The following is a 54854-nucleotide window of genomic DNA, read 5'->3' as shown; positions in this document are numbered from 1 at the left end:
TCGCAGGCCGATCTCGAAGCGAAGAAAGTCACGTGGACCCAACTGTCCGAGAACGCCTATGCGTACACCGCCGAGGGCGATCCGAACTCGGGCGTCGTCATCGGCGACGACGGCGTGCTGATCGTCGACACCACCGCGACGCCCGCCATGGCGCAGGACCTGATCGCAAGGATTCGCAGCGTCACCGACAAGCCGATCAAATACGTCGTGCTGTCGCACTACCACGCGGTGCGCGTGCTCGGCGCGTCCGCGTATTTCGCCGAGGGCGCGCAGCAGATCATCGCGAGCCGCGGCACGTACGAGATGATCGTCGAGCGCGGCGAAGCGGACATGAAGTCGGAGATCGAGCGCTTTCCGCGCCTCTTTGCCGGCGTCGAAACGGTGCCGGGACTCACGTGGCCGACGCTCGTGTTCGAGCGGGAAATCACGCTGTTTCTCGGCAAGCTCGAAGTGCGCATCGCGCATCTGGGCGCCGGCCATACGAAAGGCGACACGATCGTGTGGCTGCCGTCGCAGAAGGTGCTGTTTTCCGGCGATCTCGTCGAATACGAAGCGGCCTGCTATTGCGGCGACGCGCAGCTCGAACAGTGGCCGGCCACGCTCGAAGCGTTGCGCGCGCTGCAGGCCGACAAGCTCGTGCCGGGCCGCGGCCCCGCGCTGACCACACCGGCCGACGTCGACAAGGGCCTCGATTACACGAAGGATTTCGTCACGACGCTATTGCAGACGGGCCGTGAAGCGGTCGCGCGAAAGCTCGACCTGAAGGCCGCGATGGCGCATACGCGCGAGGCGATGGACCCGAAGTTCGGCCACGTCTTCATCTACGAGCATTGTCTGCCGTTCGACGTGTCGCGCGCGTTCGACGAAGCGAGCGGCATCGCGCATCCGCGCATCTGGACCGCGCAGCGCGACAAGGAGATGTGGGCCGCGCTGCAAGTCTGATAGCGCGGGAGCGCAGAAGCAGAAACACCGCAGCAGAGAGCCTGGCGCGGAAGCAGACCGGCGCGGAAGTACACGCGAAGCCGCGCCGTAAAACGCGGCGGGACGGAGACACGAGATGAGCATCGATTATCAGGCGCTGTCGTTCGAATATCGGCCGTGCCGCGAGCAGCGCATGCCCGGTGTAAAAGAACCGGCGGCCTATCCGGTGATCGTGGTCGGCGCGGGACCAGTGGGCTTGGCCACCGCGATCGATCTCGCGCAGCAGGGCGTGCCGGTGGTACTCGTCGACGACGATTGTTCGCTATCCAGAGGATCGCGGGCGATCTGTTTCTCGAAACGCTCGCTCGATATTTTCGACCGCCTCGGCTGCGGGCAACGGATGATCGACAAGGGCATCAGCTGGAACGTCGGCAAGGTGTTCCTGAAGAGCGAACTCGTCTACACATTCAACCTGCAACCGGAAGCGGGGCATCACCGGCCCGCGTTCATCAATCTGCAGCAATACTACGTCGAAGGCTTTCTGCTCGAACGTGCGCGGGAACTCGCGAATCTCGAGATTCGCTGGAAGAGCAAGGTGGTCGGCGTGCAGCAGAACGGCACGCCGGGCGCGTGCGACGCGAGCGTCACGCTGAGCGTCGAAACGCCGGACGGCATCTATGCGCTGCGCGGCCGCTACGTGGTCGCCGCCGACGGTTCGCGCAGTCCGCTGCGCAACATGATGGGGCTCGACAGCAAGGGCGTGACGTTCCGCGACCGCTTCCTGATCGCCGACGTGAAAATGGAAGCGGAGTTTCCTGTCGAACGCTGGTTCTGGTTCGATCCGCCGTTTCATCCGAATCAATCGGTGCTGTTGCATCGTCAGCCGGACAACGTATGGCGCATCGATTTTCAGCTTGGCTGGGACGCCGACCCCGCGCTCGAAAAAACGCCCGAACGCGTCATGCCGCGCGTGCGCGCATTGCTCGGCGCCGATGTGAAGTTCGAACTCGAGTGGGTCAGCGTCTATACGTTTTCGTGTACGCGCATGGCGTGCTTCCGGCACGGCAACGTGCTGTTCGCGGGCGACTCCGCGCATGGCGTGTCGCCGTTCGGCGCGCGCGGCGCGAATAGCGGCGTGCAGGACGCCGAGAACCTCGCGTGGAAACTCGCAATGGTGCTCGGCGGCAAGGCGCCCGATGCATTGCTCGACACGTATGCGAGCGAACGCGAATTCGCCGCCGACGAAAACATTCGCCACTCGACGCGTTCGACCGATTTCATCACGCCGAAGAGCGCGGTGAGCCGCGTGTTTCGCGATGCCGTGCTGAAGCTGTCGCGGCACTATCCGTTCGCGCGTCAGTTGACGAATAGCGGGCGTTTGTCGGTGCCGGCCGTGTTGCGCGATTCGCCGCTCAATACGCCGGACAAGGACCGTTTCGAGGGCGCGCTGGTGCCGGGCGCCGCGTGCGTCGACGCGCCGCTGCGGATGGAGGGCGAGCCGGCCTGGTTGCTGCGGCAACTCGGCGAGCCATTCACGGGTATGTTGTTCTGCGACCAGCATGGCGTCGATCAGGCGACGCGGACCGCGTTGAACGTACTGCGCGCGGCGCCGATTCCGCTGAAGCTCGTCATCGTGATGCTGGGCGAAGTGAGCGATGATGCTTTCACGCTGACCCACCTGCCGGCGAATATCCGCGTGGTGCACGATATCGAGGGGCTGGCCGGCACGCGCTATGACGCGAAGCCCGGCACGTTCTATCTGATCCGGCCGGATCAGCACGTCTGCGCGCGTTGGCGGCAACTCGACGCCGAGGCGGTCGAGCATGCGCTCAGGCGTGCGCTGTGCGTCGAAGGCGCGGCCGGGAGCATGCAGGCGAGCGCCGACGTACGTGCAAGCGCGAATGCCATACCGGCAGCGCACTGAAGAAACACTAAAGAGAGAGTCGGGAGACAGACATGCCACTGAATACGCAACCGAATCTCGCGCGCCCCGATGACTTCTACGAAGCGCTGATCGACATGCATCGCGGGCTCGACGATGCGCAGAGCCAGTCGGCCAATGCGCAACTGATTCTGCTGCTCGCGAATCATATCGGCGATGAAGCGACGTTGCTCGAAGCGATGCGCCGCGCGCGCGAGGGGGCGCTCGAAAGCTAACGCAAAGCGTGCGTTAGGCGGCGGGTTGCGTCGTTCCCTTCGGCCAGCCGATCAGCCACGCTTTCGTCACCGGTTGCGCGACCGCGACCGCCGCGCGCACCTGGCCGCCCATCGGCAGATCGTGTACGTGCCACTCGCCGTGATGCGCGAGATCGAGTGCGACGCTCGCCGTCTCGCCGGAAAGCAGATTCGGCTCGACAACGATCGACGTATCGCGCAGTGCGCTGCGCAGGCTGGCGTAGCGCGCGAGCCGGTGCAGTCCTGCGGGCGAGGCGTCGAGCGTCGGGCGAGGCGCGGGCACCACGACGCTCAGGCCTAGCGCCGTCTTCGCGAGGCCGATCACGATCCAGATACCGCCATACACGATATCGACGACGATGCCGCGCCCGTCGCGTGGATGATGCGCGCGCAGCTTGTCGTCGCCGTCGTCATGCAATTCGACGTCGCGCGGCTTGCACTCGAACAGATGCGCGACGATCCAGCGCGCCACCACGCGCGCGCTGATGAAGCGCTTGCGCAGCGCCGCGTTCGGATGCATCCGCGCGCGCTCGCGTTCCGACTTCGACAGCCACGAGTCGCCTTCCTGCACGGACACCGGCAACCATTCGCAACGAAAGCGCCACAGCAGCAGTTCGCCCGCCGACGGGATGACGGCATGGCGCGGAAAGTGGCGGCTCAGCGGACAGGGTGCGAAGGCGGGTGCGATGGACGGACGCGCGGCAACCGCAAGGTCCGCTTCCGGTGACATGAGCATCGATCGCGTCCTCAATGCATATAGGTGACGCGGCGCGCCTGCACGTCGAGCTCGACGCCGGCGTCGAGCAGGTCGATCGCGAACCAGCGCAGCAGCTTCAGTACGCCGCTGGCCGAAGGCGCGGGCAGCCACTCGTTCAGCATGCGCAACGCGGCGCCGCTATGGGTCTTTTGCAGCAGCGCGATGGCTTGCAGGATCACGGCCTCGTCCTTGCCGAGTTCGGTCGCGCAGCGGCAACGCATGTCGAGTGGACGATAGGAGGCGCGCATCAGCGAGCGCATCAGCAGATCGAAATGCTCGATGCCTTCCTTGCGCAAGCCGGCGTCGCTGAGGATGTCGTGCCAATGCCGGCTGCCGCGCACGGACTCGCAGGCCGGCCGCAGCCATGTGCGCACGGCGCTAAGCACGGTGTGATCGGGCGCGCAGGCGGTCTCGTTCGGATGATCGTCGACCAGTTCGGGGCGGCTGCTGTATTGAGAGCGGAAGTTCATCGATGCTCCTGAATGGACGCAGTCCAGAAAGTCGCGCCGGCCGGGTTGGACGATGCCGCGTCGCAGGCCGGCGTAACGCGCAGGCGACGGTTCGGCGCCGACGCGGCAAGCGCGTCGGGTTTTATTCGGTGGGTTGTCGGTGGCATGGCCATGGGTTGAATCATGGGGCAAATTTCTTGTTAATGCAAATCATTCTCATTTAATTGGATGAGTGTAGGGTAGATAGGGGTGTTTGTGCTTTCATTTAATGCAACTAACGGTCAATGGCGTGCGCTGCCCCCGACAAGCTATGTGGGCAAGCGGTCGAATCGGAAAGTCACGCAAGGGACGTGCGTGGTGATGTCAGGCGGGGGACTCTTACTGGCGAAGCATCAGATATGCGATGAAGGCTCCAATCAGCACGACACCCGCGCCATAGAGAACCGGTTTCTTTCTGAGCACGTCGAGCCTGGAGACAGGGGGCTCGTTTTCACCGTCGAGGTCCCAATAGTCAATGCCGGGATCGCCTGTCAGATTGACGATGATGATGCCGGCCGAACCCACAATCAGCACGAGTAACAGCAGGAAAACGGGGGTTGACATGTCGAAGTCTTGGCTTATTCGGTTGCCCAATGCGTGAAGACGAGTCGTTCTTCCTGATAGATGTCGTTTGCGGCTTCGCCGGCCATTCCGCCGAGGTTACTGCCAATATAAACGAGCGCCACCGCGCACGCGGGTTCAGCAGGACCGCACACGAAGGACACGGCAAAGCCTGCAAGTCCACCGCCAATCATGCCGCTCGCGATGATGCTGCCTTGTCGAGCGACTTCCTTAACCCTGTCTCTGGCTGCGATAATTTCACCCGTTGCCAGAACCGCAGTGAACAGGATTGCTATCCGAGCACTGATCCGAAGCTTGCGTACCTTGGTCGTGACATCAGCATTGCCGCCACCCGCCTTCCTGAGCACAGTGTAATAGACGGCGTTGCGCTCTTTCGTAGTCAGAGCATCAAAATTCTTTCCGAACTGAGCCTGGGCATACCTGTTCAGGTAATAGTCAAACCCCCTTGCCGTGAGCTTGAGCTTTTCCGCTTTCGCTACACCCACCGCAGAAGTGTACTTGCGATACTCAACAAAAAGCTTGTCTCGCAAGTCACTGCAATACTCGGCGCCTTCCTTTACCGTCATGCTGCCATCAGCAACTTCCTGGCGCACCTGGTCTGAGATCTCCTCGATGTGTTCACATACTGCTGACGCACCTTGTCATCAGAGACGGCATTGGCCGCAAAGGTGGTCGCGATTGCCTCATAGTTCGCAATCGCAGCTTCCAGAATCCCGCTCCTGATGTCGTGAGTCTGTTGAGTGTGAAACGAGCCGCTTACTATAGCCTGAGCATTATTCTGAGCCATATCATCACCCCATCATCGCCTGCAACAAACTACCCATCACCGACTGCCCCGAACTCTTATTGGAATCGAGCACAACCTCAACCTTCTGGCAAGGCGAGGCATTGGGTCTGGTGAAATAGATCTTGTTTTTGGAATCGAACACCCCGTTTTCCACCGATCCATCAGAAAAGTAAGCGCGGCAGCGCAAGCCCTCACAACTATCTCTGTCGTGCAGAGCGAAGCGAATCCAATGCCCGTTTGTCGCTTCATCTGCCAACGAGTTGCTCGAGGATCCAAGGTATATGCTCGCCAGTTCGTGCGATTCGAAGTTCATCGCCATGTTTGACTGAGAAGCAAGCATCACAGGCGAGGGATGGCACTTACACGAACAGATGTCACCCTCCAGTGCGGCCTGCTTGCCCATCCAGTTGCCAGGCCAGCGAGGACCTTTAGCCACAATCTGCCCCGTGGATTTACATGCTGGGCATGTCACGGCCGCTCCAATAAAGGTCAGTTCTGTTCCATGGTGGGTCATCAACGGGATGCCCTCAACGACAGTACCACCAGCAGACGACTTATCTCCGATTTTCAGATAGCTTCTCTTCATGCATGTACTCCAGCAATTAATTTTTGACATTCGATGATGTGTCCGTCGAGTGTCTCCCTGTTGCAAGAAAGTCGTTGCTCAAACAGCGACGTAACGGCCTATAGAACGCTGCCTGAGCCGTATGCCGTCACACAATCGGAGAATTCTGAAAATGCTTGGAGAACCGAGCGTTTTTTTCGCTCGGCTTGATAGCTTGCAAGATCGAAGGGGAGAGAGACTGAAAAGATGGGCGCGCCGGAAAATCAGGTATTCGGCGCACCTCTGTAGAAATTTATTCTGAATTACTTTGGGTCGTTTCGGTCTGTCGGTAGACTGGTTCATGAACCCCGTGCCGCCGCCTGGCCTCTGCGACGATGCACTTCCATTCAGAAGGCGTTGCCCGCTCGCGGCATACTGCGATAAGAAGATCGCCAAGATCGTGATGTTTCTTGACGACTCCAGATTTACCCTTGATGAGCCTCAATTCGTTTTGCAGCCGGGCCACGCGTGCATGCGCCTTGCCATGTTCGAGCGAACCCGGCAGAAAAGTCTTGATGGATTGTTCGGCGGCGGCGAGTGCGCAAACGAGTTCGGCACGTCGCTGTTCGAGTGCTTCGCGTTCGTACCGGATGGTAGTGTCGGTAACCGATAACAGGGATCGGGTTTGCTCGGGGCAAGTGGGGAACTGGCGCAAGATGCACCTCCTATTCGGGTTGGATACCCGGCTCCCCGACGCCAATCGGGGTGGCCGGGCACATGGCAAGGTTGGCGTACCGGTGAATAGGAAACCGGCGAGCGCAAGCGCTCCCCCACCAAGGCCCGGCCATTGGAGCGCTTGATGCGGGCGTAAAAAAACCGCCAGTCGGCGGTTGCCCGCCTATTCCTTTTCCGGACGCCAATCCAGAGTCGCGGTGTCTACACGACTTGGCGAGCATAACGTACTGGGTCAGTGTCGATTTGCGTGGCTTGCCTCAGATCGAAGCACAGCGGCTTCACGCATTCGAACCTATCCCCTCACCACATCCCCCCGCCTACGCAAAACCGCAAGCAACGACACCCCATAAGGCAACGGCCCATGTGCGAGCCAATGCCGCTCGGCGCTGAAGATCCGATAGAGCACATCGTTGAGCACTCGCGGCGGAATCGCGTCGCCGGTCGAGCGCTTGCGGCGCAGCAGCCGGTCGGCCCAGCGCGCGGCCACCGCGAGCGGATAGAGCAGCGTGTTGAAGTAGGTGATGCGCTCGACTTCATAGCCGGCGTCGGCCGCGCAACGCATCAGCGAGTCGCGGCTATAGCGGCGGTGATGATGCAGATATACGTCGTGCGCGCTCCATAGCCCCGGACCCGCGGGCACCGTCACGACGATGCGGCCGCCCGGTGTCAACAGGCGCTCCATGCCTGCGAGCGCGCCGACGTCATCGGCAATGTGTTCGAGGCAATCGAAAAAGCAGATTAGCTCGAAGCGCTCGCGGCCGAACGGCACGTCGTCGGGACAGCGGCCCGCGCGAATGTCGAAGTGGCCGCCGGTTTTGCGGGCGCTCAACGCGCGCGCGGTCGGGTCCATTTCGAGGCCGCTCACGGTGCCGAAGCCGGCCAGCATATCGAGGTTGCCGCCGGTGCCGGAGCCGACTTCGAGCACGCGCGCGCCGCGTGGCAACGCGAGCCGTTCGAGCATCGTTCGCAGCACGTCGCGCCGCGCGCGAAACCACCAGTGCTCGGCTTCGGTCGCGGCCATTTCGAGGTAGGCGTCCGGGGACATGATGTTCTCCTCGTTCAATGACCGGCGACGCGCACGCGCGGCGCGGTCCGCCTGCGCATGAGCTCGACGCGCGCGAGGTGCGGCGCGCGCGCGTCGTGGCGCACGGTCGGCAGCACGGAGACTTTGCTCTTCGCCTGATAGCGGCGCCGCACGAGATACACGGGCCGCTCTTTCGACTCGTAGTAAATGCGGCCGATATATTCGCCGATCACGCCGATGCCGATCAGCTCGATGCCGCCCATGAACAGCATCAGCGAGATCGTCGAGGCATAGCCCGGCACCGGGTTGCCCGACCACAGCGTATTGCCGACGATGTAGCCGCCATAGAGGAACGCGAGCGTCGCGATCGACAGGCCGATATAAGTCCAGCTGCGCAGCGGCACGGTGCTGAAACTCGTGATGCCTTCGAGCGCGAAATTCCACAGCCGCCAGCCGGAGAACTTCGAATGTCCGGCGCTGCGCGGTTCGCGTTCGTATTCGACGATGACAGTCCGATAGCCGACCCACGCGAACAGGCCCTTCATGAAGCGGCGCCGCTCGGGAAGGTTGCGCAGCGCGTTGACGACCTGGCGGTCGATCAGGCGGAAATCGCCGACGTTCTCGGGCAGCTTCACTTCCGAGAGCGCGTTGTGCACGCGATAGTAGAGCGCGGCCGCCGTGCGTTTCGCGAACGTATCGCACAGGCGGTTGGTGCGCTTCGCGGCTACCACTTCGGCGCCCGCGCGCCAGTGCTCGACCATCACCGGAATCAGGCTCGGCGGGTCCTGCAGATCGGCGTCGATCGGAATCACCGCGTCGCCGAACGCTTCGTCGATGCCGGCGGTCAGCGCTGCTTCCTTGCCGAAGTTGCGCGTAAGGTCGATCACGCGAATGCGCCGGTCGCGGCTGTTTGCCGCGATCAGATGATCGAGCGTGGCGTCGCTGCTGCCGTCGTTGATGCAGACGATCTCGAAGCGCGTGCCCTCGATCGATTCGAGCACCGGCACGACCGCGGCGAAGAAGCGCTCGACGGCGGCCTGCTCGTTGTAGAACGGCACAACGAGCGAGATCAGTGGTTTGTTGGCGTGGGTTGACATGGCGTTTCCCCGTTTAGCGAATTGTTTTGAGCGCGGGTGCGTAGGCGAGGGCGGCGTTGTCATCGCCGCGGTCCCCCTCGATGCGCACGCGACGCACGATCATCAACAGCATCAGCAGCAGAACGATCGGTCCGAACTGCGGCATCCCGGCCGTGCGGTTGAAGAATTCATAGGCTGGCAGCAGCCAGGCGAGCGCGATTACGCTTTGCTCGCCGCGCAGCCATCCTCGGTCGAGACCGAGCGCGCTCAGGCAGACGATCGCGATACCGAGCCACGCCAGTTCGTAGTGCCACACGTACGGATTCGCGATCAGCGTGGCGACCGTGAAGCTGGCCGCGCGCAGGCGGATGTCGTGCGTGTTTCTCCATACCCGCCACGCGGCGGCCGCGGCGATCAGCGCAACGCCCGCTTCCGCCGCATAGGCCACGGCAACCGGCACGCCGCTTTCGCGCAGTACCGCGAACGTGGTCGGCGACGCAAGCCAATAGCCTCTGCATTGTTCGAGCAGCGTCTCGCGCGCGAGTGCCGTGTTGACGAGAAAGAGCCGTACCGACTGCGTGCCGCAAACGAGCACGCTCAGCGCGCCGAACAGCGCCGCGCTGAACGCGGCGGCAGCCAGCGTGCGCCATGCGCGCGCGGCGATCAGCACGAGCGGAAACAGCACCGCCATTTGCGGCTTGATCGCCAGCAGGCCGATGCAGAGCCCCGCGCGCAGCGGATGACGGCGCATCAGGTAAAGCGCGAACGCGGCGAAGCTCGCGGTGAGCAGCGAGTTCTGGCCGAACGAGGCCGGCACGAACACGCCTGGCAGCGCCGCGACGACGAACCATGCGAAGCGCGAGCCCCGGAAGCTGTCGGTGAGTCCTGAGACACGCAGCGTGCCGGCCGTAAACACCGTCACTCCGAGGCCGACGAACACGAAGTACATGACGAGCGTCGGCAGCAACGCAAGCGGCGAGATCAGTACGAGGAACGTCGGCGGATAGAGCCACGGCATCAGGCTGCCGCGACCGATGTCCGGAAAGAGCGTCTGCTGGATGCGGTCGAACGAAGCATGGTCGTAGACCTGCACCGCCGAGCCGTGCAGCAGTCCGTATGAAGCAGACCAGAAAATCGAAAAATCGAAACCCGGATGGGCGAATTCATGATCGGTGAAGCCGTGGCTCCAGAAGAACCACAACGACATGAGGACGACATACCCCACGACCATCGAGCCGCTGTAAAAGACGATGCGCTCGGGCGTGAGCCAATGACGCACCCGGTCGTCGGCGCCACGCATGCGCAGTTGCTGAGAAACGTACATGATCCCCGATCCCCGTGTGATCCGGATAAGGCCGCGAGGACCTTCCGGTCTTTCTGTTTGTTGATTCAGATTCCTAATCGTCAGCGTGCGACATCGAATGAAGAACGTGTCGTTTTGCACTGAACCGGTCAACTTATTGTTGGCGGAAATCGGTCCTACTTTCAAGCTCGCGTTTTCGAGCGTGGGCGCCGTGCGCTGCCAATGTCGGCAAAAAGTGGCCGAATCGGCCGCCTTAATGTGCGCTAGCCCACCAACGCGTCTCGTCGATGAGACGCTTCGGACAGACGCTCCCTTTGGCGAGGGCCGTTTTCGCGGTCAATTTCGTTTTTACCGAACCAGGGAAAGTCCCAGGAAAAAAATCCCGAGCCCCAATTGACGGGCCTCTACGCGGAAAGCGAAGTGTCCGGCGCGGTGCGAGAAATGTTGCGGAATCAGCACATTCAGGACGCGATTTCGGTGGCGTACGCGAGGGCATCCGGCGCGGACCCGCATGTTTGCTGCATTCGTGCGTAGCTGGCCCCGTCCTTGCGATAGGTGTGGCACGAGTGCCGGCCTCGAGCCGACACCGAAAAATACACAGTACGGGGGAAGTATGAACAACCAGCTCACGCGACTGAGCGAGCGCCATCACGGCAGCACGGGCCATGCGCCGATGCTGCACCGGCGGCTCGCGGCCACGGCGCATCGGTTTGTCCGCTGGCTGCGCCTGCGCACCGGCGGCGCGCGCAGCGCGCTCCAATTCTCCCGTTCTTCCCGGTTCGTCTTGCCCGGTGTCTCGCTTGTGCGTGTCAGCGCGCAAATGACGAGGCATGGGCGGCGAAGCTAGCCTGCCGTCCGTTTTTTCCGCAGTGCCCGTAGTGCTTTCCCTCGCGCCAATTCCGGCCAGGGGCTTTTAATTAGACATCCAAAGGGAGTCAATCATGAAGAACGTTATCGCTCAAGCAGTCCGTTTTGTTCGTGACGAAGACGGCGTGACGGCCATCGAATATGGCCTGATTGCCGGCCTGATCGCACTCGGGATCATCGGTGGCGTCACGACGCTCGGTACGAACCTGAAAACGATTTTCAGCAGTCTCGCTTCGTCGGTATAAGTCCGGTGCCGACGGACGAACGCTCCGATTCGTCCGTCGCCGCCGTGCGATTGCCCAGCACGGACCTGGGCTCCTCATTTCCAATCCTGCCGCATCGGCGGCACGGGTTGACTCACTGACTAACGATAGCGAGGCCATCATGACGCTGCCACCCTTGCCGCCGCATCCCGTGCCGCTTTGCGTGATCGCGCTGGTGATCGTGAGCGCCAGCACGGACATCACGGCGCGGCGGATTCCGAACCGCGTGATCGCGCTCGGCCTCGCCGCCGCGCTGGCCGTGCAGACCTGGCTTCACGGCCCGCTCGCCGGTCCGCTCGAATGGCTCGCCGGCGCCGCCTGCGGTTTCGCGCTGCTGCTGCCGTTCTATCTGCTGCGCGGCATGGCTGCCGGCGACGTCAAGCTGATGCTGACGATCGGTGCGTGGGTCGGCGCGGCGCTGACCTGGCGCATCGTGGTCGCGACGTTTCTGATCGGTGGCATCTGGTCATTGGCGTTCGCGTTGTACACAGGCCGCTTTGCGCGCCTGCTCGTCAATCTGCGGCAGCTAACGAGTGGCGGGTTTTTGGCGTCGCTGCGGCAGTCGAATCTGAATACGGCGGAATCCATCTCGGTCGGTGCGATTCCATACGGCGTCGCCATTGCGGCGGGAACCCTCGGGATGCTGTTCGCGGCCGCGGTCTAGCCAGGCGTCTCCATGAACCATGCAGGAGTGTTGCCATGAAAAACAGTCGTGCTTTAGTCATGCTGACGATCGCCGTGCTGGCGGGCCTCGCAGCCGTGAGTTTTGCGTCGCGATGGTTGTTGCAGACGTCCTCGGGCGCGGTGACGCCGGTGGCGGTCGCCTCGGGCGACATCAGTCTCGGCCAGCCGCTCAACCCGAACCTGATCCGCATGGTCAGCTGGCCCAGTGCGAGCGTGCCGCCCGGCGCGTTCGCCGACGGCAAGGCGCTCGACGGGCGCGTGCTGTTGACGAGTCTCGCGCCCGGCGAGCCGGTGCTCGAATCGAAGCTCGCGCCGCAGGGCACGAAAGGCGGCCTGTCGGCGGTCATCGGCGCGGGGCATCGGGCGATCACGGTGCGCGTGAACGACGTGGTCGGCGTGGCGGGCTTCGCCCTGCCGGGCAACTACGTCGACGTGATCGTCAATACGCAGGAAGCGGGCAAGGCCGACGCGCAGCAAAGCATTTCGAAGATCGTGCTCGAAAAGATCCTCGTACTGGCGGTCGCGCAGCAGGTAAGCCGCGACGACACCGCGCCAAAGGTGGTCAACGCGGTGACGCTCGAAGTCACGCCCGAGCAGGCCGAGAAGCTCGACCTTGCGCGCAGCGTCGGCACTTTGTCGCTGGTGCTGCGCAACCAGGTCGACAAGCAGACCGCGAGCACCGAAGGCGCGACCAAGCTCTCGCTGCTCGACATGCCGGCGTCGGCGCCGGCGCCCGAGCCGGTGCCGACGGTGCGTACGCACTATGTCGCGCGTCCGGCGCCGAAGCGCAACTGCATCGGCGTGCTGTCGGGCGTGACGGGCAGTGTCGAATGTTTCTAGGGCGGCTGCGGCGCGCCGGCTGACGAAGCGCCGCGACCTGAATAACAAAGGCAGTCAGGAACGTCTCGATCCACACACTTCGAGCGACGGGGGCAGCAACATGAAAACAGAACAACGCTTCTTATCCGGCAGCGGCCTGCGCTGTCGCGCGCTCGGCGGCACGATGCTCGCCGCGGCGCTGTGCACCGGCCTCGCGGCCATGCAGGATTGCGCCGCGCAGAACATGCCCGGCGGCCAGATGCCGGGCTGGGGCATGCAGAGCCCGCCGCTGCCGGTCGGCCGCGGAGCCGTGCCGATGCTCGTCAGCAATGCGGCGATTCCGAGCGCGATGGCGAGCGGCAAGGCGGTGGCTTCCGCGCAACTCACGGGGCCGAATTGCACCGGCGAGATTCGCGACGAGTCGAACGTATCGGTGCCCGTTGGCAAATCGGTTCTCGTGCCGCTCGCCGAACCGGCGCGCAATCGCACGCTCGGCAACCCGGTGGTGGCCGAGGCCACGCTCGTCTCGCCGCGCACGCTTTACGTGGTCGGCATGGCGGTGGGCACGACCAACATGATCGTGCAGGGACGCAGCGGCTCGTGCCAGATCATCGACGTGAGCGTCAGCGTCGATGCGGAAGGTTTGCAGCGCACGCTCTCGCAACTGTTGCCGAACGAGCACGGCATTCGCGTATCGAGCGCGGCCGGCAACCTCGTGCTCGCGGGCCGCGTGTCGAGCTCGCAGGCCGCGCAGCAGGCGATGGGCATCGCGAGCGCCTACGCGGGCGCCCAGCCCACGCAGCAACAGCAGGCCAGCACCGCGAGCTTCGGCAATGGCGGCTCGATCTCGCAGCAGAGCACGAGCGTCAGCAAGGGATCCGAAGTCATCAACATGATGACAGTCGATTCGCCGCAGCAGGTGATGCTCGAAGTGAAGGTCGCCGAAGTGTCGAAGACGCTGCTCAACCAGCTCGGCTCGGCGGTCAATATCCAGGGCGGTTTCGGTTCGTGGACCGGCGCGATCGTGAGCTCGCTGCTCGCGGGCGTCGGCAACGGCGTGCTGCTCAGCAAGGCGAACAACAAGCCGTTCAATCTGGCGCTCGACGCGCAGAAGAGCGATAGCCTCGGCAAGATTCTCGCCGAGCCGAACCTCGTCACGCTGAGCGGACAGGAAGCCTCGTTCCTCGCGGGCGGACGCGTGTTCATTCCGGTGCCGCAAAGCAACGGCACGGGCGGCTCGACGATCACGCTGCAGGAAGAAGAGTTCGGCGTCGGCCTCAAGTTCACGCCGACCGTGCTCGCGGGTAGCCGCGTCAACCTGAAGGTCGCGCCGGAAGTGTCGGAACTGTCGCCGACCGGCGTCACCGTAACGGCGACCGGCACCAGCGGCACGGCGATCCTGCCGCTCATCACGACACGCCGCGCGTCGACGACGGTGCAGATGAACGACGGCGAGAGCTTCGCGATCGGCGGGCTGATCCAGAACAACGTCACCGGCGCATTGAAGGCGCTGCCCGGCATCGGCGAATTGCCGGTACTCGGCACGCTGTTTCGCAGCACGTCGTTCCAGCAGGATCGCACCGAACTGGTCTTCATCATCACTGTGCATCTCGTGAAGCCGCTGCCGCCGGGAGACATTCCGCTGCCGACCGACAGCTTCGCGCAGACGTCCGACGCGATGGTCTACGCGACCGGCAACATGGAAGGCCGCCGGCCGGCTGCCCAGACCAAGTCGGCAACGACGCCGAACCCGAATGTGCCGCAAGGGACGCCACCGGCAGCGCCGCAAGCCGAGCCGCAAGCGCAACCGGCGGCGCAAATGCAACCGGCGGCACCGGCCCCCGCTCCGGCGCAAGGGGCGACGACCGCACCGGCGGCCTTGCTGCCGCGCGATACGCAGGCGGACCGGCCCGCGCCATCGGCGGCACTGTCGGACGACCGGACCGCGACGGTGGCGGCGCAAGCGGGCGGCACCACGGCCCACGCCGCCGGCGGCGACGGGCCCGCGCTCGCCAAAACCGATCCGGCCAACCAGTAACGCGCTGCGAAGGGGACTCTCATGAAACTCGAACATCTTGTGACGCATCTTGCGACGACTCGCCGCGCGGCGTTGCTGCTGGCGCTCTACGCAACCCTGGGCGGCTCGTTGAGCGGCTGCATGACGAGCACGCCGATCTGGGACGCGCACTTCGGCGAAGCCGTGCGCACCGTGACGCGGATGCAGATCATCGATCCGCACGCGGGCGAGCACACGCCGTCCACGCCGGGGGTCGACGGCAAGGCCGCCGTGGCCGCGCAGGACCAGTACGACAAGTCGTTCCAGGCGCCCGTCACGACCATCAATCCGTTCGTGATCGGCATCGGCACGAACGGCGGCAGTCAGTGAAGCACAGCGCGGCGACGTCCGCCGGATAACCTTGATCGCTTGGGCGAGAACATCATGATCAACATCCTGGCCCTCTCTGAAGACAGCGCGCGGCTCGCGCAGATCGCGCATCTGAGCGGCGAATGCGGCGACTATCGCTTCACGCGCGCGACCGGCGGGCCGTCGCTGCTCGGCGAGCGCGGCGACAGTCTCGACGCGTTCGACGTGCTGATTGTCGATGCGGCGTCGCTGAAGGACGCGGAGCTGCCCGTGGTCGAACGTCTGCATCGCGCGCATGGGCGGCTCACCTGCATCCTGCTGATTCCCGATGCGTCGCCGGATACGCTGATCGCCGCGATGCGCGCGGGCTTTCGCGACGTGCTCAACTGGCCGCTCGATCCGCGCCAGCTCGGCGACGCGTTGCAGCGCGCGCAGTCGCGGGGTTTGCAAAGCGGCACGCGCGATACCCAGGTGCTGTCGTTCGTGTCGTGCAAGGGCGGCGCGGGCACGAGCTTTATCGCCGCGAACGTCGCGCATGCGATCGCGAGCCTGCCGCAGAAAAAGCGCGTACTGCTGATCGATCTGAACCAGCAGTTCGCCGACGCCGCCTTTCTGGTCTCCGACGAAACCCCGCCCTCGACGCTGCCGCAAGTCTGCGCGCAGATCGAGCGCATGGACGCCGCGTTCTTCGACACGAGTCTGATGCACGTCACCGAGAACTTTCATATTCTCGCCGGCGCGGGCGATCCGGTGAAGGCGGCCGAGATCAAGGAAGACCGCCTCGAATGGATGCTCGGCGTCGCGGCGCCGCATTACGACTTCGTGCTGTTCGATCTCGGTCAGACGCTCAATCAACTGTCGATGCTCGCGCTCGATCGCAGCGACCAGATTCATGTCGTATTGCAGGCGAGCATGCCGCACGTGCGCGCCGGCCGCCGGCTGCAGGAAATTCTCTGCTCGCTCGGCTATGCACAGGAGCAGATGCGCCTCGTCCTGAACCGCTACACGCGCCACGGCGAACGCGCGCGCACGGCGCTCGAATCGGTGCTCGGCATGCACGCGTACCAGGTCATTCCCGAGGACGCCGAGGCCGTGACCGAGGCGATGAACCAGGGCCTGCCGGTATCGAAGACCGCGCGCAGCAGCGGGGTCGCGCGCAGTCTGCAAACGCTCGCCGAGAACATCGTCAGCCGCGCGACGACGTCGGAGCGCAAACGCGCGAAGAGCGATTCGCTGTTCGCGCGGCTGCTCGGCCGTCAGGCGGCGCCGAAACTTGAAACGCTGTAATACCTGAGAAGGGGAGAGGCCATGTCGCTTCGTGAGCAGATTTCCGCGCAACGCGCGCAACCCCTGGGCGAGCGCCAGGACTCGTCGGGTACGCCGGCCGGCATGCTGCGCGCTGCCTATCAGAAACTCAAGCGCGAGATTCATCAGGCCGTGCTCGAACGTGTCGAACTCGAACGCCTGTCGCGTTTGCCGTCCGATCAGGTGCGCCAGGAGATTGCCGCACTGATCGGCCGCATTCTCGAAGAGCAGAAGGCGCCGGCCAACGATCTCGAACGTCGGCAGCTCGTGGGCGACGTGCACGACGAAATGTTCGGCTTCGGTCCGCTCGAAGTGCTGCTGCGCGACCCGAGCGTGTCGGACATTCTCGTCAATACGTATCGCCATACCTACGTCGAGCGGCGCGGGCGGCTCGAAGCGACCGACGTGACCTTCTACGACGACGCGCATCTGATGAAGGTCATCGAGAAGATCGTTTCGGGCGTGGGCCGCCATATCGACGAATCGAGCCCGATGGTCGACGCGCGCCTGCCGGACGGCTCGCGCGTGAACGCGATCATCCGGCCGTGCGCGGTCGACGGTCCGTTGCTGTCGATCCGCCGTTTCGCCGCGAACCCGCTGCAGGTCGCCGATCTGGTCGAACTGCAAAGCCTCACGCCGCCGATGGCCGAAGTGCTCGATGCGCTCGCGCGCGCGAAGGTCAACATTCTCGTGTCGGGCGGCACGGGCAGCGGCAAGACCACGCTCCTGAACGTGCTGTCGGGATTTATTCCGGATGACGAACGCATCGTCACGATCGAGGACGCGGCCGAACTGCAATTGCGCCAGCAGCACGTGCTCAGACTCGAAACGCGTTCGCCGAACATCGAGGGGCGCGGCGAGATCACGCAGCGCACGCTCGTGCGCAACGCGCTGCGGATGCGGCCCGATCGCATCATCCTCGGCGAAGTGCGCGGCGCCGAAGCGCTCGACATGCTCAATGCGATGAACACGGGCCACGAAGGCTCGCTGTCGACGATCCACGCAAACACGCCGCGCGACGCGCTCACGCGCCTCGAAAACATGATTAACCTCGGCGGCCTGTCGCTGCCGACACGCACGATGCGGCAACAGATTTCGTCGGCGATCTCGGTCGTCGTGCAGGCCGCGCGTTTGACCGATGGACGCCGCAAGATCATCAGCATTTCGGAGTTGACCGGCATGGAAGGCGACATGATCAACATGCAGGAGATCTTCGTGTTCCGCCGCGCCGGTGTCGATTCGAAGGGCAACGTGCGCGGACATTTCTGCGCGACCGGCGTGCGGCCGAAATTCGCCGAGCGCCTGCAGGCATTCGGCGTGGCGCCGTCGGATCAGATCTACGATCCGGCCCGCCGCTTCGAGACGACGTGATTCGCTGTTTCAGGAGACTTGCATGAACCCGATCTTCTACGCCGCGATCATCCTGCTCTTCGTGGCCGTGGTGCTTGCGACGAGCGGCGTGTACGAGTACTGGGACAGCCGGCATGGGCCGACCGCGCGGCGCGTTGCCGCACGGATTCGCGCGGTCTCCGCGGGCGGCCAGGTGAGCCGCGAGCGGCTGTCGATTCTGAAGACGCGCATGCTGGCCGAGTCGGCGTGGCTCACGCGGTTTTTGCTGCTGATCCCGCGCGTGCATGCGCTCGATCTGTTTCTGCAGCAGTCCGGGCTCCAGTGGTCGGTGGGCCGGCTCGTCGGCACGTGCGCGGTATTGCCGCTGTTCGTGCTGATGATCGGCGCGAGCGTCGCGTTGCCGTGGTTCGTCTCCGTGGCGATTGCCGTGTTCGCCGCGCTGTTGCCGATCGTCTATGTGCAGCGGCGGCGCAATCGCCGCATCCGGCAACTGGAGCGGCAGTTGCCCGACGTCTGCGACATGCTGGCGCGCGCGCTGCGTTCGGGCCATGCGTTCACGGGGGCAATCGATATGGTCGGCACCGAGTTCGCCGAGCCGATGAGCGGCGAATTCCGCATCGTGTTCGACGAGATCAACTATGGCGTGTCGATCAGCGAGGCGCTGACGAATCTCGCCACGCGCGTGCCGATTCGCGATTTGCGCTACTTCGTGATCGCGGTCGTGATCCAGCGCGAGACGGGCGGCAATCTCGCCGAAGTACTCGACGGCATCACGGCGCTGATTCGCGACCGCTTCAAGCTGTTCGACAAGGTTCGCGTGCTGTCCGCGGAAGGCAAGATGTCCGCGTGGGTGCTGGGACTGATGCCGTTCGGCGTCGGCGCCGCGATGATGGTTCTCAATCCCGACTTCCTCGACATACTGTGGCGCGACTCCACCGGCGTAAAAATGGTCGTGAGCTCGGGCGTCGGGATGCTGTTCGGCATCTTCTGGATGCGGCACATCGTGAAGATCCGGGTTTGAGCGCGTCGTACCGCCCGCGAAGAACAACTACCGAGGAGAGACCATGCAAACGCTGAACATCACGCAGATTCTGCTGCTCGCCGCCGTGTTCGCGATCGTGTTCGCGGCCGCATTCGGCGTGCTGCATCTGGCCGCGCCGCGCGACATGAGCCGGCGCATCGAGCAGGCGGGCGGCGCGAACGTCGTGCCGGCGCCGGAGCAACTGGCGCCATCCGCGGACACCGCGTGGTACGAAAAGCTCGTCGAAATTTCGCAGCCGATTTCGAAGCTGTCGGTGCCGAAGGAAGGCTGGGAGCAATCCGCGTTGCGTGTGCAATTGATGACTGCGGGGTGGCGCTCGGCCAACGCGGTGCCGATCTATCTGGCCGCGAAGACGGCGCTCGCGATCCTGTTGCCGTTTCTCGCGATGCTCGCGCTCTACGGCTCATCCTTCGCGCCCACGCTGCTCGGACGCTCGATCGTTCTCGTGCTGCTCGCCGGGCTCGGCTATTACCTGCCGAACGTCGTGCTCGCAAAGCGTATTGCCGCGCGCAAGCGCAGCCTCGTCGAGGACTTTCCCGATGCGCTCGATCTGCTGACGGTCTGCATCGAGGCGGGGCTCAGTCTCGATGCGTCGCTGATGAAAGTGGGCGAGGAAATCCGCATGCGCAGTGCGGTTGTGGCGAGCGAACTCGAACTGATGCTGCTGGAAATGCGTTCCGGTTTCTCGAAGGAAAAGGCGCTGCGCAATTTCTCCTTGCGCACGGGCGTGGAAGATATCGACGCATTCAGCGCCATGCTGATTCAGGCCGAGCGTTTTGGCACGAGCATCGGCATGTCGCTGCGCGTGCTTTCCGACACGCTGCGCACGCGGCGGCGCATGCGTGCCGAGGAGCGCGCCGCGAAGATTGCGCTGAAGCTGCTGTTTCCGCTGATCTTCTGTATTTTTCCGGCGCTGCTCGTCGTGCTGATGGGACCGTCGATGATTCATATCTATCGGGAACTGCTGCCGAGCATGGCGGGCGCCTGAGCCTGCGCAGGCCGTTGCCTGTCAATACATACGAGAGTGGGATGAGAGAAAAAGAACGCATAAAACGAAAAACTCAACGGGGCGCGGCGGCGGTCGAACTCGCGCTTGTGCTCCCGCTACTGCTGGCACTGATATTCGGCAGCGTGCAATTCGGCTGGTTCGTCAACAACTATCTGATGCTGACGAATGCCGCCGCGCTCGGCGCGCACCAGCTTGCGTCGGAGCGCGGGTACGCAGCGCCGTACACCGACACGGCGAATGCGATCAACACGCAGACAGGCGCATTGAAAGGCACGTTGACGATCTCGATGAGCGTTGGCGGTACGTCATGTACGAGCGACAGCACGTGCGCTAGCGCGTTGGGTTCGGGCACGCAGGCGCCCGCGGCCGGCACGCAGGCGATCGTGCAGCTCGGTTATACGTTTGCGCCGCTGTTCGGCGGCGCTTTGTTTGGCCTGAAGAGCATCATGCCGTCGAGCCTGAGCGCGAGCATGTCGGAGGTGGTGCAATGATTTCAGGCACGAGACCGACGCACCGATTACGGGGAGCGTCGGCGCTGAAAAAGCAGCAAGGCGTGGCGGCGGTCGAATTCGCCCTGCTTGCGCCCGTGCTTCTACTGATTGTGCTCGGCGTCGCGCAGTTCGGCTGGCTGCTCGGTAACTACATGATGGTCGCGAACGCAGCCTCGGCGGGCGCGCGCTATTTCGCGTCGCAACGCGGCACCACCAGTCCGTATACGGCGACGCAGACTCAGGTGAACGCGTCCGCTTCGCTGCTCAAGACCTCGAATCTGTCGATCGCGGCGTCGGTGAACGGCACCGCCTGCACGAGCGATTCGGCCTGCGCGTCGGGCCTGACGAGCGCCGGCGGCACGTCGGCGGTCGGAACGGCGACGGTGACCGTCTCGTACACGTTCGTACCGATCTTCAAGGGCAGCCTGTCCGGTCTCTACGCGATGATGCCGACCACGCTCAATGCAAGCGCGGTGGAGCGCGTGCAATAACCGATGTGAAAAAGCCGGTGTAAAAAAACGGGTGTGCTAAAGAAAAGCACACAAAAGGTCTGTGTGTAAAAAGAATGCGTGCAAACAGACAGCATGCAAAAGACCGCAGGCGGAAAAAAGCGGTTCAACCGTTTGAGAGGAGAATTCATGAGAAGAACGATAATCGGTCCGCGCGGCGCGCTTCGTCGCCAGCGCGGCGCCGTCTCCATCCTCGTGGCGATTTCGATGGTGATGCTGTTGGGCTTCGCCGCGCTCGGCGTCGATCTCGGCTATCTGGCCTACAGCCAGAGACGCCTGCAGAGCGCAACCGATGCCGCGGCGCTCGCGGGCGCGGTGGATTTGTGGACACAGTCGTGGGCCACCGCGTCGAGCAACGCCCAGGCGTTCGCGGCCGGCAACAACAACACGCTGCCCGGCGGCGTGATTCCGGCGGCCGCGACGATCACGGGCCTCACGTTGTCGAGCGTCGCGCTGCCCTACAAGCAGGCCGCTTCCGGCTACAACGGCATCCAGGTCACGCAGCAGGCCACCGTGCCGCTCTATTTCGCACGAGTCTTCGGCAAAAGCCAGCAGACGATCTCGGCAACCTCGAAGGCGGGCGCGGGCGGCGGCGCGGAGCCCGCGCTCTACAACGTAATGATCGTTCTCGACACCACGCGCTCGATGGCCACCACGACGGACAGCAACTGCAAGAACGCGAAGGGAGCCGCGCAAACACGGCTGCAATGCGCGCAGGCCGGCGCGTTGCAACTGTTGACGGGTCTCACGAACGCCGGTGACAACGTCGGCTTGATGGCGTTTCCGCCGCAAACTTCGTCGACGTACAACTTCTCGTGCTCGGGCAAGTCGCCGACCATTGCGAGCAGCTATTCGGCTTCGAGCGCGAGCTACCAGTATTCGTCGCCGAGCTCGGGTTATCTCGGCAGCAACGGCCAGGTCAGCACGAGTTCGGGCATCGTGCAGGCGCTCGGCGGCGGCAGTTGCAGCGGCCTGCCGGCGCCGGGCGGTCTGGGCACGTTTTACGCGCAGGCGATTACGGCGGCGCAAACTTCGCTGGCCGCCACTGCGTCAACGCAGCATCCGCCCGGCCAGAACGTGATTATTCTGCTGAGCGACGGCATCGCTTCGTCGACGACGACCCAGTTGGGCACGACCTATAGCAGCACCTACGGCAGCGAGTGCCAGGCCGCGATCAATGCGGCTTCCGCCGTGAAGAACAATACGGGCACGTTGATCTATACCGTCGCGTATCTCGGCGGCGAGTCCAATTCGGCGCCGAGTTGCGGCGACGGCGCCGGCGCCGATAAGCTCACTGCGTGCAATACGATGGCGTCGATCGCCTCGGGGCCGTCTTATTTCTATTCGGACACCTGTGCGAACGCGGCGGGCGGCACGAATAGCCTGAATGCGCTGTTTTCGCAGATCGCCTATAGCCTGACCAAGCCGCGGCTGATTCCGCTGGCGGCGAGCTAGTTGCAACGCTTCGGCGCGCATTACCGGTGGTCGTGCGTTTCGGCCGCGCTCTTTCCCTGAAAGATCGGCAGGCGCCAGCCGTAACGCAGCGACGCGAGCCGAACCAGCACGCAGGCGAGCGTCGCGAACCAGGGTGTCCACCAGTCGGTCCAGCCCGCATACGAAAAGCCCACCTGCACCGATGCGCCGAGCAGCGCGGCCGATGCGTAGATATCTCGCTCGAGAATCGCGGGTACGCGCGAGAGCACCACGTCGCGCATCACGCCGCCGCCGACCGCGCTGACGATGCCGAGCAGAATCGCGAGTTCGGCGTTGTGGCTATGCACGAGCGACTTCTGCGCGCCCGACACCGCGAAGAGGCCGAGCCCGATCGCATCGAAGAACAGCACCGGTTGGCGCAGTCTGCGCACTTGCGGATACGCGAGAATCGTGACTGCCGAGGCGGCCAGCGCGGTTGCCAGGTAATGCCAGTTCGACAGGCCCGCGGGCGGAATCGCACCGATGCAGAGATCGCGCACGATGCCGCCGCCGCACGCGACCATGAACGCGATCACGACGATGCCGAACAGGTCGAGCCGCCGTTGCCGCGCGGCCACCGCGCCGCTGATCGCGAATACGAACGTACCGACCAGATCGAGAAGGGTATAGACCGCGTGCGAATTCACAGTGCTTGTTCTCGCTGATCGAACCAGGCGCCGGCTGCGCACAGCATCGTTTCGATGCCGGTGCGCAGCGTCGGGTGAAGCAGCGGGGCGAACTTTGGCGAATGGTTGCTCGGGATTTCGTTGAGCTTCTTCGCCTCGCGCGCTTTGCGGAAGGTCTCGGGATCGGTGCTGCCGACGAACCAGAACGAGTACGGCACGCCCCATTCGCGGCCGAACAGGCTGAAGTCTTCGCTGGCGGCGGCCGGTTGCGCCTCGTACGCATGCTTGCCGAAGCGCGCTTCGAAGGCGTTGCGCAGACGCTCGGTGGCGGCGGCGTCGTTGACCGTGAGCGGATAGCTCGACAGCGTGGTGAATTCGGGTTCGCGCGGCGCGTTCGACGCCACGCATTCGGCACAGCAGATGCGGCGGATCGCGCCGAGCATGTACTCGCGCACGTCTTCGTCATAGCTGCGCACGTTGAGCTTGAGCGTCGCGTCGTCGGGGATGATGTTCTCTTTCGTGCCGGCCTGTATCGAGCCGACCGTCAGCACGGCGCTGTCGCTCGGCGCGATTTCGCGCGACACGATGGTTTGCAGACGCAGCGTGGTGGAGGCCGCCATGATGACCGGGTCGATCGAGGTTTGCGGCTGCGAGCCGTGCGAACCGCGCCCGAACAGTTTGACCTTGAGGCTGTCGGCGGCCGAGAGGATCGTGCCGCTGCGATAGCCGACCGTGCCGGCCGGACCGAACATCACGTGCTGGCCGAGAATCACGTCGGGCTTCGGAAAGCGCGTGGTCATGCCGTCGTCGAGCATGCTGCGCGCGCCGCGCCCGATTTCCTCGCCGGGCTGGAATACGGCCATCAGCGTGCCGCGCCATGCGTCGCGATGCTCGGCCATCAGACGCGCGGCGCCGAGCAGCCACGTGACGTGCATGTCGTGGCCGCACGCATGGGCGACGCCGACTTCGATGCCGTCTTCGTCTTTCGCCTTCACCGTGCTCGCATAGGGCAGGCCGGTGGCCTCGGCCATCGGCAGCGCGTCCATGTCGGCGCGCAGCATGACCGTGGGACCGTCGCCATTGCGCAGCAGCGCGACGACGCCCGTGATGCCGACATGGCGCGTCACCTCGTAGCCGAGCTTTTCGACGTAATCGGCGACGATGCCCGCGGTGCGCACTTCCTGCATCGACAGTTCGGGATGCTGGTGCAGGTCTTTGTAGATGGCTTCGAGTTCGGGCAGAAGCGCGTCGATGGCACTCGACGTCGTTTCGATCAGCTTCGACATGGAAGACTCCTGGTTGCAGGATGAGCAGTAAGAAAGGCTGAAAAGAAGAGGCCGCAAAAAAACGGCGGGCAAAGTCGCCGGGAAGATCAATGCGGCGGCGTGCTCACGGACTCGCGTGCCAGCAGGCTGTTCGATAGTTTGCTGAGCAGCTGTTCGAGCAGCTTGCGCTCGCTGTCGCTCAGCACCGTGGCGAGCTGCGCTTCCATCGCGAGGCCCAATGCTTCCGACGCTTTCGCGACTTTCAGCCCGTCGGGCGTGGCGCGCAGCGCGATGCTGCGGCGGTCCGACGAATGCGCGTTGCGCGTGATGAAGCCGCGTGTTTCAAGCTCGGTGAGTACTTTGGAGAGCAGTGTCTTTTCGATCAGCGCGCGTTGCGATACCGCGGTGGGCGTGATGTCGGGCTCGGCGCAGACGAGGCGCAGCACGCGCAAGGCGCGCACGTCGAGGTTCCAGCGCTCGCGATAGACCACGTTCGCGCGGTTGGTCAGCAAGGCGCTGGTCAGATCGAGCCTGAAAGTCAGAAAGTCCGAGTACAAGATTGCTCCGCGTGTCGACCGTCGTGCCCGTTGCGGACACGACGGCCATTATAGGCATGTAGTTGAAATTTTCAATTACATGTTTGTGGCGGAGTTTCGGCGTAGTGGGCGAGCCAGTGAATGGCCCGGTGTTTGCTTCGGCTCAAAGCTGCTTGCAATAGAAGGTCGTGCTGCAGAATGCGCCGTCGGGCATCAGCGCGTAATTCGGCACGTTGCCCACGCGCTGCCAGCCGGCGCGTTGATAAAGCCGCTCGGCGTCGCCGCCGGTGACGGTATCGAGCACGAGAACCGACTTCTTTTCTTTGCGCGCGGTGCGATCTATTTCGTCCATCAGATGCTGCGCGATTCCGCGCCGGCGTGCTTTTCGATGCACGAGCATCTTTGCAACGTCGGCGCGATGTGGCTGATTTTCCGGCTGCGCGGTAATCAACTGCACGGTGCCGACGATTTCTCCATGGCCGTCTTCCGCGATCAGCAGCGCACGCTCGCCGCGCCCGACGCCCTCGGCGACGCCGCGCCAGAACGTCAGCGCGGTTTCCCGCGAGATCGGCAGCATGAAGCTGACCGAGGCTCCACCTTCCACGCAGTCGATCAGCACATCGGCCAGCGCTTCCAGGCAGGCCGAAACCTCGTCGGCGCCGACGCGCCGCACAGTCACATTGCCAATCATCCGGTTCTCCTGTCCAGTATTACCGTTATTACAGTTGTATATTTTTTGTTATAGTTTATTTTCACTATTATGTGAGTATATGCTGATGCGGGTCATGGCTAAATCGAGGGAGCATGAACGCTACGCATTGCATGAACGTCTCGCACACCTGTTCAGATGCACTGAATTAGGGCAGATTACCGGCATATATCAAGAGACTGCCGGGCACAGTCGAACACAAGAACGACTGACAACCCGCCGAATGGATTGACGAGGCAATTCATTCGGTGTGCGCTACCTTTTCGGGCGGCACTGCCGGCCGGATTGACAATGGCCTTATCGGCCATCCTCTGCCATGCCGGCCACGGCGGCGGTGCATTCATCGGCCGAATTAAGCGCTGATAGAACACCTGCTGAGAAAACTGAACGACCCGCGGTTGATCCCAGGAGACGGAGGGTGCTCATGGAAACGCCTTCAGACTTTGCCGACAGAACATGGAGCGCGTCGTTGATTCAGACCAAAATGGTGCCGCCGCTTCTTCCTTTTGGATGCGTTCGCCGGCACGCGCTGCTCGATCGGCTGAGCGAACAGCAGACTCATGGCATAACCGTGGTGACCGCGCCGGCGGGTTTCGGCAAAACGACGTTACTCGCGGGATGCAGTGAAGTACTTTCGCGGCAGGAGTATCCGGTTGCTTGGCTCAGTCTCGATGACGAGGACAATCAGGAGCAGCAGTTCGGCGCGTATCTGGTCGCGGCGTTTTGCCGGGTGTCGAAAGACATCGGCAGGCCGGCCCAGCAACTTTTGAATAGCGATGCGCGAACCTCCATCAAAACGATCATTTCCGTGCTCCTGAATGGAATCGCGGCATTCGGCCGACGTGTTTTCCTCGTGCTGGATGACGTTGATCGCCTCACGTCGGCGCCTGTCATTGCCGTCGTGTCGCGTCTGCTCCGCTATGCGCCCGAAAATATGCACGTTTTGCTTGGCGCACGCGGCGAACCCGGCATGAAGCTCGGTCAGCTTCGGGCACCGGAGAAGCTCACGCGGATCAGTGCCAATGACCTCCGTTTTTCGATCGACGACGCGGAGAAATTTTTCGAGGAGACCTGTGCTTTATCGCTCGACCGTGCCAATGTCGAGTTGCTGAATGGCGTGACGGAGGGGTGGGTGGCGGGCTTGCAGCTGGCCGCCCTTGCGCTGCGTCAAACCAGCGATCCCGCTCAGGTAGTCGGCCGGTTCACCGTTACCCGCTCCGGAATCGACCGTTACCTGGACGATGCGGTGCTGACCCAGCTGCCACCCGCTATGCTGGAATTCCTGCTGAGCACATCGATTCTCGAACGGCTTTCGCCCGCCGTGTGCGATGCCGTCATGGCCGTCGAGGGCGGCAGCGGTGAAAAGCTCGAATGGCTCGAGCAGCATAACGTCTTTATCCGGCCGCTCGATGAACGGCGTGAATGGTATCGCCTGCACGCACTGCTGTCCGATGCGCTGCGGCGTCGTCTTCTCGCTCATATGCCGCAACAGGTTCCGGTATTGCATCAGCGGGCGTTTCGGTGGTTCGCGGAAAAGCGGCTGTGGTCGGAGGCGGTCAGACATGCATTGGCAGCGGGAGAATTCGAGCAGGCCGCCCAGCTGGTCGAGAACGGTGCAATGGAGATGCTCGAACGCGGCGAGTCACGCACGTTGCTGGAGTGGGTCGCGAAGCTGCCACCGGATGTCGTTCTCACGCGGCGCTTGCGTCTTGCCAAAGCGTGGGCGCTCGCTTTCTCGCTTCAAACGACGCACGCCATCAAGGAAATTCGTGTCGTTACCGATGAGATTTATCGGATGCGCCGCGAGAGTGCCTGCAGCATCGACGAAGTCGCGCTGGCGGAGGTGAATGCCATCAGCGGGATAATCGCCTCTGCCAGCGACCAGAGCGAACATGCATTCGAATTCGGGCACGCCGTCGCGACCTCATCGGCGATTGCGGCTCCCTGGGTCAATAGCTGCGCGCAATTCGCGCAATTCTTTGGTCTATTGCATCGAGGCGAATTCGACCAGATACGTCGGATATGGGGAGGCGCTCAAGATCGACCGGAACAGGGACGGGGGTCGATCTACACGGATCTGTTTCGAAACACGATGTACGGCCTTGCCGCGCAGATGCATGGCGAACTGGCCGAAGCGGGGAGAGTTCTCGAAGAAACGCTCGTGCGTGCCGAAAACGCTTTCGGCTACGCATCGTCCTGTGCCGTGATCGCGGCGGGTTGCCTGGTGTCGATTGTCTACGAATACAATCAACTTCCTCGCGCACGGAAGTTGATTGCGAACCGCACGACGATTGCCCTGGAGGTTTCTCCACTCGGCACGCTGCTCCGGCATGTGCTGACGGAGGCACGCCTGCTGCAACGCAACGGGCAAGTGGGGTCGGCGCTGGCTGTTCTTGAAGATGGCCGGCAGGTTGCCATAACCCGACAATGGCTGCGTCTCAAGATGGCGTGCGACGCGGAGACGGTCAGGTTGCTCCTTCATAGCGGTGACGTGACCCGCGCGAGGCAGATCGCTAACAAACTACGCGCGAGTATGCCGGTGGTGCTTGACGAGCAGGCGGGAGCCGCGACTGAAACCTGGACACACTACTGCTTCCTGCAGGCTCGGGTTCTGATTGCCGAAAATGATGCTGAAAAGGCAGTCGCTTTTCTCGTACGCCTGCTCGATGCTTTAGCGGCCAGGGGATGGCGTTATCATGAAGCGATTGCTTCCCTGTTGCTCTCGCTCGCATACGAGCAAGGCGGAGCGTCCGGAAGCGCGCTCGGCGCGCTGGATCGTGCGCTACGTCTCGGAGAGGCTGTTGGCATGGTAAATAGCTTCATAGACGAAGGGCAAGGAGTCCGCGCATTGCTGCAACGGTTTCGGTGGAACGCTGGGGGCGACTCCACGGTGGACGCCACCTATGTCGACAAATTGATCCATGCTTTCGATCACGTCGACACGCCGTCGTCTACGTCTCCCAGGCCGGTCAGGAACCTGAAGATGTCGTCTGAGGCTCTGAGTGCGCGGGAGTTCGAAGTACTCCGTTGCGTGGCCCATGGTCAATCGAATAAGGAAGTGGGCCGATCGTTAAAGCTCGCACCGGAAACGGTCAAGTGGCACATGAAGAACATTTTCGAAAAACTCGATGTCACTTCGCGAATTGAAGCCGTGCAGAGCGTGTTCGGATTCGGCGTGAGAGAGGGTAGCGACGCTATGTAGTCATTGAATGCCTTCCACGAGAGACGGAGTTGGCGCAAGTCAGATTCGAGAACATCGATGCACTGAAGGCCGGCATCAAACCGTACCCACTACTACAACCACAAGCGCATCGAGCTGAAATTGAAAGGGCTGAGTCCTGTGATGTACAGAACCCAGCCCTCACGGCCTAACCGACCAAATTGTCCAACTTCGCAGTGTCAGTTCAAGATTGTGCGCCCGTATTCCACGGGCACATGAAATGATTTCGCAGATTCAGACCGGGTACGTGCCGCGAGTTTTACGGCATGTACCCGGTTTGATGCTTCGTTATGCCTTGAGCGTGTTCTTGTAGAACTTGCCGTCTTTCATCACGATACGCAGGTTCTGCTCGGGGTTCGCGATAAGGTCGAGATTCTCGAGTGGATTGCCGTCTACGAGCAGCAGATCGGCATAGGCACCTTGTTCGAGCACGCCGAGTTTTCGCGGATACGGATTGCGATGGCCGGATAGCGCGAGCAGTTCCGCGTTGGTACTCGTGGCCATTTCCAGTGCTTCGGCCGCGCTGTACCAGCGCTTCATATGCGTGAGCATCGTGCCTTGCCGCGCGGCGAGCGTCTGCGAGAAGATCAGGTCGGTGCCGAATGCGACCTTGATGCCGTGCTTGCGCGCGAGCTTGTACATGTTGTCCGTGCCCGCGGAGACTTCCTGGAATTTTTCGATGCCCGGCCCGGAGAGCGGCGCGACATCGTCCTGGCTGACGAACGGTTGCGTGCTGAGCCATGTGCCGTTTTTTGCCATCAGCGCGGCGGTTTTGTCGTCCATCAGATGACCGTGCTCGATGCAGCGCACACCCGCCGCGACGGAGCGCTGGATCGATTCGTTCGTGTACGCGTGCACGAGGACATACGTGCCCCAGTCCGCGGCCGTATCGACGGCCGCTCGCAACTGCTTTTCCGTGAACGTGAGCATGTCGATCGGGCTGCGCGGGGTCGATACGCCACCGCATCCGACCAGCTTGACCTGGGTGGCGCCCTGAATGAACTGCTCGCGCACGCGCACGCGGACTTCGTTTTCGGTATCGGCAATCGCGCTGCCGCCGTCGAGTTCCGACTGGCTGACCCGCGCGCCGCTGCGCGGCAGATCGCTGAGCGGACGGAAGTCGCCGTGGCCGCCGGTCGTCGTGATCATCGCGCCGGACGGATAGATGCGCGGCCCGGAAATCATGCCGCTGTCGATCGCCTGCTTCAACGCGAACGAGGGGCCGCCCGCGTCGCGTATCGTCGTGAAGCCGCGCAATAGCGTGCGCTCGGCTTCGGCACTGGCCGCGAGATGCACGAACGCAATGTCGGATTGCAGCACGACCTGGATCGGCAGCGACGCGAGCAGCGAATGCCAGTGCATGTCGATCAACCCGGGCATCATGACCTTGCCCCCGCAATCGACGACGATCCTGCCCTCGGCCGAGGCGGGCTGGCCTTGCCCCAACTGACTGATGGCATTGCCTTCGACGACCATATACAGGCTATCGCGCAACGTCGACGATTTGCCATCGAACAGGCGGAAGTTCGTGAATAGCACCGGCCTGGCGGGTGCACTGGGCGGCAGGACACTTTGAGCGTGGCTGAGTCCGGGCAGCACCAGGCCCAGCATCGAAGCCGCAAGACCGGTAACGAAGCCGCGGCGCGACAGATCGGCACTGATGCGGCGGTTCGCATATTGCGCTTGTGACTTGTCACAAAGACATGAAAGAGAAGGACTGACTGCTTTATTGCCGATGTACTTTCCTGAAGGCATAGCTCACCCATAACGTAAATCATCGTGCATAGAAAGCCGCCGCATAACGATAACTCGCGGGGAAGAACGTCAATCGAGAAGAAGAGTATCGCCTGCGGCGCCAGATGGCAAATGTTGAACCGGTCAATGACGATGGAGATCACTGTTCAGAATTCATTCGCAAAGAGGCAATGAAATGAGAATTGAATTGTGAATTAATGTGACGACATTGCGAGATTAACTCATTGAACTGGATGATTTAAAAAAATTGACTTGCGACGCCTGAAAAAAAGCGGCTATGCTCATACCACTCGCCGGCACGGTGAGGATTCCGGAAGAACACGCAGTGGCATTGACCGCGCTATCGCGAACCGGTATGCGCATCCTCGCTTTTCAATAACGACAAAAGACATTTCCGCGGAATTAAGTTGCAGCACAGCATCGGTATTACGCAATCGACGTCAGGACCGGTGCCATTGCATCGTCCTGTTCATTTTCCACGGAGAAACCGAGATGATTGATGTGTCCACGCCACGCATGACCAAGGTGCTGGCCGGCTCCGCGTTGTCGCTGTTCGCCGTTGCCGCGATGGCGGACGATACGCTGGGCCTGTCGGAAAGTCTGTATTCGGTCGGCGCCCCGGAAATCACCCAGGCATCCGGAGCCGGCGCAAGCCCGTGGCATTTTTCCGTTGGAGCCGGGGTGGTGAACATGCCGAAATTCCCCGGCGCGAGCGGCACGAAATGGGAAGTGGTGCCGACGGTCAGCGCGAATTACGACCGCTTCTTTATCGGCGCCAATCCGGATGCGGCTTCGCTGCTGTCGCTCGGCGGCTATCTGTATCGCGACAGTAACTGGCGCATCGGCGCGGCCCTGACTTACGATTTCATCCAGCCGCGCAGCGAGTCCGACGACGCGCGGCTGCGCGGTCTCGGCGATGTCAAGCGTACCGCGCATGCCGAACTGTTCGGCGTCTATACCTATCAGTTCATTTCGGCGCGCGCGAGCGTATTGACCGATATCGCCGGCAACGATCGCGGCACGGTCGCGACCTTCGACGTGCTCGGCCGCTATCAGCCGATTCCGCAACTGACGCTCACCGCGGGGCCCGGTTTGACCTGGGCGAGCAGCAAGTACAACCAGACCTATTTCGGCGTGACGTCGGAGCAGAGCGCGCGCTCGGGACTGCCGGAGTTCTCGGCCGGTTCCGGTCTGAACCAGTTGCGCTTTTCGATAAACGGCGCGTATCGGATCGCGGCACGCTGGAATGTCGGCGCGAGCGTTTCGTTCGCATGGCTGCGCGGCGATGCGGGCGACAGCCCGATCACCGAGAAGACAAGTCAGATAACGTACGGGTTGTTCGCTAATTATCTGTTCTAGCTGGTTCATCGAATAGTCGCGCAATCATCGTCGAACGGTAAGCCCACCTGTGTTCGATTGTTCAGGCACCGGTGAGCTTCTTTCATTCAGCGAGCGACAAATCCCACTTTGTTGAACACCGTTTCTCCGGCAATGTCGCATCAACTCTTCTGCGCAAGCAGCGCCTGAATCTTTGCCTCGGTCTGCGCATAGTCGCCTTCTCCGAAGTGCGAATAGACGATCTGCCCTTTCTTGTCGATCAGATAGAACGCGGGCCAGTACTGATTGTTATAGGCATTCCACGTCGCATACTGATTGTCCTGCGCGACCGGGTAGCTGATGCCGAGCCGCTTGATCGCGGTCTTCACGTTACCGGTGTCGCGCTCGAACGGATACTCGGGCGTATGCACGCCAATGACCGTGAGTCCCTGATCCTTGTATTTCTGGTTCCAGCTTTTCACATACGGCAGTGTGTTCGCGCAATTGATGCAGCTATAGGTCCAGAAATCGACCAGTACCACCTTGCCGCGCAATTGCTGCAGTTTCAGCGGTTCGCTATTGAGCCATTGCGTGATGCCGGTGAACTCCGGCGCGGGCGGACCGTTTTCCAATGGCGCGGCGATGGCGGCAGTACTGGTGGCGGCCGTCGCGGCGAATGCACTGAAAGCGGCGGCAAGAGCGAATGTCCTGAGTCGGGCGTTCATGTCAAAGTCCTTTGAGTGAGGGGAAAAGCGCGGCGAGCCGGGCGTACAGCAGCACGTCGTATTGCAGATAGATGGCGAGTGCCGTCAGCATCACCAGTACGCCGAATACCTGTTGCAGACGATGCGCATGGCGCGATACGGCGCGTACATGCCGGGTCACGTAATGTCCGCCGTAGATGATCGCGAGCATCGGAATCGCGGCGCCGATCGCATACAGCGTGAGCAGCAGCGCCGACCAGCCGAGGTCCTGTGCCTTGACCACGAGCACGAGGATCGACGCGAGCACGGGGCCCGCGCAGGGTGTCCATACCGCGCCGAGCGACATGCCGAGCACAAAGCCGCCGGCGTTGCCGCTGCCGGGCTGACTGCCCGGTGCAATGGCCGCGCCGATGCGTTCGAGCGGCCCCTGCACTCGCGCGACGAGCCAGTCGTAGGGCCGGGGCCAGACGCGCATGAGGCCGGACAGTGTGAGCAAGGCGATACCCGTGTTGCGCAGCACCTGCTGCGCGACGTGGATGGTGCTGGACACCGCGCCTAGCAGCAAGGCGAACGACGCGAAAGTCAGAATAAAGCCGGCGACGATAAAGAGCGGTCGTGTACGGCTCGGCTGTTCGACCGACGTGCCGAGCAGAATCGGCATGACCGGCAGGACGCAGGGCGATGCGATCGTGAGCAGGCCCGCGAGCAGGGCGAGCGGCGTTTCGAGCGTGCTGTGCATGGTGGGCGTTCCGGTGGGCGGGTATGGCCGTATTGGAACGCCCGCGCGTATCTGGTTTATGTCGCGGGAATGAGGCGTGTGCAATGTTTTGTGTCTGCGTACCGGGTAGATACATTGCGACACAAAACAGCGGGCGGACGCAGCGTGGATGCGCCTTTACGCGCTGTGCGAATGTGCGATCAGCGAGTTTTGCGCTTTCGCGCTGTATTTGCCGATGGTCTCGCCGCCCGTTTCTTCGTTTCAGGCGGCGAGAACATCGGCATGCGCTCCTGAATCCAGCGCAGCAATTCGAGCGGAGCCGGGGCGAGCGGCCGGCCGGCTTTGACCAGTACTCGCGCCTGTGCGCCCGAGAAGAGCGGATGCACAACCGGCACGGTGGTCAATTCGCCGCTCGCGATTTCGCGGTACGCGGCGAATTCGCCGATCAGCGTCATGAAGTTTTCTGTAGTCACGAATCGCTTGAGTCCGCTCAGCGAATTGGTTGTTAGCGTCGAGCGGATCGAAACGTTCTCCGCCAATTCGGTCATCTTGACGACATGACCAATGCCGAATGTCGAGGGCATCAGCGCAAGAGGGTAGGCGCGCAGATCGTCGAGCGTGGCGGGGCGTTTCCTTTTAGCGAGCGGATGATCGCTTCTCAACAACAGCACGACGGGTTGCGAACAACTGGCGCGGGACTCGATGCGCGGATGCGGCGGCGGATTGTAGGCGAGCCCGATATGTACGCGGCTTTCCGCGATTTCTTCCTGGATTGCATCGACCGCGAGCATGTCCATGGCGATTTCCAGTTCCGGATATTGCGCACAGAACGGCGCAAGCACGTTGTCGACGAGCGTATCGACGAAGCCTTCGCTGACCGCGAGCCGGATATGCCCTCGCTGAAGACCTTTTAGCGCATGCAGCTGATCTTCGAGCTTCTCCTGCTGCGAGCGGTAGCCGCGCCAGAATTCGAGCAGATGCATGGCGGCTTCGGTCGGCTTGACGCCACGCGGCTGACGCTCGAACAGCACGGTGCCGAGTTCGTCTTCGAGCAGCTTGATCTGCCGCGTAATCACCGACGGCGATGTATTGAGGTTCTCGGCTGCGCCGCGAATCGTACCGTGGGTCAGGACTTCGTTGAAGTACCGAAGGCGTTGCTGGTTGATCTCTCGCATGGGCTCACTCGACCGCGGTTAATGCGTTGCTCATTGAGCAACGATATGTGAACTTAGTTGCTCTTGCTGTCAGTGGTTGGGGCTGCCATTATGTATCTAAGCCTTGCGACAGCGGCAATTCACCGGTCCTGCCGGCAAAGCACTGCGTTTCAGATTCGCGCGGTTGCGCTTTACCGCCTTTACCACCCTTACCGCTTTTACCCATTCATGTTCGTTCCGTTCGCGTTGCGATTGCGTGCGGTGGCATCGTCATGCCGTCGATTTTTGCCGCTGCACGAGAGACGGGCGCACGGGCCGGATGAGTCATTCAAGGAGAATCAGCATGTCGGATCAGATCAATAGTCGGCGCCGTCGTTTTCTCGGAACGGCCGTGGCGGGTATCAGCCTGCTCGAACTGGGACTGAGCGGAATCGCGCATGCGCAGTCGACCGACGCGACCGGCATCGCGAAAGCGGGGCCGCGCGTTACTTCGTTCGAGAAGATTCGCTCGATCGATGCCGGCACGCTCAATATCAGCTATGCGGAAGCGGGTCCGCAAAACGGGCCGGTGGTGATTCTGCTGCATGGCTGGCCTTACGACATCTACAGCTTCGCCGAGGTGACGCCGCTGCTCGCGGCCGCGGGTTATCGCGTGATCGTTCCTTATCTGCGTGGCTATGGCCCGACGCGTTTCCTTTCCGCCGACACGCCGCGCAACGGTCAGCAGGCCGTGGTTGCCGTCGACATCGTCAATCTGATGGACGCGCTGAAGATCGACAAGGCCGTGCTCGGCGGTTTCGATTGGGGCGCACGCACGGCGAACATCATCGCGGCGCTGTGGCCACAACGCTGCAAGGCGATGGTCTCGGTGAGCGGTTATCTGATCGGCAGCCAGCAAGCGAACCGCGCGCCGTTGCCGCCGCAAGCCGAACTGGCCTGGTGGTATCAGTTCTATTTCGCCACGGAGCGCGGCCGCGCCGGGTATGAGGCGAACCGTCACGACTTCAACAGGCTGATCTGGCACACGGCCTCTCCGAAATGGAACTTCGACGATGCGACGTTCGAGCGTACCGCCGCATCGTTCAATAACCCGGACCACGTTGCTGTGGTGATTCACAACTACCGCTGGCGTCTCGGTCTCGCGCAGGGCGAGCCGCAATACGACGAACTCGAAAAGCGTCTCGCGACGGCATCGGCCATTGCCGTGCCGACCATCACGCTCGAAGGCGATGCCAACGGCGCGGCGCATCCGGAACCGGCTGCGTACGCGAAGAAGTTTACCGGCAAATACGAGCACCGCAATCTGAGTGGTGATATCGGCCATAACCTGCCGCAGGAAGCGCCCAAGGCATTTGCGCAGGCTATTGTCGATGTGACGCGTATGACGTAATGCGGGCCGGCGAGTGCCGGCTGACTATTGCGGTTTCAGATCCGAACCCCAGGAGTTCAACACCGGCTTCTGGGTTTTTTTATGGGCGCGAGTCGCGAACGAGATGTGAGAGCGAGATGTGCGAACAAGATTCGTGGACAAAGCAGGGAACACGCAGAGCCGCTTTTTGTATCGCAATGTATCAGCCTCGTACGTAGACAAATACGCTTGCATAAAGGGGAGAAACGAAAACATTCCAGATACGTTGGCGCGCTCAAATGTCTTCACGCAAGGTTGATTCGCAACGTTGCGTGAATCAGGCGGGACATGAAGGCATATCGGCTTCGGTGGTCCGGTGTTCCGCTCAACCCTTGAATCCCGTGTATTCAGATATCTGGAGCAAACTCATGAAATTCGTCCAATCGCTGATCGTCGCCGCTCTCGTTGCCGTTCCTGTCGCTTCGTTCGCGCAATCGCAACATGAAGTCACGCGTGCCGAAGTGCGCGCGGAACTGGTCCAGTTGCAGAAGGCCGGCTACAACCCCGCGAGCGACAACGCGCAATACCCGCGCAACATCGAGGCGGCCGAGGCACGCATCAATGCCGGCAACAACGCAGCGGCCAATGCATATGGCGGCGTGGCGCAGAGCAACTCGGGCAGTTCGGCCGCGGGTTCACAGGCGTATGCGCCGATGAATCGCGCGGCGCCGGACCAGCCCGACATCATCGGCCTTGGTCCGATCTACGCGCATTGAAGTACGGCGTGTGCTCAGATCGCAATCGACGGAATGCTCTTCATGCAGCGCAGCGCGAACATCGAGCGGCTATGGCGAATGCCTGCGATCTTGTAGAGCTTTTCGCGCAGGAAGCGCTCGTAGCCCGCGGTGCCGTCCACGGCGACCTTGACGAGATAGTCGTAGTCGCCGGACACGAGATACGCTTCGAGTACTTCGCTGAGTGTCGCGAGTTCGGCGCCGAAGCGCGCGAGCGCGTCGTCGTCGTGGCGGTCGAGCGTGACTTCGAGCAGCACGATGTCGGCGAAACCGAGTTTCTGCTGATCGAGCAACGCGACATAGCCGCGTATATAGCCTTCGCTTTCGAGCTGGCGCGTGCGATTCCAGCAGGCCGTGGTCGACATGCCGACCAGCTCGGCGAGTTCCGCGTTGCTGAGGCGAGCGTTCTTCTGCAACGCGCGCATGATCTTGCGATCGAGCTGGTCGAGCGGGCGGTTTCGGGTCGTCATTGGCGTGAATGGAAGAATATTCCTTAAAAATTCATTATAGATGTAGATCGTCCCGAAGCAGCACCGCAACGCGATGTCTTTAAGAAGCCTATCCAGCGGGGCTCCCGGTATATTTTCTCCATGCATTCATGCCCGGGACAACCGTCCGGGCCGCGGGTCTCGCGCTCAGCGGTCTGTTGCGGTCACAAGCCGCGCTCCGGTGTCTCGCCGTCTTCACAGGAAGGCGGCACGCGGGCGAATTCCGGCGCTACCCGTGCCGGAAGGCGCGCCCGCCGGGCATGGACGCATGTCATCGCAAGCGACTATCGCAAGGCTTGCATTTGCATTGCCCCCACCTTGGCCTCTGCCCCTGCATACCGCGAATCGCCCGCCATCAAGGCAGGTTCTCGCGCAACACGATACTGAACTGCACCGGCTTCACGTCGCTCAGTGCATCGCGTTTCTCGTGCACGTTGCGGAAAATTCGCAGACAGTTGCCGACCATGGCTTGCGGCGTTTGCGTAATCAGCGCATCCATCGTGCCTTCGATCAGCAATGCGCGCGTATCGGGCGTCAAGCCATGTCCAATGAACAGGATCTTCTGTTCCGAACGCGCTTCGACGATCGCGCGCGCGACGCCATCCGAACCGCCGCCGCTGTTATAGATGCCCGCGAGATCGGGATGCTCTTCGAGCAGCTTGCGCGTTTGCCTATAGTTGCGCTCGCTATCGTCGTGACCTTCGCGCAGTCCTATGACGCGCACTTGCGGAAAGGTCGATTCGATCAGATGCAGAAAGCCGATTTCGCGTTCCTCATGCCCGCGATAGTTGAGGCTGCCCGCCAGCATCGCAATCTTGCCGCTCGGCCGCGGGCCCATGAAACGGCCTAACAGCAACGCCGCGGTGCGTCCCGCCGAACGGTTGTCGATGCCGACATACGCGAGCCGCCGCGAATTCGACAGATCCGAAATCAGTGTAATCGCCGGTACGCCCTGATCCGCGAGCGTATTGACCGCGTCGCGCACGACCGGATGTTCGAGCGCCATGAACACGACACCATCGGCACGTTGCCCGTAATACAGCAGACGGTCCGCGAGTTCGTTCGGATTGAAACTCTCGACGTAGTGCGCGCGGCACTTCATGTCCAATGCGCTCCACTGTTCATGGGCGAATTCGATGTAGTCGCCGAGCATGTGCAGATAGCGATTGGTGCCTGCGGGCAACAGAAACGCGATGCGCATCGGCCTTGCCGTCGCGACGGTGGGCGCATCCGGCGTAAGCAGATAGCCGAGCTGCGCGGCCGCTTGCAGCACGCGCTGCGCGGTGACGGCGCGCACGCCTTCGCGGCCGTTGAGCACGCGATCGACCGTGGCGGTCGATACGCCGGCTGCGCGCGCAATGTCGGGAATGCGTGCGCGCGCGTTGAGCGGCGCGGTTCCGGTGAGATGACCCGGTTCTGACATGGCAGTCCTCAACAGATGAGGTCCATCAAAAAACATCAAGCTCGCGGTTTGACAGCGGTTGCCGCGAGCGCCTAGTCTTGCAGCTATCGCACGACATCGCAACGCGCTTGACCGGAAATCAGCGCGTTGCAGCGGGTGATGATGAATTTTGATGGATTCGACAGTCACATCAATTATAAGCAGCAAACCCATGCATGGGATAGGAGACGCTCATGACCAACCTCGCGAGACGCAGCCTGCTGCGTGCCGCAGCCGCCGTGCCGGTGGCCAGTACGCTGGGATTCCCGGCGATCGTACGTGCGGCATCCGGCCCGGAGTTCGTGTTCAAGTACGGCAATAACCTGCCGCTCACGCATCCGCTGAACGTGCGCGCTCAGGAAGCGGCGAATCAGGTCCGCGAGGCGTCCAAAGGGCGCATGGAGATCCGGATCTTCCCGAATAACCAGTTGGGCGGCGATACCGACATGCTCGCGCAGGTGCGCAGCGGCGGCATCGAAATGTTCACGCCGTCGGCGCTCGTGGTATCGACGCTTGCGCCGTCGGTCGCGATCAATGCGGTCGGCTTTGCGTTCGCCGATTACGACCAGGTATGGCGCGCGATGGACGGCAAGCTCGGCGCCTATGTGCGCGGGGCGATGCAGAAAGCCGGGCTCGAATCGTTCGAGAAGATGTGGGACAACGGCTTTCGTCAGACCACGACGAGCACCGCGCCGATCGTCAACGCGCAGAACATGCGCGGACTGAAGATTCGCGTGCCGGTGAGTCCGCTCAGCATCGATCTGTTCAAGGGGCTCGGTGCGGCGCCGACCAGTCTGCAATTCAGCGAAGTGTATTCGTCGTTGCAAACGCGCATTGTCGACGCGCAGGAAAATCCTCTGCCGATCGTGCTGGTTGCCAAGCTCTACGAAGTACAGAAGTACTGCTCGCTGACCAATCACCAATGGGACGGCTACTGGTTCGTGCTGAACCAGCGCGCGTGGCAGCGCTTGCCGAAAGACCTGCAGACGATTGCGAGCGACGCCTTCAACCAGGCGGCGATCAAGCAGCGCGAGGACGTCCGCAAGCTGAACGATGCGGCCGTCGCCGATCTGCAAAGCAAGGGTCTCGCGATCAATCGTCCGTCGCCCGACACGTTTCGTGCCGCGCTGCGTCAGGCCGGTTTCTATAGCCAATGGAAAGGCCGCTTCGGCAACGACGTGTGGGATCTGCTCGAGCAATCGGTCGGTAAGCTCGCGTGAGCGCGCCGGGTTCCGGCGAGCATCGGACGACGCGCGGCGCGCGGCCGCAAGGAGACAGCACGATGTCGAATCACGCATTGAATCCGGCGGAAGCGGCTGCGCCGTTGCACGCGGCGAGCCTGCCGCGGCGCTGGCTGCGCAGTTTCGATCGCGGTTTGATCGCGCTCGTCGAAGTGTGCGCGGCGACCTTGCTCGCGATCGAAATCGTCGTGATGCTGGCGGGTGTCGTGTCGCGTTACGTATTGCATGAGCCGCTCGTGTGGTCCGATGAACTGGCCGGCATTCTGTTTCTGTGGCTCGCGATGCTCGGTGCCGTGCTCGCGTTGCGGCGCGGCGAACATATGCGCATGACGGCGCTCGTCAGCCGTTTGTCGCCGCGAGCGCGCGCGTTCGTCGATACGCTCGCGATCGTCGCGTCGATCGCCTTGCTCGCGCTATTGATTGCGCCGGCTTACGATTACGCGTCGGGGGAAGCGGCAATCGTCACGCCCGCCTTGCAGATCAGCAATGCGTGGCGCGCGCTGGCCTTGCCGATCGGCGCGGTGTTGATGCTGCTGGTCGGCGTGATCCGCCTCGCGCAGGTGAGCCGCGTGCTCGACGTGCTGATCGTGCTGGCGATTGCCGCCTTGCTCGGCGCGGTGGCGGTGTTCGCGGGAGACTGGTTTCAGACGCTCGGCAAAGCCAACCTCGTGATCTTTTTCGTCGGCGTGGTGGCGGTCGGCATTTTCTCGGGCGTGCCGATCGGCTTTTCATTCGCACTCGCGACATTCGGTTATCTCGGCCTCTCGACCTATACGCCTCTCGAAGTGATGGTCGGCCGCATGGACGAGGGCATGTCGCATCTCGTGCTGCTCGCCGTGCCGCTGTTCGTCTTTCTCGGCCTGCTGATCGAAATGACCGGCATGGCGCGTGCGATGATCGAATTTCTCGCGAGCCTCGTCGGTCACGTGCGCGGCGGCCTGTCGTTCGTGCTGATCGGCGCAATGTACCTGGTGTCGGGCATTTCGGGTTCGAAAGTCGCGGACATGGCGGCCATCGCACCGGTGCTGTTTCCGGAGATGAAAAAGCGCGGTGCCTCCGAAGGCGACCTCGTGGCCTTGCTCGCAACGACCGGCGCGCAAAGCGAAACGATTCCGCCGAGCATCGTGCTGATTACGATCGGCTCGGTAACGGGGCTGTCGATTTCCGCGCTGTTCACGGCCGGCATGTTGCCGGCCGCGGTATTGGCGCTGATTCTGTGCGTCGTCGTGTGGTGGCGTTATCGCAAGGAAGACCTGAGCGGTGCGCAGCGTTACACGCGCAAGCAGATCGGGCGGATGTTCGTCGTGTCGTTCCCCGCGCTTGCCTTGCCGTTCGTGATTCGCATGGCCGTGGTCGAAGGCATTGCAACGGCCACCGAGGTCTCGACGATCGGCATCGTCTATTCGATGCTGGCCGGGCTGCTGATTTACCGGCGCTTCGAGTGGCGTCGGCTCGGCCGCATGCTTGTCGACGCGGCCACGCTGTCGGGCGCGATTCTGTTCATCATCGGCTGCGCGACCGCGATGGCCTGGGCGCTCACGCAATCGGGCTTCTCGCAGGACCTCGCGCAACTGATGGGTTCGATGCCGGGCGGCTCGTACGGTTTTCTCGCGATCTCGATCGTCGTGTTCGTGATGCTCGGCAGCGTGCTCGAAGGGATTCCCGCGATCGTATTGTTCGGGCCGCTGCTGTTTCCGATCGCACGGCTCGCCGGGGTGCATGAAGTGCATTACGCGATTGTCGTGATTCTCTCGATGGGTGTCGGCCTGTTCTCGCCGCCGTTCGGCGTGGGTTACTACTCGGCGTGCGCGATCAGCAAGGTCAATCCCGATGCGGGCATTCGGCCGATCATCGGTTATATGAGCGCGTTGATCTTCGGTTTGCTGCTCGTCGCGGCGATTCCGTGGTTATCGATCGGATTCCTCTAGACAGTTCTTACTTCACTGACATTCGGGCGCTGCGTTGCGCGGCGCCGGGGTGTCGCTCGTCCTTCAAAACCCGCAGCAACGGGAGAGTTTCATGAGTCGTTTCTTTGGCGAAATCCGGCAGGCAGGCTACGTGGTGCGCGATATCGAGGCCGCGATGGACTACTGGAGCCGCGTGCTCGGCGTGGGCCCGTGGTTTTACAACGAACGCGTGCCGATCGAAAACTACACGTATCGCGGGCAGCGCTATGAAGTGCACAACTCGGTTGCGCTCGCGAACTCGGGACCGTTGCAGGTCGAATTGATCCAGACGCGCAACGACGCGCCCTCGATGTATCGCGACTTTCTCGCCGCGGGCCATACGGGTTTGCAGCACAACGCGTACTGGACCACGTCGTTCGACGCCGATCTCGCGCGTTTGCAGGAGCAGGGCTTCAAGGTTGCGATGAGCGGCGAGGTGGGGCGCAACGGTCGCTTCGTCTACTTCGATACCGAGAATCATCCGGGCACGGTGGTTGAACTATCGGAAGTCGCGGGGCCGAAGGGCAAGCTGTTCGACATGATCTACGCGGCCTCGCGCGACTGGGACGGCCGCGAGCCGGTGCGTCCGTTTCCCGATCTGAGCACGCTATGAACGTTATTCAGGCGCAGCGGCCAGTCGATAGCGATACGCTCGAAGCCGACTATCTGATCGAAACGCCGCTCGATCCCGCGCGCGTCGCGGACGTGATGGCCGGCGAGCAATCGAGCGGCACCTTCGTGCGGGTCGCGAACGAATCCGATGCACTGCGCGCGCGCAGCCGCGCCAACGTGCTGCATATCGAAGAGCTCGAAGCCGCCGCGCAACCGAGTCTGCTGAGCGCATGGCTCACGCGGCAGCGCACGCCGGGGCCGTGGCGTCGCGCGCGCATCACGCTGTCATTTCCGCTGGCCAACATCGAGGCGAATCTGCCGACGCTGGCCGCGACCGTCGCCGGCAATCTGTACGACCTCGGCGAAGTGACTGGCATGCGGCTGCTGTCGCTGCGTTTGCCGGCCGCGTATCGTGCGCGTTTCGAGTTGCCGCGTCATGGCGTGGCCGGCACGCGTGCGCTGACGCAAGTCAGCGGCCGGCCGATGATCGGCACGATCATCAAGCCGAACGTCGGCCTCAGCGCGGACGAAACGGCCGCACTCGTGCGCCAGTTGTGCGAGGCGGGCGTCGATTTCATCAAGGATGACGAAGTTTGTGCGAACCCTGCGCATGCGCCGCTTGCCGAACGTGTGCGCGCCGTCATGGCCGAGGTGCGCGCCTATCGCGAACGCAGCGGCAGGCCCGTGATGGTCGCCTTCAACATTACCGACGATCTCGACGCCATGCGCCGTCATGCGGACCTCGTCGAGCGCGAGGGCGGTAGCTGCGTGATGGCGAGCATCAACTGGTGCGGCTTCTCGGCGATCCAGACGTTGCGCCGTGCAACGCCGCTCGTGCTGCATGCGCATCGCAACGGTTACGGGATGATGTCGCGCGACCCGGCGCTCGGCATATCGTTTCAGGCGTATCAGACGCTCTGGCGTCTCGCCGGTGTCGATCATATGCACGTGCATGGGCTGGCCGGCAAATTCGCGCAGAGCGACGCCGAGGTGATCGAGTCGGCGCGCGACTGCGCGCTGCCGCTCGCGCCCGGCTGCGACGACAGCGTGCTGCCCGCGTTTTCGTCGGGGCAATGGGCGGGTACCGCGCAAGCGACATACGACGCCGTGCATTCGATCGATCTGCTCTTTATGTGCGGCGGCGGCATTCTCGCGCATCCGGACGGTCCGGCTGCGGGCGTTCAGAGCGTGCGCCAGGCGTGGGCGGCGGTGCAAGCCGGCACGCCGCTCGCGAATTACGCGCAGAACATGCCGGAATTGCAGCGCGCGCTGACGTTCTTCGGCGGCCGGGGTTGAGGGCGATGCCAGGCGCAGAAGAGATGAACAGTTCGCGCGATTCAGGCACGGACTACGCGTTCTACGGCGACGACTTCACCGGCGCGACCGATACGCTCGCGCATCTCGCACGCGCGGGCTTGCGCGCGATGCTGTTTTTCACGCCGCCCGATGCGGCGCGTCTGTCGATGCTGGGTCAACTCGACGCAATCGGCGTCGCGGGCGCGGCGCGCACGATGGCGCCGCCCGCGCAACAGCAGGAGCTTGCGCGTGTCGGCGCCGCATTCGCCGCGCTCGGTGCGCGCGTGATTCACTACAAGGTGTGCTCGACCTTCGATAGCGCGCCACATACCGGCAGCATCGGCGTGGCGATTCGCACGCTGCGCGAGTACTGTGCGAATGAACTCATTGCGATCGTCGGCGGGCAGCCGAATCTGCGGCGCTATTGCGTGTTCGGTCAACTGTTCGCCGCGGCGGGCGCGGATGACGAACAGCCCTCGATCTATCGGATCGACCGTCATCCGACGATGAGCCGCCACCCGGTCACGCCGATGAACGAAGCGGACCTGCGTGTGCATCTGCAGCGTCAGGGTATCGAGCGGGTGCGGTCGATCGACTGGCGGTGCTATGCGGCAGGCGAAGCGGCATTGCAGGCCGAGGTACGCCGCGAACTCGATACGAAGCCCGAGGTACGGCCCGACGCGTTGCTGTTCGATGTACTCGACGATACGCATTTGCGCGCCATCGGCAAGGTCATCGTGCATTATGCGGCGAGGTCGGCGCCATTGCTCGCGGTCGGGGCGAGCAGTGTTGCGCAGGCTTATGCATCGGCGTGTGGAGTGCGCGGCAATTCCGATGTAGAGAACGAGGCCACCCCAGCATTGGCGCGCGCACGCGGCCCCGTATTCGTGCTGGCCGGCAGCCTCTCGCCCTTGACGGAAGTGCAGATCGGCGCCGCGCATTCCTATTTGCGAGTAGAGCTCGACCCACACAAGATGACGGGCGATACGGCAGCGGCCTATCTGGCGGATCGTGTCGCGGCCATTGCCGGACCCTTGCGCGACGGGCGCAACGTGCTGGCGTTTACGACACGAAAGGTATCGCACGCGACGCCAGTCGCTCAGGCGGCGAGTGGCGAAAATACGGCGAATGCCGACAACGAAAACGAAGCCACGTCACCGTCCCAACTCGCGCATGCGTGCGCGACGCTATTGCAACAGGTACTCGGCGCGGTGCGATTGCAGCGTATCGGCATCGCGGGCGGCGATACGTCGAGCTTTGCGGTGCGTGCGCTGGATGCGTGGGGACTGTCCTATCTCGCGCCGCTTTCGGCGGGCGTGACCGTGTGCCGTCTGCATTCCGATCGCGCCGAACTCGACGGCATGGAGATCATGCTCAAAGGCGGCCAGATGGGCGACGCCGATCTGTTCGAGCAGTTGATCGACGGTTATGCTGGCTAGCGCACATCGGCAATCGGCCGCACGATCGCCACGATCGGTACGCGGCCGACACCGCCGGTAGGGCCGTCGCCCCACGAGCGGCTATGCGGCCGGAGCGGCGCCCGTCTCACACAAAAGAACATCAGGCGGGTGCGCTCTTTCCAATTGCGGACACTTCGCGCGTCCTATAGATAGGTTCCGGTGATACGGCCTTCGAAGATGGCGGTATTGATGTCCCAATCGTCGACGTGACCCGTCGAAGTACCGTCCACGGTGACGACCACCGAGCGGCCACCGCGCAGGATTTTCATCTGTTCGACGGTGAGGGCTTTTTCGGCGGATGCGTCGCCTGCGCGATGCGGCAGGTCCTTGATGATGACAGTGGTTTTCATGGCATTACTCCTTGAGATCGAGAGGCGAGCACAATGCGGCGCCCGTCTGGATTTTTGCAAGGCATATGCCAACGTGCCGAGGTGTGATGTGGAAAAGCGGTCACTCGCCGCCATGCGCATCCAGACAGGGATGCGCGCGCCCACCTCGCCGAATCGCGCGGATCGGGCCGGCGCATGCGAGGCGAAGTGTTCGTGCGAAGCCCACGTATTGCGCGTGCATGGTGGATTTGCCGCACCGCTTCGCGAAAAGCGGACAGCGACACGACGCATGGCGGAAAGTGGGATTGGCATGGAAACGGCACGCGCGAAGCGCGCGTGCCGTGGCGATGAAAAGCGGTGGGCGGTTCCGGCGGCGTTACCGCTTCGGCTTCAGGGCGGCATTGCCGATAGACAGATGCGTAGCGGGAAAGCCGGGTGGATAGTCGACGACACGCGTTGCGGCCGGCACGAGCGGCGCGGCGAGATTCGAGCGCGCCCCGATGCGCGCCCCGCCGACGATCGCGGCCATTGCCTCACGGTCGAGTTCGACGTTTTCGGTCAGGTCCTTGATGACGAGCTTGGTCATGACGGCTCCAGAAAAGCAATGGGGCGGCTCGGCCCGTCGAGGGTCCAGCCGCCGCGTTGGCGGAATGTTTGGCCTGTCGTTCGATGTACTGAGGTCTCGACGCACTTCGAGTATAGGAAATCCGTGTGCGGCCTGGGGCATGTCAATACTGCGGCAGTGCCGGAACCCCCGTTCCCGCGCTGCTGCATGCGCTTACACGGCGGCGTAGTTGGCGCCCCACAGCGTGGGGTCGACGTTGAGCTTCAGCGGCACGAAGCCCGCGCCGATCACGCCGATGTTGTTGAGTGCCGCGACGTTCACGTTTTGCTGCTGGAAGAGGCTCTGGTTCACCGTGACGTTGACGTTGGCAATGCCGGCGAGGCTGCCCAACGGCAAGCCGGGCACGCTGCTGCCGGTGCCGCCGGCAAGCGCGGACATGGCCAGGCGGTCGAGTTCGCGGGTGCCGGGCAGATCGCGAATCATGAGGGATGACATGATGTTTCTCCAAGGGTGCGCGAAAAGCGGAGACGAATGGCGTGCGGCGAAGCGGCCCGCGTGTGCGGGTGCTTCGCCGCGTCGCACATTACATGTGGATGTTGTTGTTCGACGTCACGAACGGATCGTTCGTCGAGGTGATGCCGGCGGCGAACGCAACGTTGTTGCCGTTGGCGTTCTGCTGGTTCAGTTCGTTGCTGATCAGTTGCGTGGCGGTGAGGTTCTTGCTGTTGTTCGGAGCGACGATCGGGCTGAAGTTGTAGTACAGGCTCGGGCCGAAGCCGCCGCGCACGGCACGCATGGCCTGGCTGTCGAGTTGTTCGGTGACGGACAGATCCTTGATCATGAGCGTTTTCATGGTGAGTCTCCAGAAAGAAGTCATCGCAATGTTGCGAGTGGTGTTGAGCAACCTGTTTGCTCGGATATCACTCATGCACAGGCTGTGCCAGATTTGCTCAAGTATCCTGATGAAATGCCGGGAGTCTCGATTAACAGGGCGTTCCGGCGTGAAGCAGTCCCGGCGTGCCGTGCGTCCGCGCGGCTGATCGGGCGGCAAGCGGTGGTGTCTCTCCGACAGACGGTGCAATCCTGTTGGTTCGCATACGACACTCGCGTCACGCGCGTGCATGGCGTCGCGAGGGTCATTGCCGGTTTGCGAAAGCGCGGACCGGGAGCTAGTATCGAAGCGGCACATGTAACTGGTTACGACAGGTTTCCTATCGACCCGCGTGGCGTCGGTCGCATGCGACACGGTCCAGCGGCAACGGCGGTGCTTCGCACAAATGGCTAGCCTTGCGCGTGTGATTCACGATTTCCAGAGCGGCGAGCTGTCTCGTGACGAGTTCGTCGCCCGGCTCGACAGCGCGTTGAAGGCCGAGCAACTCGGTTCGACGCAGCTGCTGGAGATGCTGGGTGCCGCGCATCGGCAAACGCCATTGCCCGAGGAGTTGTATCTGGAAGTACGGCGGCGTATCGAGTTGCTGCGCTTATCGAACGTCGCGGCAGGCGGCGAGGAAACCGGCATCCAGACGACGGTGGAGATTCCGTCGCTGCGTTCGGGCAGCGCCGGTGTTGCGGGCGTTTCGGGTGTTTCGGGGACGGCGGACAATGCTTCCGCGCACGACACGATCAAGGGCATCGGCGATACGCTCAACAACCGTTTCGTGCTCGAGGAGTGCCTGGGCGTCGGCGGCATGGGCACCGTGTACAAGGCGCTCGATCTGCGCAAGCTCGAAGCATCGGATCGCAAGCCGTATCTCGCGATCAAGGTACTCAACGTCCAGTTCCGCGGCAATCCGAATTCGCTCGTCGCGTTGCAGCGCGAGGCGCGCAAGGCGCAGGTGCTCGCGCATCGCAACATCATCACGGTGTACGACTTCGATCGCGACGGGCCGATCGTCTATCTGACCATGGAGTACCTGAGCGGCAAACCGCTCAGCCAGTTGCTGCGCACGCCCGGCTATCAGGGCATGCCGGTGCGCGCGGCACTGCCGATCGTGCGCGGCATGTGCGCGGCGCTCGCGTATGCGCACGAGCGCGGCTTCGTCCATTGCGATTTCAAGCCCGCCAATGTGTTTCTGACGACGAACGCCGAAGTAAAAGTGATCGACTTCGGCATTGCGCGTGTATTCCAGCGGCCGGAAGAGGAAAGCGATGCGACGGTATTCGACCCCGGCACGCTCGGCGCGTTGACGCCCGCGTATGCGAGCCCGGAGATGATCGAGCATGGGGAGCCCGATCCGCGCGACGATATCTATGCGCTCGGCTGCATCACGTACGAACTGTTGACCGGCCATCATCCGTTCGATCGGCTGTCCGCGACGCAGGCACGCAATGCCGATTTCAAGCCGCAGCGTCCACCGAATCTCGACTCGCGGCAATGGCGCGCGCTGCGCGCTGCACTGTCGTTCGATCGCGCGACGCGGATGCCGAGCGTCGTGCGCTTTATCGCCGAGTTCGACAATGAAGCGCGCGCCGAGAAGTCGGGCACGCTCGCGAAGGCGGGACTCGCGGGGCTCGCCGTGGTTTGCGCGGCGGCAGTCGGCATTTTCGCGCTGCGTTCCGGGCCGAGCCGCGAGAGCGAGCCGCGAACCGACCAGGTCGATCGCGTGGGCGGAGCGTCGGCAATCGTGTCGTCGAACAGTACGGCGCAGACGTCGCCCGCTTCCGCGGTAACGAATGAAGCAGCTAATGCATCGGCAAACGCGGGGTCTTCTTCGTCTGCGCCGTTGCCACCTGCTTCACCGCCGCCCGCGCCGAAGCCCGCCTTGACACTCGCCGCGATAGCACCCGTGCTCGCGCAGGTGCCGTGCTCGGCGCTATCGGCCGGGGTGCAGGATCACGCGCTGACGGTGCGAGGTTTCGTCTCGCAGCGTGATGGCGCCGCGCATCTGAAGGACACGTTGGCGGCGTTGCCGGGCGTCGATACGTTGACGCTCGACGTCCAGCCGCTCGCCGACGATAAATGCGACACCGTCAAAACGCTCGCGCCGTACTGGATGCGTAACTGGCAGGCGGGCCGCGTCGCCGCGCTGCACGTGCGGCCGCCGAGCGGTTTATTGAGCGATGGCGATGCGCTCGTCGTCGATGTGAATACGCCCAACTTCGATTCGTTCGTGAGCGTCGACTATTACCAGCTCGATGGCCGCGTCGTACACATGGTGCCGAGTCCACGCGCGAAGGACAATCAGGCGCCGCCGAACTACTCGGCGACGATCGGCGGCGCGGACGACTGGATCATTTCGAAGCCATTCGGCTCGGAGATGGTGGTACTGCTGATTACGCCGGTGCAACTCTTCGACAAGCTGCGTCCGGAAAGCGAATCGCGCGCGGATTATCTGCGTGCGCTCGATGCGCGACTCGCACAAATTGGCGGCAAATACGGGCAAGACCATATCTTCGCGGATTTCGCGCCGATTACGACGAAGCCGCGTATGCCGTGAAGTCGCGATAGGGGTTGCAGTGCGAATGCGCAATGCCGTGAGTCGGGCCTGCGAGGAAAGAATGGCAATCGCCGGCGCAATCGTAAGCGCGCGAGCCGAAGCGCATTGCAACTGCGCTTCGGCGCCTTGTGCGTAGCCTCGAAGCTCAAGCGCCTTAGCGCAGATCCTTCACGACACGAAAACCATCCTGCGATTGACGCACGCCCGCGCTGTACTTGAAGCGCGTTGCACTGAGCATGTAATTGCCGCCCTCGCGCCACGAGCCGCCGCGAATGACGCGCATTTCGCAGGCCGGGCTGTCCCATGCGTGGCCGTCGGCGGGCGCGCCCTGATACGAGTTGTGCCAGCAGTCGGCGGTCCACTCCCAAACGCCGCCATTCATGTCGTACAGGCCGAGCGGATTCGGCATGTACGAGCCGACGCTCTCCGGTCCTTCCTTGTGCCACGGGTCGCCGCAATCCTTGCAATTGGCAGTGCCCTTGCGCATCTGTTCGCCCCACCAGTACGCGGTCGTGGTGCCGGCGCGGTCCGCGTATTCCCATTCGGCTTCGGTGGGCAGGCGGTATGGTTTGCCCGTGGTTTTGGCGAGCCATTTGACGTACTGCTGCGTGTCGTCCCAACTGAGGTCGCGTGCGGGCGCGGCCTTGTTGGTATTGCTTTCGGGTGTGAGCTTCTGACATGCATTCGCGGCCACGCAGGCATTCCATTGCTCGACCGTCACCGGGTATTTGCCGATCGCGAACGATGCACCGATGCTCACGTGATGAACGGGCTTTTCCGACGGGTCGTCGGTGTTGCTGCCCATGGCGAACGAGCCGGCGGGTATCGCGATCATGATCGGACAGGTCGCGCAATCGCGTATTTCGCCGGCAGTCGGCGGATGGGCGACGGTTTTCTGCACGAGCGGGGCGGCGGTTGCAGCGGCGGCGGGCGGCGGCGCGGAAGGAGCGGGTTGTGCGGGTGATGCCGGTGTTGTGTGGGCGGGCGCCGGGGTTGCGGCACTCGCTTGTGCGGTAGTGGTCGTGCGTGTGGCGGGTGCCACCGTGGCGGCTTGAGAAGCCTGGCTGCTTTTCGCCGCGGGTGCAACCGGGGACGCCGCAGGCGCCGCACCGACCGTCGCATTCGAGGCGGCCGCCGCGCGCAACCGGTCGATCCGCGCATGCGCGAGCGTGGCGAAGCGGCCATCCGGATAGGCCTTCAGATAAGCCTCGTAATCGGCGGGGTAGTTGCTGTCCTTGATCGAATTCCAGAACGTGATTTCGTATTGCTCGTTGCTGTCTTTGGGCAGAAGGCCGCGGCTGCGCAGTGCGATGACGTCACGATCCGATGCGCCCGGTCGCGACACGGCGTCTTCGCTTACCGGCTCGACGGCGGAAAGCGCGGCCGTGGTCCACGGTTGTTGCGCGCCGTGCGTTGCCTCGCGAACTTCGGCGGCGGCGCGTGGCAGCAGGTCGGCAAGCGATTGCGACGGCGCATTTCGCAGTGCGCGCAGCCATGCGGCGGTATAGACGCCGTGACGCGGACCGTCCGCCGCAAAACTGCCCGGCGCGGTGGCATATGCAATCACCGTGTTGGCAGGCAGCGCCGAGGTACTCATGGTTGCCGCTGCGGGTGTAAATGGATTGTTCAGGCAGGTATCGAGAATCGCGAGATTGAGCCGGCCGGCGCGCGACGATTGCATCGCATGCAGGACGGTATTCAGATCGACGCCGCTCCTGAGTAGCGACGCGGGCGCGTGCAATAGCGCGTCTGCTTCGGGCTGCGCCGGTACAAGCAGCGTTTGCTGTTCTATTTGCAGGGCGTGCCCGGCGAAATAGAACAGTGCGATATCGCCTGTTTGCAAGCGCTTTGCGAATTCGTCGATGGCTTGCCGCATTTGCGACGGGGTCGCATTCGTGCGGGAAATGACGTCGAAGCCGCGCGCGCGTAGTACATCGCGCATCGCCTCGGCATCGCGCGGCGCGTTGTCGCGAAGCGGTTCCAAAGGATTGCCGTATTCGCCATTGCCGATTACGAGCGCAATACGTCGTGCGTGCTCATTGCCGCGCGATGGAGTAAGTGGCGAGAACATCGGCGCATTTTTTTTCCTCTCCGCCGAGGTACTCGCAACCGCGCTCGCGACAGTACTCACCGCGCTACTCGCGCCGATATTCTCACGTTCCGTCGCGGCAATAGCGACGCCCGACTGCGCGTGAATTGCCCCGGCCATGCACACCAGCAGGAATTTTCGCCACATCTTCATATCCTGTTTGTACCGGACAGAATTCAGGCATTCGAGGACCGCGTGGTTCGCGGTATCCGCTGAAATACGGCGGGGAAGCATCGATGCCGCTATCGGACATTGACCCGCAACCTGTCAATAACGATAGCACGCGCTTTGCACGTCACCACTGTCCGGAAGCGCTCGGCGCGTCATACGGTTAACGAGTATCGCGTATCTTTTTCGCAAGTTACGTCCTAAGCTGATTCACAAAGTCGCGCCGCATGGTCGTTTTAAGTAGGCGGCAGTCCGGACATCCGGGTTCGCGACATGCCGCTGGAACGCCCGGAAGGCCATACGCAGCCGGGCCTGCCATGACCCCTCTTCGGGAGAGTGAGCGATGCGAAGAACCCGTATTCCCCATCTTTCCAGCAGGCTTGCGGCGCGCGCGCGTGGCGGCGCATTGCGCATGAGCTTGTGCGTGGCGGCCGTTGCGGTATTCACGAGCGTCGGGCCAAGCGGTGCCGCCTATGCCGAGCAGACGCCGTCGCCGCCGGGGGCGGAAGAGTACATCATCTGGCCGCCGGACGGCGCGGTGATTCATGGCGGCAAGCTCTGGGTGCGCATGGGCTTGCGCAATATGGGCGTGTGTCCGAAAGGCGTCGCGATTCCGAATACCGGCCACCATCATCTTCTGATCGACACGGACTTGCCGCCGCTCGATCAGGAGATTCCCTCGGACCGGCAGCATCTGCACTTCGGCGCCGGCGAAACCGATGCGCGTATCGAGTTGCCGCCTGGCAAGCACACGTTGCAACTGATACTCGGCGATCACAATCACGTACCGCACGTACCGCCTGTGTATTCGAAGAAGATCACCATCACCGTGCTGAAAGACTAGCGCACCCGGTTCGTTCCGTTCGAAACGGATCGGCGGCATCGGAGAGACCTCATGGACAAGATCATTGCGGCCGCGGCGCTGCTCGCAGTCTCGGCATTGACGGCGTGGGCCGTGCCGGAAGCGGCATGGGCCGGCACCACGCCGGCGCCGCCCGGCGCCTATGCCTATATCGGCTATCCGAACGACGGCCAGGTCGTGCCGGCCAACAAGCCTTTTCGCGTCTGGTTTGGCCTGCGCTTCATGGGCGTCGCGCCGAAAGGCGTCAAATACCCGAATACCGGCCACCATCATCTGCTGATCGACACCGACCTGCCGCCGATGGACCAGGAGATTCCCTCGGATCGTCAGCATCTGCATTTCGGCGCAGGCGAAACGGAAACGATGATTCAATTGCCGCCCGGCAAACATACGCTGCAATTGTTGATGGGCGATGACATGCATATGCCCCACAACCCGCCGGTGTACTCGAAGAAGATCACGGTCATTGCGCGCTGAGCGATGTATGGCATGACGTACGGAAGCGCGCGTGATCGACTGTCGCGATGCAGCCAACCATTTCGAATGCGATGTTGGCTGCAATCCACCACTTCCCGTTTCATCTTCCATCGGCCAGGTTTCCGAGCCATGTTGCCGATTCGCTGAAGCCCTTTGCGAGCAGGCGTTTCGAGGTATCGACCGGAAGGGAGAGCACGGTTGGCATAGCTCATGCGTGAATGGCGTCCGAGCAGACAGGTTGCTCGATTCCCAACGCAGGACTATGCGCTTGCCCTTCCAGGAGATTGACCATGAACACGCTGACGATCAAGGATCTGTCCATCACCGAGCAACTCGACAGCCAGGCCATGCGCGCCGTGCGCGGCGGCAACGGCTATTACGCTCCGTGGTCGTCGTATTACAGCTTCGCGCCCGTGTATGCGCCGAACAACAGCAAGAACGTCGACGCGACTCAACTGATCAGCACGACGATGAATATCCAGAGCGCCAACGGTAACAACTCGGCGCTCGTCAACGGCACGACGACGCAGATCGATCCGCATGTGACGTCGAACAACAACATCTTCGTGTCCTGAGCGACGCGGCGCACGCGCGCCTTATTGTCCGCGCGTGCGCATTTCACGAGCGAGTTGCTTAAAAGACCGCTTATTCAATCGTCTTTTCCACGCACCCTTCGCGCTTTCGACTGATTTTCGACTGATTGCCGCTCGATTTCCGCCTGTTTTCCCGTGCCGACATTTCCGCTGCTTCGTGGCCGAAGCCGCGCGGCAGCGATTCGGTCTCGAACGCCGTTTTTTCTCGCGGATAAAGCGGGTGCCACCGGAGACAATCGTGTCATCGTTGCTCGATTCCTTGCTGCCTGAATCTTCGGCTTCCCGCCGCGCTCTTTCCGCGATCGCGGCATCGAGCGGTATTGGCAGTGCACTGCGCGGCGTTTGTGCCGCAACGGTCTGCGCGCTGTCGCTGTGCGCCTGTGTCGATGTCAGCATGCCGGCGTACAGGCGCCCCGACACGCCTGCAAAGACAGCGTGGTCGGATCAGAAGGGCGCGCTGGTCTCGGCGGCCGCGACGATCGAGCGCGACTGGTGGAAGGGTTTCCAGGACCCGTATCTCGACACGCTGATCGACAAGGCGATTGCGGGCAACTTCGACATTCAGGTGTTGGCCGCGCGGATCGACGTCGCGAGCACGCAGATCAGCGAAGCCAAGGCAGGGGCCTTGCCGACCATGGACCTTGGCGCGGGCGCCGATTTCCAGAAGACCACCGGCTTGCCTTTTACGAAACAGTACAACCTCGCGACCCAGGTGAACTGGGACATCGATATCTGGGGCAAAGTCGAAAAAGGCGTGCAGGCGCAAAAGGCCGAATTTCATGCGAGCGAAGCGGATTGGCGTGCCGGTTATCTCGAACTGGTCGCGAATGTTTCCAGCACCTATTTCCAGATCCTGCAATTCGACGATCAGATCGAGCAGCAGCAAAAAACGCTCGGCACGAACCGGCAGATTCTGACGATTTACGAAGGCCAGGCGCGCAATGGCCTCGTGCCGCAAACCCTGGTATTACGGCAGCAGGCCGAAATCAACCGGTTGACGCATGACCTGTACGAATTGCGCCGCGCACGTGCGGTCGCCAATAACGCGCTTTGCACGCTGATCGGCGTGCCGGCCGGCGAATTCCAGCTGCCGCCGGGCCATTTGCAGGAACGCGTGAAACTGCCGGTCGTGCCG

Annotated in this window: 56 protein-coding genes and 1 pseudogene (2 of these 57 cut by a window edge); 31 read left to right on the top strand and 26 right to left on the bottom strand. The window is 62.7% G+C overall.

The features are described 5' to 3' along the window. The 3 genes from F3J19_RS15205 to F3J19_RS15195 form a co-directional block, all read left to right on the top strand. Positions 1-942, top strand: partial view of an MBL fold metallo-hydrolase gene (locus F3J19_RS15205; protein ID WP_167042695.1) — the 3' portion only. The gene continues 18 nt to the left of window position 1, outside the view; 942 of the gene's 960 nt are visible here — the last part of the coding sequence; its start codon lies beyond the left edge, outside the window; it ends in the stop codon at positions 940-942. Positions 943-1057: 115 nt separating this feature from the next. Beyond that, positions 1058-2845, top strand: coding sequence for an FAD-dependent oxidoreductase (locus F3J19_RS15200; RefSeq protein ID WP_167042693.1), 1788 nt, complete (start codon positions 1058-1060; stop codon positions 2843-2845). 32 nt (positions 2846-2877) lie between these two features. Beyond that, complete coding sequence (locus F3J19_RS15195; RefSeq protein ID WP_167042691.1) at positions 2878-3078, top strand: DUF2783 domain-containing protein; 201 nt, start codon at positions 2878-2880, stop codon at positions 3076-3078. A 13-nt stretch (positions 3079-3091) separates the two neighbouring features. On the opposite strand, the gene F3J19_RS15190 is transcribed toward F3J19_RS15195, so the two are convergent. The 9 genes from F3J19_RS15190 to F3J19_RS15150 form a co-directional block, all read right to left on the bottom strand. Then, positions 3092-3832 (bottom strand): hypothetical protein, encoded by a 741-nt coding sequence (locus F3J19_RS15190; RefSeq protein ID WP_167042689.1) that lies wholly within the window; start codon positions 3830-3832, stop codon positions 3092-3094. An 11-nt stretch (positions 3833-3843) separates the two neighbouring features. Beyond that, on the bottom strand, positions 3844-4323 hold the full coding sequence (locus F3J19_RS15185; protein WP_167042687.1) for a hypothetical protein: 480 nt from the start codon (positions 4321-4323) through the stop codon (positions 3844-3846). Between the two features lie 357 nt (positions 4324-4680). After that, a complete protein-coding gene (locus tag F3J19_RS15180) occupies positions 4681-4905 on the bottom strand; it encodes a hypothetical protein (protein WP_167042685.1) in 225 nt (74 codons plus the stop codon). 14 nt (positions 4906-4919) lie between these two features. After that, positions 4920-5516: a hypothetical protein gene (locus F3J19_RS15175; protein WP_345891034.1), complete on the bottom strand. Its 597-nt coding sequence runs from the start codon at positions 5514-5516 to the stop codon at positions 4920-4922. Between the two features lie 198 nt (positions 5517-5714). After that, positions 5715-6296 carry a PAAR domain-containing protein gene (locus F3J19_RS15170; RefSeq protein ID WP_167042683.1) on the bottom strand — a complete coding sequence of 194 codons (582 nt, stop codon included), beginning with the start codon at positions 6294-6296 and terminating at the stop codon, positions 5715-5717. Positions 6297-6567: 271 nt separating this feature from the next. Continuing rightward, positions 6568-6969 carry a hypothetical protein gene (locus F3J19_RS15165; RefSeq protein WP_167042681.1) on the bottom strand — a complete coding sequence of 134 codons (402 nt, stop codon included), beginning with the start codon at positions 6967-6969 and terminating at the stop codon, positions 6568-6570. Positions 6970-7281: 312 nt separating this feature from the next. Further along, entirely contained in the window at positions 7282-8034 is a 753-nt protein-coding gene (locus tag F3J19_RS15160; RefSeq protein ID WP_167042679.1) for a class I SAM-dependent methyltransferase, read from the bottom strand. Positions 8035-8048: 14 nt separating this feature from the next. Then, positions 8049-9110 (bottom strand): glycosyltransferase family 2 protein, encoded by a 1062-nt coding sequence (locus F3J19_RS15155; RefSeq protein WP_167042677.1) that lies wholly within the window; start codon positions 9108-9110, stop codon positions 8049-8051. Positions 9111-9123: 13 nt separating this feature from the next. After that, positions 9124-10413 (bottom strand): glycosyltransferase family 87 protein, encoded by a 1290-nt coding sequence (locus tag F3J19_RS15150; RefSeq protein ID WP_240158963.1) that lies wholly within the window; start codon positions 10411-10413, stop codon positions 9124-9126. 592 nt (positions 10414-11005) lie between these two features. Here F3J19_RS15150 and F3J19_RS15145 point away from each other — a divergent pair. The 13 genes from F3J19_RS15145 (at position 11006) to F3J19_RS15085 (ending at position 22551) form a co-directional block, all read left to right on the top strand. After that, complete coding sequence (locus F3J19_RS15145; protein WP_167042675.1) at positions 11006-11239, top strand: hypothetical protein; 234 nt, start codon at positions 11006-11008, stop codon at positions 11237-11239. Positions 11240-11333: 94 nt separating this feature from the next. Next, positions 11334-11504 carry a Flp family type IVb pilin gene (locus F3J19_RS15140; RefSeq protein WP_167042673.1) on the top strand — a complete coding sequence of 57 codons (171 nt, stop codon included), beginning with the start codon at positions 11334-11336 and terminating at the stop codon, positions 11502-11504. A 139-nt stretch (positions 11505-11643) separates the two neighbouring features. Further along, on the top strand, positions 11644-12186 hold the full coding sequence (locus F3J19_RS15135) for a prepilin peptidase (RefSeq protein WP_167042671.1): 543 nt from the start codon (positions 11644-11646) through the stop codon (positions 12184-12186). Positions 12187-12221: 35 nt separating this feature from the next. After that, entirely contained in the window at positions 12222-13046 is an 825-nt protein-coding gene (gene cpaB, locus F3J19_RS15130) for a Flp pilus assembly protein CpaB (protein WP_167042669.1), read from the top strand. 100 nt (positions 13047-13146) lie between these two features. Next, positions 13147-15063, top strand: coding sequence for a type II and III secretion system protein family protein (locus F3J19_RS15125; RefSeq protein WP_167042667.1), 1917 nt, complete (start codon positions 13147-13149; stop codon positions 15061-15063). A gap of 21 nt (positions 15064-15084) precedes the next feature. Then, positions 15085-15411 (top strand): hypothetical protein, encoded by a 327-nt coding sequence (locus F3J19_RS15120; RefSeq protein ID WP_167042665.1) that lies wholly within the window; start codon positions 15085-15087, stop codon positions 15409-15411. A 54-nt stretch (positions 15412-15465) separates the two neighbouring features. Beyond that, on the top strand, positions 15466-16677 hold the full coding sequence (locus F3J19_RS15115; RefSeq protein ID WP_167042663.1) for an AAA family ATPase: 1212 nt from the start codon (positions 15466-15468) through the stop codon (positions 16675-16677). Positions 16678-16698: 21 nt separating this feature from the next. Then, entirely contained in the window at positions 16699-18066 is a 1368-nt protein-coding gene (locus F3J19_RS15110) for a CpaF family protein (RefSeq protein ID WP_167042661.1), read from the top strand. 22 nt (positions 18067-18088) lie between these two features. Beyond that, positions 18089-19066, top strand: a complete 978-nt coding sequence (locus tag F3J19_RS15105) for a type II secretion system F family protein (protein ID WP_167042659.1) — start codon at positions 18089-18091, stop codon at positions 19064-19066. Positions 19067-19109: 43 nt separating this feature from the next. Beyond that, the gene (locus F3J19_RS15100; RefSeq protein ID WP_167042657.1) at positions 19110-20075 is read left to right on the top strand and encodes a type II secretion system F family protein; all 966 of its coding nucleotides are present in this window, start codon (positions 19110-19112) and stop codon (positions 20073-20075) included. A gap of 41 nt (positions 20076-20116) precedes the next feature. Then, positions 20117-20587, top strand: coding sequence for a TadE/TadG family type IV pilus assembly protein (locus F3J19_RS15095; RefSeq protein ID WP_205192896.1), 471 nt, complete (start codon positions 20117-20119; stop codon positions 20585-20587). After that, positions 20584-21078: a TadE/TadG family type IV pilus assembly protein gene (locus tag F3J19_RS15090; RefSeq protein ID WP_167042655.1), complete on the top strand. Its 495-nt coding sequence runs from the start codon at positions 20584-20586 to the stop codon at positions 21076-21078. The genes F3J19_RS15095 and F3J19_RS15090 overlap by 4 nt, the downstream gene beginning before the upstream one ends. A gap of 147 nt (positions 21079-21225) precedes the next feature. After that, entirely contained in the window at positions 21226-22551 is a 1326-nt protein-coding gene (locus F3J19_RS15085; RefSeq protein WP_167042653.1) for a VWA domain-containing protein, read from the top strand. A gap of 20 nt (positions 22552-22571) precedes the next feature. Here the strand turns inward: F3J19_RS15085 and F3J19_RS15080 are convergent, their stop codons facing one another. From F3J19_RS15080 to F3J19_RS15065, 4 genes are all read right to left on the bottom strand, one after another. Next, positions 22572-23216 (bottom strand): trimeric intracellular cation channel family protein, encoded by a 645-nt coding sequence (locus tag F3J19_RS15080; RefSeq protein ID WP_167042651.1) that lies wholly within the window; start codon positions 23214-23216, stop codon positions 22572-22574. Then, a complete protein-coding gene (locus F3J19_RS15075) occupies positions 23213-24481 on the bottom strand; it encodes a M20 family metallopeptidase (RefSeq protein ID WP_167042649.1) in 1269 nt (422 codons plus the stop codon). Before F3J19_RS15075 ends, F3J19_RS15080 begins: the two co-directional genes overlap by 4 nt. Positions 24482-24567: 86 nt before the next feature. Next, entirely contained in the window at positions 24568-25017 is a 450-nt protein-coding gene (locus F3J19_RS15070) for a MarR family transcriptional regulator (protein WP_167042647.1), read from the bottom strand. A gap of 142 nt (positions 25018-25159) precedes the next feature. Further along, a complete protein-coding gene (locus F3J19_RS15065) occupies positions 25160-25687 on the bottom strand; it encodes a GNAT family N-acetyltransferase (protein ID WP_167042645.1) in 528 nt (175 codons plus the stop codon). Between the two features lie 442 nt (positions 25688-26129). Here F3J19_RS15065 and F3J19_RS15060 point away from each other — a divergent pair, with 442 nt between their 5' ends. Both F3J19_RS15060 and F3J19_RS32650 read left to right on the top strand, forming a co-directional pair. Then, positions 26130-28907, top strand: coding sequence for a LuxR C-terminal-related transcriptional regulator (locus F3J19_RS15060; protein WP_167042643.1), 2778 nt, complete (start codon positions 26130-26132; stop codon positions 28905-28907). Between the two features lie 44 nt (positions 28908-28951). Then, a pseudogene (locus tag F3J19_RS32650) lies at positions 28952-29066 on the top strand (IS3 family transposase); the annotation flags it as partial. Between the two features lie 147 nt (positions 29067-29213). Here the strand turns inward: F3J19_RS32650 and F3J19_RS15050 are convergent. Next, positions 29214-30680: an amidohydrolase family protein gene (locus F3J19_RS15050; protein WP_240158961.1), complete on the bottom strand. Its 1467-nt coding sequence runs from the start codon at positions 30678-30680 to the stop codon at positions 29214-29216. Between the two features lie 492 nt (positions 30681-31172). Here F3J19_RS15050 and F3J19_RS15045 point away from each other — a divergent pair, with 492 nt between their 5' ends. After that, the gene (locus tag F3J19_RS15045; RefSeq protein WP_167042641.1) at positions 31173-32039 is read left to right on the top strand and encodes a MipA/OmpV family protein; all 867 of its coding nucleotides are present in this window, start codon (positions 31173-31175) and stop codon (positions 32037-32039) included. 140 nt (positions 32040-32179) lie between these two features. Here the strand turns inward: F3J19_RS15045 and F3J19_RS15040 are convergent, their stop codons facing one another. The 3 genes from F3J19_RS15040 to F3J19_RS15030 all read right to left on the bottom strand — a co-directional run bounded on the left by F3J19_RS15040 (position 32180) and on the right by F3J19_RS15030 (position 34594). Next, positions 32180-32722, bottom strand: coding sequence for a thioredoxin family protein (locus F3J19_RS15040; protein ID WP_167042639.1), 543 nt, complete (start codon positions 32720-32722; stop codon positions 32180-32182). Between the two features lies 1 nt (position 32723). After that, positions 32724-33440: a cytochrome c biogenesis CcdA family protein gene (locus F3J19_RS15035; RefSeq protein WP_167042637.1), complete on the bottom strand. Its 717-nt coding sequence runs from the start codon at positions 33438-33440 to the stop codon at positions 32724-32726. A gap of 179 nt (positions 33441-33619) precedes the next feature. Continuing rightward, the gene (locus F3J19_RS15030) at positions 33620-34594 is read right to left on the bottom strand and encodes a LysR family transcriptional regulator (protein ID WP_167042635.1); all 975 of its coding nucleotides are present in this window, start codon (positions 34592-34594) and stop codon (positions 33620-33622) included. Positions 34595-34916: 322 nt separating this feature from the next. Between F3J19_RS15030 and F3J19_RS15025 the strand changes: the two genes are divergently transcribed. Next, positions 34917-35963, top strand: coding sequence for an alpha/beta hydrolase (locus F3J19_RS15025; RefSeq protein ID WP_167042633.1), 1047 nt, complete (start codon positions 34917-34919; stop codon positions 35961-35963). Between the two features lie 386 nt (positions 35964-36349). Further along, positions 36350-36697: a DUF4148 domain-containing protein gene (locus F3J19_RS15020; RefSeq protein WP_167042631.1), complete on the top strand. Its 348-nt coding sequence runs from the start codon at positions 36350-36352 to the stop codon at positions 36695-36697. Positions 36698-36711: 14 nt separating this feature from the next. On the opposite strand, the gene F3J19_RS15015 is transcribed toward F3J19_RS15020, so the two are convergent. Both F3J19_RS15015 and F3J19_RS15010 read right to left on the bottom strand, forming a co-directional pair. After that, positions 36712-37185 carry an Lrp/AsnC family transcriptional regulator gene (locus F3J19_RS15015; RefSeq protein ID WP_167042629.1) on the bottom strand — a complete coding sequence of 158 codons (474 nt, stop codon included), beginning with the start codon at positions 37183-37185 and terminating at the stop codon, positions 36712-36714. 373 nt (positions 37186-37558) lie between these two features. Next, positions 37559-38626, bottom strand: coding sequence for a LacI family DNA-binding transcriptional regulator (locus tag F3J19_RS15010; protein WP_167042627.1), 1068 nt, complete (start codon positions 38624-38626; stop codon positions 37559-37561). A 212-nt stretch (positions 38627-38838) separates the two neighbouring features. Between F3J19_RS15010 and F3J19_RS15005 the strand changes: the two genes are divergently transcribed. The 5 genes from F3J19_RS15005 (at position 38839) to F3J19_RS14985 (ending at position 45178) form a co-directional block, all read left to right on the top strand. After that, entirely contained in the window at positions 38839-39864 is a 1026-nt protein-coding gene (locus F3J19_RS15005) for a TRAP transporter substrate-binding protein (RefSeq protein WP_167042625.1), read from the top strand. 62 nt (positions 39865-39926) lie between these two features. Further along, complete coding sequence (locus F3J19_RS15000; protein ID WP_167042623.1) at positions 39927-41813, top strand: TRAP transporter large permease subunit; 1887 nt, start codon at positions 39927-39929, stop codon at positions 41811-41813. Positions 41814-41904: 91 nt separating this feature from the next. Then, positions 41905-42444, top strand: coding sequence for a VOC family protein (locus tag F3J19_RS14995; RefSeq protein WP_167042621.1), 540 nt, complete (start codon positions 41905-41907; stop codon positions 42442-42444). Beyond that, the gene (locus F3J19_RS14990; RefSeq protein WP_167042619.1) at positions 42441-43739 is read left to right on the top strand and encodes a ribulose-bisphosphate carboxylase large subunit family protein; all 1299 of its coding nucleotides are present in this window, start codon (positions 42441-42443) and stop codon (positions 43737-43739) included. The genes F3J19_RS14995 and F3J19_RS14990 overlap by 4 nt, the downstream gene beginning before the upstream one ends. 23 nt (positions 43740-43762) lie before the next feature. Next, a complete protein-coding gene (locus F3J19_RS14985; RefSeq protein ID WP_240158960.1) occupies positions 43763-45178 on the top strand; it encodes a four-carbon acid sugar kinase family protein in 1416 nt (471 codons plus the stop codon). Here F3J19_RS14985 and F3J19_RS14980 read toward each other — a convergent pair. The 5 genes from F3J19_RS14980 to F3J19_RS14960 all read right to left on the bottom strand — a co-directional run bounded on the left by F3J19_RS14980 (position 45175) and on the right by F3J19_RS14960 (position 46946). Continuing rightward, on the bottom strand, positions 45175-45300 hold the full coding sequence (locus tag F3J19_RS14980) for a DUF3309 family protein (RefSeq protein ID WP_167042616.1): 126 nt from the start codon (positions 45298-45300) through the stop codon (positions 45175-45177). The genes F3J19_RS14985 and F3J19_RS14980 overlap by 4 nt on opposite strands. Positions 45301-45342: 42 nt before the next feature. Next, a complete protein-coding gene (locus tag F3J19_RS14975; protein ID WP_167042614.1) occupies positions 45343-45549 on the bottom strand; it encodes a hypothetical protein in 207 nt (68 codons plus the stop codon). A gap of 355 nt (positions 45550-45904) precedes the next feature. Beyond that, complete coding sequence (locus F3J19_RS14970) at positions 45905-46114, bottom strand: hypothetical protein (protein ID WP_167042612.1); 210 nt, start codon at positions 46112-46114, stop codon at positions 45905-45907. A 192-nt stretch (positions 46115-46306) separates the two neighbouring features. Beyond that, the gene (locus F3J19_RS14965; protein WP_167042610.1) at positions 46307-46588 is read right to left on the bottom strand and encodes a hypothetical protein; all 282 of its coding nucleotides are present in this window, start codon (positions 46586-46588) and stop codon (positions 46307-46309) included. Between the two features lie 88 nt (positions 46589-46676). Next, entirely contained in the window at positions 46677-46946 is a 270-nt protein-coding gene (locus tag F3J19_RS14960; protein WP_167042609.1) for a hypothetical protein, read from the bottom strand. 424 nt (positions 46947-47370) lie between these two features. On the opposite strand from F3J19_RS14960, the gene F3J19_RS14955 reads away from it, so the two are divergent. Beyond that, positions 47371-49530: a serine/threonine-protein kinase gene (locus F3J19_RS14955; RefSeq protein ID WP_167042607.1), complete on the top strand. Its 2160-nt coding sequence runs from the start codon at positions 47371-47373 to the stop codon at positions 49528-49530. 154 nt (positions 49531-49684) lie between these two features. Here the strand turns inward: F3J19_RS14955 and F3J19_RS14950 are convergent, their stop codons facing one another. Continuing rightward, a complete protein-coding gene (locus F3J19_RS14950; RefSeq protein WP_167042605.1) occupies positions 49685-51766 on the bottom strand; it encodes an SUMF1/EgtB/PvdO family nonheme iron enzyme in 2082 nt (693 codons plus the stop codon). Between the two features lie 433 nt (positions 51767-52199). Between F3J19_RS14950 and F3J19_RS14945 the strand changes: the two genes are divergently transcribed. The 3 genes from F3J19_RS14945 (at position 52200) to F3J19_RS14935 (ending at position 53701) form a co-directional block, all read left to right on the top strand. Continuing rightward, on the top strand, positions 52200-52631 hold the full coding sequence (locus F3J19_RS14945) for a DUF4399 domain-containing protein (RefSeq protein WP_240158978.1): 432 nt from the start codon (positions 52200-52202) through the stop codon (positions 52629-52631). Positions 52632-52682: 51 nt separating this feature from the next. Beyond that, positions 52683-53126: a DUF4399 domain-containing protein gene (locus F3J19_RS14940; RefSeq protein ID WP_167042601.1), complete on the top strand. Its 444-nt coding sequence runs from the start codon at positions 52683-52685 to the stop codon at positions 53124-53126. A 290-nt stretch (positions 53127-53416) separates the two neighbouring features. Further along, positions 53417-53701: a hypothetical protein gene (locus F3J19_RS14935; RefSeq protein WP_167042599.1), complete on the top strand. Its 285-nt coding sequence runs from the start codon at positions 53417-53419 to the stop codon at positions 53699-53701. A 21-nt stretch (positions 53702-53722) separates the two neighbouring features. Here the strand turns inward: F3J19_RS14935 and F3J19_RS32645 are convergent, their stop codons facing one another. Further along, positions 53723-54115, bottom strand: coding sequence for a hypothetical protein (locus tag F3J19_RS32645; RefSeq protein WP_167042526.1), 393 nt, complete (start codon positions 54113-54115; stop codon positions 53723-53725). Here F3J19_RS32645 and F3J19_RS14925 point away from each other — a divergent pair. Then, positions 54039-54854 carry the 5' portion of an efflux transporter outer membrane subunit gene (locus F3J19_RS14925; protein WP_167042850.1) on the top strand. Its footprint extends 597 nt past the window's final position, so only the first 816 of its 1413 coding nucleotides appear in the window; it begins with the start codon at positions 54039-54041; the stop codon falls past the right edge of the window. The genes F3J19_RS32645 and F3J19_RS14925 overlap by 77 nt on opposite strands.

The sequence above is a fragment of the Burkholderia sp. Ax-1724 genome (assembly GCF_011752995.1).
GTDB lineage: Bacteria > Pseudomonadota > Gammaproteobacteria > Burkholderiales > Burkholderiaceae > Paraburkholderia.
This window is presented reverse-complemented; position numbering and strand designations above follow the sequence as displayed.

What these genes read in the sequence shown, in the direction of transcription:
- F3J19_RS15020 (WP_167042631.1), top strand. Translation starts at nt 36,350, where the DNA reads ATGAAATTCGTCCAATCGCTGATCGTCGCCGCTCTCGTTGCCGTTCCT.
- F3J19_RS15045 (WP_167042641.1), top strand. Translation starts at nt 31,173, where the DNA reads ATGATTGATGTGTCCACGCCACGCATGACCAAGGTGCTGGCCGGCTCC.
- F3J19_RS15095 (WP_205192896.1), top strand. Translation starts at nt 20,117, where the DNA reads ATGAGAGAAAAAGAACGCATAAAACGAAAAACTCAACGGGGCGCGGCG.
- F3J19_RS15060 (WP_167042643.1), top strand. Translation starts at nt 26,130, where the DNA reads ATGGAAACGCCTTCAGACTTTGCCGACAGAACATGGAGCGCGTCGTTG.
- F3J19_RS15125 (WP_167042667.1), top strand. Translation starts at nt 13,147, where the DNA reads ATGAAAACAGAACAACGCTTCTTATCCGGCAGCGGCCTGCGCTGTCGC.
- F3J19_RS15065 (WP_167042645.1), bottom strand. Translation starts at nt 25,687, where the DNA reads ATGATTGGCAATGTGACTGTGCGGCGCGTCGGCGCCGACGAGGTTTCG.
- F3J19_RS15140 (WP_167042673.1), top strand. Translation starts at nt 11,334, where the DNA reads ATGAAGAACGTTATCGCTCAAGCAGTCCGTTTTGTTCGTGACGAAGAC.
- F3J19_RS14970 (WP_167042612.1), bottom strand. Translation starts at nt 46,114, where the DNA reads ATGACCAAGCTCGTCATCAAGGACCTGACCGAAAACGTCGAACTCGAC.
- F3J19_RS15000 (WP_167042623.1), top strand. Translation starts at nt 39,927, where the DNA reads ATGTCGAATCACGCATTGAATCCGGCGGAAGCGGCTGCGCCGTTGCAC.
- F3J19_RS15005 (WP_167042625.1), top strand. Translation starts at nt 38,839, where the DNA reads ATGACCAACCTCGCGAGACGCAGCCTGCTGCGTGCCGCAGCCGCCGTG.
- F3J19_RS15195 (WP_167042691.1), top strand. Translation starts at nt 2,878, where the DNA reads ATGCCACTGAATACGCAACCGAATCTCGCGCGCCCCGATGACTTCTAC.
- cpaB (WP_167042669.1), top strand. Translation starts at nt 12,222, where the DNA reads ATGAAAAACAGTCGTGCTTTAGTCATGCTGACGATCGCCGTGCTGGCG.
- F3J19_RS14955 (WP_167042607.1), top strand. Translation starts at nt 47,371, where the DNA reads ATGGCTAGCCTTGCGCGTGTGATTCACGATTTCCAGAGCGGCGAGCTG.
- F3J19_RS14980 (WP_167042616.1), bottom strand. Translation starts at nt 45,300, where the DNA reads ATGTTCTTTTGTGTGAGACGGGCGCCGCTCCGGCCGCATAGCCGCTCG.
- F3J19_RS15100 (WP_167042657.1), top strand. Translation starts at nt 19,110, where the DNA reads ATGCAAACGCTGAACATCACGCAGATTCTGCTGCTCGCCGCCGTGTTC.
- F3J19_RS15200 (WP_167042693.1), top strand. Translation starts at nt 1,058, where the DNA reads ATGAGCATCGATTATCAGGCGCTGTCGTTCGAATATCGGCCGTGCCGC.
- F3J19_RS15030 (WP_167042635.1), bottom strand. Translation starts at nt 34,594, where the DNA reads ATGCGAGAGATCAACCAGCAACGCCTTCGGTACTTCAACGAAGTCCTG.
- F3J19_RS15150 (WP_240158963.1), bottom strand. Translation starts at nt 10,413, where the DNA reads ATGTACGTTTCTCAGCAACTGCGCATGCGTGGCGCCGACGACCGGGTG.
- F3J19_RS14985 (WP_240158960.1), top strand. Translation starts at nt 43,763, where the DNA reads ATGAACAGTTCGCGCGATTCAGGCACGGACTACGCGTTCTACGGCGAC.
- F3J19_RS15190 (WP_167042689.1), bottom strand. Translation starts at nt 3,832, where the DNA reads ATGCTCATGTCACCGGAAGCGGACCTTGCGGTTGCCGCGCGTCCGTCC.
- F3J19_RS14965 (WP_167042610.1), bottom strand. Translation starts at nt 46,588, where the DNA reads ATGTCATCCCTCATGATTCGCGATCTGCCCGGCACCCGCGAACTCGAC.
- F3J19_RS14940 (WP_167042601.1), top strand. Translation starts at nt 52,683, where the DNA reads ATGGACAAGATCATTGCGGCCGCGGCGCTGCTCGCAGTCTCGGCATTG.
- F3J19_RS14960 (WP_167042609.1), bottom strand. Translation starts at nt 46,946, where the DNA reads ATGAAAACGCTCATGATCAAGGATCTGTCCGTCACCGAACAACTCGAC.
- F3J19_RS15025 (WP_167042633.1), top strand. Translation starts at nt 34,917, where the DNA reads ATGTCGGATCAGATCAATAGTCGGCGCCGTCGTTTTCTCGGAACGGCC.
- F3J19_RS14990 (WP_167042619.1), top strand. Translation starts at nt 42,441, where the DNA reads ATGAACGTTATTCAGGCGCAGCGGCCAGTCGATAGCGATACGCTCGAA.
- F3J19_RS15115 (WP_167042663.1), top strand. Translation starts at nt 15,466, where the DNA reads ATGATCAACATCCTGGCCCTCTCTGAAGACAGCGCGCGGCTCGCGCAG.
- F3J19_RS15075 (WP_167042649.1), bottom strand. Translation starts at nt 24,481, where the DNA reads ATGTCGAAGCTGATCGAAACGACGTCGAGTGCCATCGACGCGCTTCTG.
- F3J19_RS15135 (WP_167042671.1), top strand. Translation starts at nt 11,644, where the DNA reads ATGACGCTGCCACCCTTGCCGCCGCATCCCGTGCCGCTTTGCGTGATC.
- F3J19_RS14995 (WP_167042621.1), top strand. Translation starts at nt 41,905, where the DNA reads ATGAGTCGTTTCTTTGGCGAAATCCGGCAGGCAGGCTACGTGGTGCGC.
- F3J19_RS32645 (WP_167042526.1), bottom strand. Translation starts at nt 54,115, where the DNA reads ATGCTGACATCGACACAGGCGCACAGCGACAGCGCGCAGACCGTTGCG.
- F3J19_RS15040 (WP_167042639.1), bottom strand. Translation starts at nt 32,722, where the DNA reads ATGAACGCCCGACTCAGGACATTCGCTCTTGCCGCCGCTTTCAGTGCA.
- F3J19_RS15170 (WP_167042683.1), bottom strand. Translation starts at nt 6,296, where the DNA reads ATGAAGAGAAGCTATCTGAAAATCGGAGATAAGTCGTCTGCTGGTGGT.
- F3J19_RS15010 (WP_167042627.1), bottom strand. Translation starts at nt 38,626, where the DNA reads ATGTCAGAACCGGGTCATCTCACCGGAACCGCGCCGCTCAACGCGCGC.
- F3J19_RS15120 (WP_167042665.1), top strand. Translation starts at nt 15,085, where the DNA reads ATGAAACTCGAACATCTTGTGACGCATCTTGCGACGACTCGCCGCGCG.
- F3J19_RS14935 (WP_167042599.1), top strand. Translation starts at nt 53,417, where the DNA reads ATGAACACGCTGACGATCAAGGATCTGTCCATCACCGAGCAACTCGAC.
- F3J19_RS15050 (WP_240158961.1), bottom strand. Translation starts at nt 30,680, where the DNA reads ATGCCTTCAGGAAAGTACATCGGCAATAAAGCAGTCAGTCCTTCTCTT.
- F3J19_RS15015 (WP_167042629.1), bottom strand. Translation starts at nt 37,185, where the DNA reads ATGACGACCCGAAACCGCCCGCTCGACCAGCTCGATCGCAAGATCATG.
- F3J19_RS14975 (WP_167042614.1), bottom strand. Translation starts at nt 45,549, where the DNA reads ATGAAAACCACTGTCATCATCAAGGACCTGCCGCATCGCGCAGGCGAC.
- F3J19_RS15155 (WP_167042677.1), bottom strand. Translation starts at nt 9,110, where the DNA reads ATGTCAACCCACGCCAACAAACCACTGATCTCGCTCGTTGTGCCGTTC.
- F3J19_RS15180 (WP_167042685.1), bottom strand. Translation starts at nt 4,905, where the DNA reads ATGTCAACCCCCGTTTTCCTGCTGTTACTCGTGCTGATTGTGGGTTCG.
- F3J19_RS15185 (WP_167042687.1), bottom strand. Translation starts at nt 4,323, where the DNA reads ATGAACTTCCGCTCTCAATACAGCAGCCGCCCCGAACTGGTCGACGAT.
- F3J19_RS14945 (WP_240158978.1), top strand. Translation starts at nt 52,200, where the DNA reads ATGAGCTTGTGCGTGGCGGCCGTTGCGGTATTCACGAGCGTCGGGCCA.
- F3J19_RS15085 (WP_167042653.1), top strand. Translation starts at nt 21,226, where the DNA reads ATGAGAAGAACGATAATCGGTCCGCGCGGCGCGCTTCGTCGCCAGCGC.
- F3J19_RS15160 (WP_167042679.1), bottom strand. Translation starts at nt 8,034, where the DNA reads ATGTCCCCGGACGCCTACCTCGAAATGGCCGCGACCGAAGCCGAGCAC.
- F3J19_RS15105 (WP_167042659.1), top strand. Translation starts at nt 18,089, where the DNA reads ATGAACCCGATCTTCTACGCCGCGATCATCCTGCTCTTCGTGGCCGTG.
- F3J19_RS15090 (WP_167042655.1), top strand. Translation starts at nt 20,584, where the DNA reads ATGATTTCAGGCACGAGACCGACGCACCGATTACGGGGAGCGTCGGCG.
- F3J19_RS15035 (WP_167042637.1), bottom strand. Translation starts at nt 33,440, where the DNA reads ATGCACAGCACGCTCGAAACGCCGCTCGCCCTGCTCGCGGGCCTGCTC.
- F3J19_RS15110 (WP_167042661.1), top strand. Translation starts at nt 16,699, where the DNA reads ATGTCGCTTCGTGAGCAGATTTCCGCGCAACGCGCGCAACCCCTGGGC.
- F3J19_RS15145 (WP_167042675.1), top strand. Translation starts at nt 11,006, where the DNA reads ATGAACAACCAGCTCACGCGACTGAGCGAGCGCCATCACGGCAGCACG.
- F3J19_RS14950 (WP_167042605.1), bottom strand. Translation starts at nt 51,766, where the DNA reads ATGTGGCGAAAATTCCTGCTGGTGTGCATGGCCGGGGCAATTCACGCG.